This window comes from Parabacteroides faecalis (genome assembly GCF_022809355.1).
GTDB lineage: Bacteria > Bacteroidota > Bacteroidia > Bacteroidales > Tannerellaceae > Parabacteroides > Parabacteroides faecalis.
In genome coordinates this window covers 57,672-102,083 of record NZ_JAKZMM010000011.1, presented here as the reverse complement: position 1 = coordinate 102,083, position 44,412 = coordinate 57,672, and the positions used below count along the sequence as shown (strand labels likewise).

General features: G+C 41.4%; 33 protein-coding genes and 2 tRNA genes (1 of these 35 cut by a window edge). 25 read left to right on the top strand and 10 right to left on the bottom strand.

What is annotated here, in order from left to right; translation table 11 throughout:
- From MUN53_RS06235 to MUN53_RS06190, 10 genes are all read left to right on the top strand, one after another.
- Positions 1-198 (top strand): hypothetical protein (locus tag MUN53_RS06235; RefSeq protein WP_243323968.1); only part of this gene is annotated, 198 nt, incomplete at its 5' end.
- 117 nt (positions 199-315) lie between these two features.
- Positions 316-386 (top strand) — tRNA-Gln (locus tag MUN53_RS06230).
- Between the two features lie 32 nt (positions 387-418).
- Positions 419-489, top strand: a tRNA-Gln gene (locus MUN53_RS06225).
- Between the two features lie 205 nt (positions 490-694).
- Entirely contained in the window at positions 695-1,630 is a 936-nt protein-coding gene (gene metA / locus MUN53_RS06220; protein ID WP_243323966.1) for a homoserine O-acetyltransferase MetA, read from the top strand.
- A 17-nt stretch (positions 1,631-1,647) separates the two neighbouring features.
- A complete protein-coding gene (locus MUN53_RS06215; RefSeq protein WP_243323965.1) occupies positions 1,648-3,477 on the top strand; it encodes a peptidase U32 family protein in 1,830 nt (609 codons plus the stop codon).
- Positions 3,478-3,485: 8 nt separating this feature from the next.
- Positions 3,486-4,301, top strand: a complete 816-nt coding sequence (locus tag MUN53_RS06210) for a peptidylprolyl isomerase (RefSeq protein ID WP_022454968.1) — start codon at positions 3,486-3,488, stop codon at positions 4,299-4,301.
- 80 nt (positions 4,302-4,381) lie between these two features.
- On the top strand, positions 4,382-6,859 hold the full coding sequence (locus MUN53_RS06205; RefSeq protein ID WP_243323963.1) for an outer membrane beta-barrel family protein: 2,478 nt from the start codon (positions 4,382-4,384) through the stop codon (positions 6,857-6,859).
- Positions 6,860-7,127: 268 nt separating this feature from the next.
- Positions 7,128-9,155 (top strand): excinuclease ABC subunit UvrB, encoded by a 2,028-nt coding sequence (gene uvrB / locus MUN53_RS06200; protein ID WP_243323961.1) that lies wholly within the window; start codon positions 7,128-7,130, stop codon positions 9,153-9,155.
- 6 nt (positions 9,156-9,161) lie between these two features.
- Positions 9,162-10,001 carry an N-acetylmuramoyl-L-alanine amidase-like domain-containing protein gene (locus tag MUN53_RS06195; protein WP_243323958.1) on the top strand — a complete coding sequence of 280 codons (840 nt, stop codon included), beginning with the start codon at positions 9,162-9,164 and terminating at the stop codon, positions 9,999-10,001.
- 271 nt (positions 10,002-10,272) lie between these two features.
- Positions 10,273-10,911, top strand: a complete 639-nt coding sequence (locus MUN53_RS06190; RefSeq protein WP_394803046.1) for a Crp/Fnr family transcriptional regulator — start codon at positions 10,273-10,275, stop codon at positions 10,909-10,911.
- Positions 10,912-10,993: 82 nt separating this feature from the next.
- On the opposite strand, the gene MUN53_RS06185 is transcribed toward MUN53_RS06190, so the two are convergent.
- Positions 10,994-11,761, bottom strand: a complete 768-nt coding sequence (locus MUN53_RS06185) for a DUF6261 family protein (RefSeq protein ID WP_243323954.1) — start codon at positions 11,759-11,761, stop codon at positions 10,994-10,996.
- 417 nt (positions 11,762-12,178) lie between these two features.
- On the opposite strand from MUN53_RS06185, the gene MUN53_RS06180 reads away from it, so the two are divergent.
- Positions 12,179-12,790, top strand: a complete 612-nt coding sequence (locus MUN53_RS06180; RefSeq protein WP_243323953.1) for a hypothetical protein — start codon at positions 12,179-12,181, stop codon at positions 12,788-12,790.
- Positions 12,791-12,818: 28 nt separating this feature from the next.
- Positions 12,819-13,481: a porin family protein gene (locus MUN53_RS06175; protein WP_243323952.1), complete on the top strand. Its 663-nt coding sequence runs from the start codon at positions 12,819-12,821 to the stop codon at positions 13,479-13,481.
- 37 nt (positions 13,482-13,518) lie between these two features.
- Here MUN53_RS06175 and kdsA read toward each other — a convergent pair whose 3' ends face one another.
- The 8 genes from kdsA to MUN53_RS06135 all read right to left on the bottom strand — a co-directional run bounded on the left by kdsA (position 13,519) and on the right by MUN53_RS06135 (position 19,066).
- Positions 13,519-14,322, bottom strand: a complete 804-nt coding sequence (gene kdsA / locus MUN53_RS06170; protein WP_243323951.1) for a 3-deoxy-8-phosphooctulonate synthase — start codon at positions 14,320-14,322, stop codon at positions 13,519-13,521.
- Between the two features lie 2 nt (positions 14,323-14,324).
- Complete coding sequence (gene miaA, locus MUN53_RS06165) at positions 14,325-15,239, bottom strand: tRNA (adenosine(37)-N6)-dimethylallyltransferase MiaA (RefSeq protein WP_243323949.1); 915 nt, start codon at positions 15,237-15,239, stop codon at positions 14,325-14,327.
- Between the two features lie 102 nt (positions 15,240-15,341).
- Positions 15,342-16,352: a type I glyceraldehyde-3-phosphate dehydrogenase gene (gene gap, locus MUN53_RS06160; protein WP_243323947.1), complete on the bottom strand. Its 1,011-nt coding sequence runs from the start codon at positions 16,350-16,352 to the stop codon at positions 15,342-15,344.
- Between the two features lie 163 nt (positions 16,353-16,515).
- Positions 16,516-16,911 (bottom strand): hypothetical protein, encoded by a 396-nt coding sequence (locus tag MUN53_RS06155; RefSeq protein ID WP_243323939.1) that lies wholly within the window; start codon positions 16,909-16,911, stop codon positions 16,516-16,518.
- Positions 16,868-17,275: a phage holin family protein gene (locus MUN53_RS06150; protein WP_243323937.1), complete on the bottom strand. Its 408-nt coding sequence runs from the start codon at positions 17,273-17,275 to the stop codon at positions 16,868-16,870. The genes MUN53_RS06155 and MUN53_RS06150 overlap by 44 nt, the downstream gene beginning before the upstream one ends.
- Positions 17,275-17,496 (bottom strand): YtxH domain-containing protein, encoded by a 222-nt coding sequence (locus MUN53_RS06145; RefSeq protein WP_243323936.1) that lies wholly within the window; start codon positions 17,494-17,496, stop codon positions 17,275-17,277. Before MUN53_RS06145 ends, MUN53_RS06150 begins: the two co-directional genes overlap by 1 nt.
- 76 nt (positions 17,497-17,572) lie before the next feature.
- Positions 17,573-18,433, bottom strand: a complete 861-nt coding sequence (prmA, locus tag MUN53_RS06140) for a 50S ribosomal protein L11 methyltransferase (RefSeq protein ID WP_243323935.1) — start codon at positions 18,431-18,433, stop codon at positions 17,573-17,575.
- Between the two features lie 69 nt (positions 18,434-18,502).
- Positions 18,503-19,066, bottom strand: a complete 564-nt coding sequence (locus MUN53_RS06135) for a DUF4890 domain-containing protein (protein ID WP_243323931.1) — start codon at positions 19,064-19,066, stop codon at positions 18,503-18,505.
- Between the two features lie 202 nt (positions 19,067-19,268).
- Here MUN53_RS06135 and MUN53_RS06130 point away from each other — a divergent pair, with 202 nt between their 5' ends.
- Positions 19,269-21,998, top strand: a complete 2,730-nt coding sequence (locus tag MUN53_RS06130) for an alpha-L-rhamnosidase (protein ID WP_243323930.1) — start codon at positions 19,269-19,271, stop codon at positions 21,996-21,998.
- A 117-nt stretch (positions 21,999-22,115) separates the two neighbouring features.
- Here the strand turns inward: MUN53_RS06130 and MUN53_RS06125 are convergent, their stop codons facing one another.
- On the bottom strand, positions 22,116-23,111 hold the full coding sequence (locus MUN53_RS06125) for a sugar phosphate isomerase/epimerase family protein (RefSeq protein ID WP_243323924.1): 996 nt from the start codon (positions 23,109-23,111) through the stop codon (positions 22,116-22,118).
- 585 nt (positions 23,112-23,696) lie between these two features.
- Here MUN53_RS06125 and rplU point away from each other — a divergent pair.
- The 12 genes from rplU to MUN53_RS06065 form a co-directional block, all read left to right on the top strand.
- On the top strand, positions 23,697-24,014 hold the full coding sequence (gene rplU / locus MUN53_RS06120) for a 50S ribosomal protein L21 (protein WP_243323921.1): 318 nt from the start codon (positions 23,697-23,699) through the stop codon (positions 24,012-24,014).
- 22 nt (positions 24,015-24,036) lie between these two features.
- Positions 24,037-24,303 (top strand): 50S ribosomal protein L27, encoded by a 267-nt coding sequence (gene rpmA / locus MUN53_RS06115; protein ID WP_022455000.1) that lies wholly within the window; start codon positions 24,037-24,039, stop codon positions 24,301-24,303.
- 212 nt (positions 24,304-24,515) lie between these two features.
- Positions 24,516-27,236: an alpha-L-fucosidase gene (locus tag MUN53_RS06110; RefSeq protein ID WP_243323920.1), complete on the top strand. Its 2,721-nt coding sequence runs from the start codon at positions 24,516-24,518 to the stop codon at positions 27,234-27,236.
- A 316-nt stretch (positions 27,237-27,552) separates the two neighbouring features.
- A complete protein-coding gene (locus MUN53_RS06105) occupies positions 27,553-28,656 on the top strand; it encodes a BF3164 family lipoprotein (protein WP_243323919.1) in 1,104 nt (367 codons plus the stop codon).
- A gap of 700 nt (positions 28,657-29,356) precedes the next feature.
- Complete coding sequence (locus MUN53_RS06100; RefSeq protein ID WP_243323917.1) at positions 29,357-30,181, top strand: DUF6261 family protein; 825 nt, start codon at positions 29,357-29,359, stop codon at positions 30,179-30,181.
- 228 nt (positions 30,182-30,409) lie between these two features.
- Complete coding sequence (locus MUN53_RS06095; protein ID WP_394803045.1) at positions 30,410-33,490, top strand: SusC/RagA family TonB-linked outer membrane protein; 3,081 nt, start codon at positions 30,410-30,412, stop codon at positions 33,488-33,490.
- A gap of 42 nt (positions 33,491-33,532) precedes the next feature.
- Positions 33,533-35,152 (top strand): RagB/SusD family nutrient uptake outer membrane protein, encoded by a 1,620-nt coding sequence (locus tag MUN53_RS06090; RefSeq protein ID WP_022454692.1) that lies wholly within the window; start codon positions 33,533-33,535, stop codon positions 35,150-35,152.
- 90 nt (positions 35,153-35,242) lie between these two features.
- Entirely contained in the window at positions 35,243-38,158 is a 2,916-nt protein-coding gene (locus tag MUN53_RS06085) for a glycoside hydrolase family 2 TIM barrel-domain containing protein (RefSeq protein WP_243323916.1), read from the top strand.
- Positions 38,159-38,177: 19 nt separating this feature from the next.
- Positions 38,178-39,215, top strand: a complete 1,038-nt coding sequence (locus tag MUN53_RS06080) for a glycoside hydrolase family protein (RefSeq protein ID WP_022454694.1) — start codon at positions 38,178-38,180, stop codon at positions 39,213-39,215.
- 225 nt (positions 39,216-39,440) lie between these two features.
- Entirely contained in the window at positions 39,441-40,331 is an 891-nt protein-coding gene (locus MUN53_RS06075; RefSeq protein WP_243323915.1) for a sugar phosphate isomerase/epimerase family protein, read from the top strand.
- Between the two features lie 75 nt (positions 40,332-40,406).
- Positions 40,407-41,663, top strand: a complete 1,257-nt coding sequence (locus MUN53_RS06070; RefSeq protein WP_243323914.1) for a Gfo/Idh/MocA family oxidoreductase — start codon at positions 40,407-40,409, stop codon at positions 41,661-41,663.
- Positions 41,664-41,684: 21 nt separating this feature from the next.
- Positions 41,685-44,412, top strand: partial view of a DUF1080 domain-containing protein gene (locus tag MUN53_RS06065; protein WP_243323913.1) — the 5' portion only. Its footprint extends 728 nt past the window's final position; only the first 2,728 of its 3,456 coding nucleotides appear in the window; the start codon lies at positions 41,685-41,687; the stop codon falls past the right edge of the window.

Below are 44,412 nucleotides of genomic sequence, written 5' to 3'. Positions count from 1 at the left end.
TTACCAAACGGAAAATCTCTCTTTCCAAATTCTTCCGAAACTTCTCTTGTTCATAATTGCTTTCTTTCATCTTCTTGCTTTTTAGGAGTCAACCTTATTTACAAAAAGACAATAAATGAGAATCAGATATGTTTTTCTGGTAAGAATGAATCCTTTACCTTGAAAGGAAGTTTAATTGCAGTTGCTGTGCCGGTATAAAATCTCTTTTGTTGAGGAAAAAATGAAGAAAAAATCGATTTTTATTTGGCAGTTCCGTAAAAATGCGTACCTTTGCACCGCAAACGAAAAAGTTGTGGTTAGTACAACGTACGACATTGTTCTATGGTGTAATGGTAGCACAACAGATTCTGGTCCTGTTTGTCCAGGTTCGAATCCTGGTAGAACAACTTCTTTCGGATGCTTTGTTTTAAAATTACATTGTTCTATGGTGTAATGGTAGCACAACAGATTCTGGTCCTGTTTGTCCAAGTTCGAATCTTGGTAGAACAACGAAAAGCTTCCTGATTCAGGAGGCTTTTTTTGTATCTGTTTGTTCCGGTTGTGGGCAAGTATTTAGGGAAGTCGCTAAAAGCTGATGTACTTCTTTCTTTCCGTTCTTGAAATTGTTCTCTTAATTTGTTCTATTCTCAGGATAAAATACATACTTTTGTAAAGTAGAAGATTTCATTAGCAAACAAATAGAGAGAATATATTTATGCCTTTAAACTTACAGAAGAATCTGCCGGCAATCGAATTGCTGAAGAAAGAACATATATTTGTGATGGATGCTTTGCGGGCTTCCTCACAAGATATCCGTCCGTTACGTGTTGTGGTGTTGAATCTGATGCCTCTTAAGATAACGACCGAAACGGATCTGGTCCGTTTGTTGAGTAATACGCCGTTGCAAGTGGAAATGGATCTGATGAAAATCAAAGGCCATACACCCAAGAATACGCCCATTGAACACATGCGTGAGTTTTACAAGGACTTCGACGCCATGAAAGATTCTTATTATGACGGGATGATTGTAACGGGTGCTCCGGTTGAACAGATGCCTTTTGAAGAAGTGACTTATTGGGAAGAGATTACGGAAATATTCGATTGGGCGCGTACGCATGTCACTTCGACGCTGTACATTTGCTGGGCAGCCCAGGCCGGACTCTACCATTTTTATAATATTCCGAAGTACGATCTTCCGTCTAAAATGTTTGGTGTTTTCCGCCATACGTTGCGAGAACCGTTTGTCCCGATATTCAGAGGCTTTGATGATGAATTCTATGTACCGCATAGCCGCCATACGGAAGTACGACGGGAAGATATTTTGAAGGTTCCCGAACTGACTTTACTTTCCGAGAGTGAAGAATCGGGTGTATATATGGCCATGGCTAGAGGAGGACGCGAATTCTTTATTACCGGACATTCTGAATATTCACCTTATACCTTGAATGATGAATATATTCGCGACTTGAATAAGGGATTACCGATTTCAGTTCCAAAGAATTACTACCGGAATGATGATCCGGCACAAGGGCCGGTTGTACGCTGGCGCGGACATGCCAATTTGTTGTTTACGAACTGGCTGAATTATTATGTCTACCAGTCAACACCTTTCCGCTGTGAAGATATCCGTTTGCTGGGCGAATTACAATGAAAAGAGAAGAATCTGCTATGGTAAGGAAAATTGAATTATTGTCGCCGGCAAAGGATTTGACGTGTGGATTGGAGGCTATTCGTCATGGAGCAGATGCTGTTTATATCGGAGCTCCTAAATTTGGAGCGCGGGCAGCGGCCGGAAATACGTTGGAAGATATACGGACGCTGTGCGATTTTGCCCACATATATGATGCCCGTATTTATGTGACATTAAATACGGTCTTGAAAGAAGAAGAACTGGAAGAAGCACGTCAGTTGGCCTGGCAGTTGTATAATGCCGGGGTAGATGCGCTGATTGTACAGGATATGGCACTGATGCAGATGGATCTTCCACCGATTCCTCTTCATGCCAGTACACAAACGGATAACCGGACGGTAGAAAAGGTCCGCTTTCTGCAGGATGTAGGCTTTACACAAGTTGTGCTGGCCCGTGAATTGACGCTGAAAGAAATCCAAAAGATTGCCTCAGAAACGGATGTGGCGCTCGAAGCCTTCGTACACGGAGCTTTGTGCGTTAGTTATAGTGGTCAGTGTTATCTGAGTGCCGCTTTGTCCGGACGTAGTGCAAACCGGGGCGAATGTGCTCAGTATTGCCGTTTGCCTTATACCATGGTTGATGCCAACGGAAAGGTAATAGCTTCGCAGAAACACTTGCTTTCGTTGCGGGATATGAATCGCTCGGACGATTTGGAAGCAATGATGGATGCCGGAATTTCCTCTTTCAAGATAGAAGGACGCTTGAAAGATGTCTCGTATGTGAAGAACGTGACAGCCTGGTATCGGAACAAACTCGATGAAATATTGGCCCGTCGTCCGGAATATGTACGGGCCTCTGTCGGAGAAAGCCGTTATACGTTTACGCCTCAGGTAGCGAAGAGTTTTAACCGTGGTTTTACACCTTTTTATCTATATGGAAGAAATGCTGATGTGACAGCTTTTGATACGCCGAAATCACAGGGAGAACAGGTTGGAACCGTAAAGGAAATACGGAGCAACAGCTTTACTGTGGCTGGATTGACGCCGTTAAACAACGGCGATGGTTTGGCTTTCTTCAATCAACGTGGTGAATTGGAGGGTTTCCGGGTAAATAAAGTGGAAGCAAACCGGGTTTATCCACAAGTGATGCCGGAAGGCTTACGTCCGAAAATGAAGTTGTACCGGAATTACGACCAGCAGTTTGAGAAATTATTGTCGAAGCCTTCGGCCGACCGGAAAATACCGGTTAGAATCTCATTCGATGAACATCCGGAAGGATTTTCAGTAGAAATGGAAGATGAAACGGGTGCCCGCGTGACGATTGTCCGTCCGTATGAAAAGATTCCGGCACAGAAAGATCAGACAGAAAATATTTGTACGCAGTTATCCAAATTAGGAAATACACCTTTTGATTGGGGAGCAGTGAAGGTGAATATGAGTCAGCCTTGGTTTGTTCCGTCTTCTTTGCTGGCTGATATGCGTCGGGAGGTTGTAGAAAAGCTTTTGTCGTGCCGGAAGATGCGATACCGGAGAGAATTGGTTCGCCGGAAACCGACAACATCCGTTCTTTTCCCGGAGAAACAGCTGACCTATTTAGGGAATGTCGCCAATTCGGAAGCGCGTCAATTTTATAAGGAACATGGAGTGGAATCTATAGAGCCGGCTTTTGAAGTGAAACCTTTGTCGGATGTGCCTCTGATGTTTACCAAACATTGTTTGCGATATAGTATGGGTTGGTGTCCGACATACCAACAAGGGAAATCTCCATATAAGGAACCTTATTTTCTGTTATATAAAGAACAGCGGCTTCGCTTGAAGTTCGATTGTAAACATTGTCAGATGTTAGTATGGAATGAATCTAATAAATGAGTAAGAATATGAAGAAGATTTTAGCACTGTTTTCCTTGTTGTTTGTCATGACTGCTTGCGGTCCGGAACAACTGGAAGAAGGGAAACCGGTTTATGTAACGGTTTCGACAAACATGGGAGATGTAACCGTTATGCTTTATGATGATACACCTTTGCATCGGGATAATTTTATTAAGTTATGTCAGGATAATGCCTATGAAGGAGTATTGTTCCATCGGGTTATCAAGGAATTTGTGGTACAAGGAGGCGATCCAAACAGTAAAGCCCATGAACCGGGGGCTTTATATGGCGATGGGGATGGCGGTTATACAGTGCCTGCCGAAATATTACCCAATCATTTCAATAAGCGTGGAGCGTTGATTGATGCGAAAGAAGGAGATGAAGTGAATCCGGAACGGGAATCGGCAGGAACACAATTCTGTTTTATCCAGGGAAAAGTTTGGAATGACGAGGAATTGGACGGGATAGAAAAGCGCATCAACAATACACGCCGTAACTGGCTGTATTATGTTTTCCAGAGTCGGTTGAAGAAACAACATCCTGAACTGGCTGATGAAGCGAATGCCGATGAACTGCACATGCAGACATCTTTGATGCTTGAAGATACTTTGGCACAATTGCAACCGATGGTGATTCCTGAAGAACATCGTCAGGTATATCGTACAATCGGTGGTTCTCCTCATTTGGATGGTTCGGTTACTATATTTGGTGAAGTAGTAGAAGGATTGGATATTGTAGAGAAAATCTCGTTGGTTGAAACGGATAAAAATGATCGTCCGTTACAGGATGTGATTGTTCTGAAGACAAAAGTATTCCAGAAGTAAATGGGAAAACCAGATACATACGGATTGTGTATGTAGAGAGTGGAGAATGTAGAAACTAAATAAACCTATATTTTAATATTATGCAGCTTAAAAACACATGGAAACTCATGTTCCTGTTGATGAACATGGCGTTTTGTCTTGCCCAAGCGCAGACAAAATCAAATTGGGGAGTGAAAGGTGTCTTATTGGACTCGTTGACGAATGAAGGAGAACCGTATGCCACCATTCGTATTGTACAGGAGAAAAAGACGGAACCAGTCAAATTGGCTGTTACGGATTTGGATGGTAAATTTAATGTTGATCTTCCTCAAACGGGGAATTTTGCGATCCATATTACCTCTATTGGGAAAAAGACTGTCAGCCGGAACTTTTCTGTTACAGACAGACAGCCACTCGTTGATTTGGGTAAACTTTATACTTCTGAGGCCAGTGAAGAACTGGAAGGAATAGAAGTGGTGGCTCAAAAGCCATTGGTCAAGGCGGAGATCGATAAGATTTCGTATAGTATAGCCGATGATCCGGACTCAAAAACCAATACAACCTTGGAAATGTTACGGAAGGTTCCGTTGGTTTCGGTTGATGGAGAAGATAATATTCAGGTCAATGGTTCCAGTAACTTCAAGGTTCATGTGAATGGAAAACCCAACACACTGATGAGTAATAACCCGAAAGAAGTATTGAAGAGCTTGCCGGCCAATTCTGTAAAGTCGATAGAGGTTATTACTGATCCGGGAGCAAAATATGATGCGGAAGGAGTGGGTGGTATCTTGAATATCATTACCACTGAAGGACGGATGCAAGGGTATAATGTAACGTTAGGAGCGAACGGAAGTAATCGTGGTGTCGGTGGTTATGCCTATGGTACCGTACAGGTTGGGAAGTTTACAGTGACGGGGAACTATTCCTATAATTATAATAATACACCTCGGGGTTATACGACTTCCACACGGGAAGATTTTACATCGGATACTTATAAATACTTGCAGAGCGATGGTTCTTCCAAGAATACCGGTAACTATCAGTTTGGAAATATCGAAGCCAGTTACGAGATTGATACTTTGAATCTGATCACTTTCTCAGCGAACGTGTTTGGCGGAAAGTCCAAGTCGGAGAGTGAGTCTTACAGCTTTATGAATAATGTTGATCTGCAGAAGATGTACGACTACCGCTCGTTCAGTAATAGCGAAAGCAGCTTTGGTAATACGGGCTTGAATGTCGATTACCAACATTCAATGAAGCGAAAGGGAGAATACCTGACAGCTTCTTATAAGTTCAATAATTCGCCCAACGACAGTGAGGCAGAAACCTATTACGATGATATAACGGATGTTCCCTTCCGTCTGACAGACCAGTATTATAACAACGATGCCCATACGGCAGAACATACTTTGCAGTTGGATTATGTAAATCCATTGAATGAGATGCATTATATTGATGCCGGAATGAAATACATTTTCCGTCAGAATGCGAGTGACAGTAAATATTTCATGGAAAACGAAGATGGTTCGTTTGTTCAGAATGAAGATCAAAGCAGTATGTTTGATCAAGGGCAGAATATCCTGGCTGCCTATGCCGACTATCAGCTGAAATGGAAAAAGCTGGGCTTTAAAGTAGGAGCCCGCTATGAACATACCTTTATGGATGTAGAATATGCTTATTTCCCGGACAGGAATTTTGATGCCAACTTTGATGATATTGTTCCGACAGCCAACTTATCCTATATGTTAGGTATGAGTTCTTCTTTGCGGGCGAATTATAATATGCGTATCAACCGTCCCGGTATCTGGTACCTGAATCCGTTCCGCGATACCAGCAATCCGACATCCATCAGCTATGGTAATCCGGATTTGGATACAGAAAAATCACATAATCTCGGCTTAACATACAGCAGCTTTTCAGCTAAGTTCAGTGTAAATGCTACGATCAATTATAATTTTACCAATAATGGAATTGAACGGTATTCTTTTATGAATAACGGAGTAATGGAAAATACCTATGACAATATTGGTAAAACCCAACGGACCCGTTTATCTCTTTGGATGAACTGGAATCCGGGAAATAAAACCCGTATTTCTATCAATGCTTCCGGTAGTTATTCAGATTTCAGCAGTAAGAAATTGGATACAAAGAACAGTGGATTTCAGGGTAATCTGTTTGGTAATATCCAGCAGACGTTGCCATGGGATTTAAGATTCAGTGTGTATGGCGGAGGCAGTACGCCTTATATCTCTTTACAGGGAAAAGGTTCTTCCAATTATTTCTACGGAATGAACTTGAGCCGTTCGTTCTTGAAGGATAAACGATTGAATGTTTCTGTATATGTAAGCAATATCTTCAATTATTATCAGAAGTATTCCAATGAAACCGTTACAGATACATTCCGTTCTTGGTCGGAAAGTAAAATGCCTCGATCTTCGTATGGTTTGAGTATCAGCTGGCGCTTTGGTGAATTGAAGGCACAGGTGAAACGAACAGCCCGAAGTATCAATAATGATGATGTCAAATCCGGAGGAAATAGTAGCTCGAGCGAAGGATCAAGCTCTTCGGGAACTAATTAATCATTTCAGGTGTATTGAAATAGTTTTTGTTTATGTAAAAAACTATTTCAATACTATGCTGTAAAACATGTATTTGTTAATTCGTATTAATCTGAATCATTTTTCCAAATAAAAACTTGTGTTGTTCAGCATGAAGCTATACATTTGCACTGTGTTTTTCATGGTATTAGATTTAAGGTTAACAATGGAGATTGGTTGTCGTGATGACAACCTTTTTCTTTTTTAATACGTACCTTTGTACGAATGCTTATCGAAATAAAGTAAGACTATGTATTTTGAACTTTCTTCTCCTTTTAAACCCACCGGTGATCAGCCGGAAGCAATAGCTGCTTTGTCCGAAGGATTAAAGAGTGGGGTTCCTTTTCAGACATTATTGGGTGTGACGGGTTCCGGTAAGACGTTTACGATAGCAAACGTGATTAAGGAAGTACAGAAACCAACGCTTATCCTCAGTCATAATAAAACATTGGCAGCTCAGTTGTATAGTGAGTTTAAGGCATTCTTCCCGAATAATGCGGTCGAGTATTTTGTCTCGTATTATGATTATTACCAGCCGGAGGCTTATCTGCCTTCTACAGATACCTATATCGAGAAAGATTTGGCTATAAATGATGAAATTGATAAACTCCGGTTGCGGGCAACGGCTTCTCTGTTGTCTGGAAGGCGAGATGTAATTGTGGTTTCTTCTGTATCTTGTCTCTATGGTATGGCTGATCCGCGGGCGTTTGCCGAGAAAGTAACTCATTTGGAGCGAGGGATGCAGATTGACCGGGATGAATTGCTCCGTCGGTTTGTGGCTGCGCTTTATATCAATAATAAATTGGAATTCAATAGTGGATGTTTCCGTGTGAATGGTGATACGGTAGATATATTCCCTGCCATTGAAACATTCGATGGCGTTGCTTATCGGATTGAATTCTGGGGAGATGAGATTGATCGTATTTCATCGTTTGATCCGATGACCGGACAGGAAATCGATGAACAGGACGAACTGAATATTTATCCGACAAACCTTTTCGTGACGACGCAGGAGCGTATTAATCAGGCAATCGGACAGATTGATGTGGATCTGGGTACACAGGTGGAATATTTGAAGGAGATTGGAAAACCGTATGAGGCAAAACGTCTTTATGAACGGGTGACGTATGATTTGGAGATGATCCGGGAATTGGGACATTGTTCGGGTATCGAGAATTATTCCCGATATTTCGACGGTCGGGAAGCCGGTGAACGTCCTTTCTGTCTATTGGATTATTTCCCGAAAGACTTCCTGTTGGTGGTGGATGAGAGCCATGTGACGATTCCGCAGATCCGTGCCATGTATGGCGGCGATTATGCCCGTAAGAAGAATCTGGTGGATTATGGTTTCCGCCTGCCGGCTGCGATGGATAACCGTCCGTTGACGTTTGATGAGTTTGAATCCCTGACACCGTGTGCGATTTATGTGAGTGCGACTCCGGCTGACTATGAACTGGAAAAGAGCGAAGGTATTGTTGTCGATCAGGTGATTCGTCCGACGGGACTGTTGGATCCTATTATTGAAGTGCGCCCGACCTTGAATCAGATAGATGATCTGATGGAAGAGATTGCCCAGCGGTCGGCTGTGGATGAACGGATTCTGGTAACGACTTTGACGAAGCGGATGGCTGAAGAGTTGACGACTTATATGACACGTATGGGTGTCCGTTGTAATTATATCCATAGTGATGTGGATACCTTGGAGCGGGTACAGATTATGGATGACCTGCGGAAAGGTTTGTTTGACGTGTTGATTGGTGTCAATCTGTTGCGTGAAGGATTGGACTTGCCGGAGGTTTCGCTGGTGGCGATTCTGGATGCCGATAAGGAAGGTTTCTTGCGTTCCCATCGTTCGCTGACACAGACTGCCGGACGTGCGGCGCGTAATATACACGGAAAGGTAATCTTTTATGCGGACAAGATAACGGACAGCATGCGCTTGACGATGGAAGAAACGAACCGTCGGCGTGAGAAACAGATGGCTTACAACGAGAAGCACGGTATTACACCGAAACAGGTGGTGAAGAACAGCGTCTCATTGGTGGCCGAAAAGCAACAACAGACAGCCGAACCGTATGCGTATGTAGAGCCTGAAAGAGCGAATGTGGCAGCCGATCCGGTGGTACAGTATATGAATCGCAGCCAGTTGGAGAAGGCTATCGAGCAGACCCGCCGGAAGATGACCGAAGCGGCCAAGAAGCTGGAGTTTATCGAAGCGGCTCAATATCGCGACGAACTGGTGAAACTGGAAACTTTGTTGGAAACGAAACACGATTAAATCCCGATGAGAACTATTCTTTCTTGGCTGTGTGCCTTGTTTTTCTTTTCGTATGGAGTAGGAGCACAATCCCTTTCTTATACGAAGGCAGATTCGTTATTTTGTCTTCAAGTATTGGATAGTCTGAAGCATTTGCAGACAACGGATGCCGGCGAACGGCTGGTGCAGGTGGCTCATTTGTTCTTGGATAAGCCGTATGTGGCTGCTACTCTGGAAGGAGAACCTGAAACCCTGGTGGTGAATTTCCGTGAACTGGATTGTACGACGTTGGTCGAATCGGTCTTGGCCTTGTCGCAACCCGTTTCTTCGTTTGCCGATTATACGGAGGCGTTGCGCGGATTGCGTTACCGGAAGGGTGAGGTTCGTTATACCGAGCGGCTTCATTATATAGCCGATTGGATGTACGAGAACGACAAGCGTGGCTTGGTGAAAGATATCACGCCCGAATTGCCGGGTAGCGAACCGTTGCCGTTGGCACTTTCGTTCATGTCGTCTCATCCCGAATCCTATCCGGCATTGAAAGGACATCCCGAGCGGGTGGCGCGTATGCAGGAAGTAGAATCGGCTGTCAATGCGCGTTCTGGTTATGCCTATCTGCCGAAAGAACGGATGGGCGAGGCTGAGAAATTCATTCGCAATGGAGACATTATCGGTTTCGTGACGACGATTAAAGGTTTGGATGTGACACACCTGGGAATTGCTTATTGGGCGACGCCGGAGCGACTGACTTTTATCCATGCTTCTTCGTCGGCTCGGAAGGTAATTGTTAATCCGGATTCACTGGAAAGTTATCTCAAGCGTCAGAAATCTTGTCGGGGCATCTGGCTGATCCGTCCTAATAGTTAACCGATTGGTTCCATTTCTATGGATTTGTGAGCGATGAATCTTCTTAAATGACGATTTATACTTATTGTTTGCCGATAGCTGAGAATTTGAAATGTGAAAAAAGACGCTTATCCGAAAAAATAAATCGTTTTTCGAGAGGTTAATCCAATTTTTGTTATAATTTTGTGTCTCGTAAATATGTTTTATAGCAATCATTTTTTTAGCCGTGGTTAAGCAACAACATAAGGAAGATTTTGATTTCTCGTCAAGCCTGACGGAAGTCTGGCGGGTCTTGACTGACAAAGAGCGGGAAATGTTACGCAATAATTCATCAATTCAGACCTTCAAACGGAATGAACTGATTTATTGCGAAGGTGACGAACCGAAAGACATGATGTGTCTGCTGAAAGGAAAGGTGAAAATATTCAAAGACGGTGTAGGTGGCCGTAGCCAGATTATCCGTATGATCAAGCCGGTACAGTATTTCGGGTATCGGGCGAATTTCGCACAGGAGGATTATCTGACCAATGCTTCCGCATTCGAACCTTCTACTGTTTGCCTGATTCCGATGACGGTGGTAAAGGAGTTGATCTATGCCAATCCGGATTTGGCGATGTTCTTTATCCGTCAGCTGTCGGTCGATTTGGGTATCGCCGATGAAAGGACGGTCAACTTGACGCAGAAGCATATCCGCGGACGTCTGGCAGAATCTCTTTTGTTCCTTAAAGACAGTTATGGATTGGAAGAAGATGGTGCGACGCTGAGTATTTATCTGGCGCGTGAAGATTTGGCAAATCTTTCGAATATGACGACTTCGAATGCCATCCGCACCTTGTCCACCTTCGTGTCGGAACATATTATTGCTATCGACGGTCGTAAGATCAAGCTTATAGATGAAGAAAAACTGAAGAAGATCAGTCGGATGGGGTAAAACTACCGGATGGAATAAAATAGAAGAGAGGCATGGATTTAGTAAAGTCCGTGCCTCTCTTCTATTTATCGCTCAGAGTATCTCAGAGATATTTCGGATAGAAAGGCTGGTAGGTAGTACCATCACTTCCATTATTCTCTTGTTGGGTTGACTTTTTAGTCAGTTCTTGTTCCTTATAATGCTTGATCTGTGCATTGATCTCGTCGATTGTTGTGACATACTCGTTGGTATTGGTCGTATCAACCAGATATAGGGCATTGATTTTATCGACGATGATCTGGTAGGCAGCATCTGTATCAGCACGGGCAGAGAGCATGGCTGCCTTGGTTTGTCCGGCACGTTCGTTGTCGCGTGACTGCAATCCCGCTTTTACTTTCTCATTTCCGTCTTTCATCATCGTGACGAAGGGTGTTAACCCCAGACTTTCTACTTGTTCGCTGTATGTGGATTCCAAATCTTCAATGAAGTTGGTCATCAGACCAGTCTGCCGGCTGAGCGACATTTTGGTGTCGATTTGATAATCCGTCAGATGTTGGCTCAGCACTTTAGCCGCTTCATATTGCGCTCCGCTTCCTAAGTACGTAAATCCCTTTACCGCATATTTGTATCCTACATAAGCATTGTCGCGGGCCTTGTCGGCATTGGCAATCTCGTCTGTCTTGTCACTTTTCCGGCTCAAGACCAGCACGGCATCCTCGCTGTCGAGCGCAGTTTTGAATGCCGGAAGTTCTGTACTTAGTTTTTCCCCATAAAGCAGAATGCTATTCAGGTTCGTGTAGATGGCTTCCATAAAATTGTAGTGGGCTCCATTGGTGAGGCTGTGTGTGTCGATTGTGTTGATTTTTTTCATGACTCAATAATTTTGAAATTTATAATAGTTTTTTTGTCGGAAGAAGAATTCCTGTCGGTTTTGTGCTTCCCGAAGATTCGGAAAGTGTCCCGCCGCCGGAAAAGTGCTTCCCGAAAGTTCGGAAAATCTCCCGCCGCCGGAAAAGTGCCTCCCGAAGGTTCGGAAAGTCTCCCGCCGCCGGAAAAGTGCTTCCCGAAGGTTCGGAAAGTCTCCCGCCGCCGGGAAAATGTTTTCCGAAAGTTCGGGAATTTTCCCTCTACTTGGAAAATTCTTCCTCTCGCCGCTAAATATACGATTTAAAACGATACAAGCCTTATTTGAAAAGGATAAATTTAAACAGTATGATGTAATAAATTTAGGCTAGCTTCGTTATTATTATACTTAATGAATTTATTGTTTAATTTAAATTTAAGAGAGATGAAAAAATTTTTTATGTGTGCATGCTGTTTAGCCACACTTCTAACCGCATGTAACAATGATGTAGTTGAACAACTAGAATCTGAATCTGAGTTAAAAACTAAAAGTGTTGTGGAGACTGATACTACTGATGTGCTTTATATTACAGATGAAGTATGGTCGGAGTTAATGTCTTCTCATGGCGAATTTACGGAATATGTAAATCCTCAAATAGTACCCATGCTATCTGTTGAATCTAGAACTGCTGTTGGTTATACATCTTGTACTGCAAGAAGTGGAAAAGAAAATGTCAAATGTACATTTCCTGCTGATGCGTTTGACAAAATAGGTATTCCTCAAGGAATTTACATTGTTGATTTTTGTGAGGCGAAAATTAATATAAACTTGAAAACTGGTGAACAATTTATCGCATTAAATGAATCTCCAAATTGTGGCTTTAAACCAGATTTTGAGGAAACTCGTGGATATGCTATGGTAATGGATGGAAGTAGAATTGTTTTGACGACATATTTGACGCATATAAAATATGATATGGCTGGCAAAAATGTAAATGTATGGTATCCTCTCATTCCTGAGAATTTAAAGTGGGATTATAGTATATTGGTTATGTAATTTGTGAGATATAGATCAAGAATGAGTAATGGGAAATAGAATTTTAGTGAGTTGTAAAGATTTGGAGAGAATAGTGTTTGGTATTATATTATTATTTTCCTTTGCTGAAGGAACTTTTGCTCAGTGGTCTGTCGGCGGGAAAGTGGGAGCTAATTTCTCTAATCTGAAGAACGGTTCTATGGCAGAATCTATGACGCAACGTGTTGGGTTCAACTTGGGGGCTGTTGGTCATTATCAGTTCAATGACTGGTTGGGGATCCAAGGAGAGATCCTATACGCGAAATATGCTGTACTTTATAATGGCAGCTTATTAGATATGGGAAATGTGGAAGGTAATGGCAATCTTTCATATATTCATGATCCTAAGATCCGGTCTCATTATATTGATGTTCCTATTTTGGCTCAAATATCACCTTTTAAACGCATACCCGGAGTGAGCTTTGAGGTAGGCGTACAACCTGGCTTTTTCTTGGGAGAGAATATAAAGGATGGAAAGAGGAGCGTGGATACGAATTTATATGATCGTAATCCAGTCAATTGTTCCCTTTTGTTTGGAGCAGCCTTTAAATTTCCTGCCAATTGGTATTTCGATCTGCGTTATGTCTTGGGTATAACAGATAATTATGAGTCTTATCATGGCATAAATACTCGCGCCTTGCAGTTGTCTCTTGGTTATCTTTTCCAATTATAAATAAAATGCTTGGGGCATTGCTCCCCAAGCATTTGTATTATTTAATAGCCTCACGGATACGAATCAGCCGTGTGAGCAAACCTTCCAATAAATCGAGTTGCAGCATATTCGCGCCGTCAGACTTGGCTACTGCCGGTTCGGGATGTGTTTCGATAAACAATCCGTCGGCTCCTACGGCAATGGCAGCCTTGGCAATCGTCTCGATAAGGGCCGGCATACCACCCGTTACGCCCGATGTCTGGTTGGGCTGTTGCAACGAATGCGTTACATCCATTACCACCGGAAAACCAAATGCCTGCATTTGCGGAATACCTCGATAATCGACTACCAAATCCGTGTAGCCGAAAGTCGTACCTCGTTCGGTGAGCATCACTTGTCGATTACCTGCATCTACCACTTTTTGGGCGGCAAACTGCATGGCTCCGGGAGAAAGAAACTGTCCCTTCTTGATATTGACAACCTTTCCGGTGCGGGCGGCAGCTACAAGCAAGTCTGTTTGCCGGCATAAGAAGGCTGGGATTTGCAGAACGTCCACATATTCGGCAGCCATGGCCGCCTCGTGTGTCTCATGAATGTCGGTTACAGTCGGCAAACCGAAGGTTTCGCCCACTTTGCGCAAGATCTTCAGCGCCTTTTCATCGCCAATCCCTGTAAAGGAATCCAGGCGCGAACGATTTGCCTTCCGGTACGACCCTTTGAATACATAAGGAATTTGCAGCCGGGCAGTTATTTCCGTAATCTTCTCGGCGATACGGAGCGCCATGTCTTCTCCTTCGATCACGCACGGACCCGCCAGGAGGAAGAAGTTATCCGAGTTTGTCAGTTTGTCAAGCGTAAACATGATTATTGAATGAGAGCTAATACGTTGTTAATCTTTTCGTCGGTAGGAAGCGTGGCGTCGAGCCAATGAATATGCAAACCGCGCCGTTCCATTCCGCGGAACCACGTCATCTGCCGTTTGGCAAACTGGTGAATGGCGATTTCTAGTTGCGATACCATTTCGTCGTACGTCAGTTGCCCGATAATATATAAGGTAAGGAATTTGTATTCCAGTCCGTAATAGATGAGGTCTTCAGGCTTCACGCCGGTGGCGAGGATCGCGCGGACTTCATCCACCATACCTTCGTCCAGCCGGGCACGCAGTCGCCGCGAAATCTTTTCCCTCCGCAACTCCCGGTCGATATCCACACCAATAATCAGGCTGTTGATCGGCGCATACTCCCGCTTGTCGGGCGCTTCCGTCTTATAAAACTCTTCGATCTCGATGGCACGGATAGCACGCTGAGCCGAGTCGACGTCGGTCTTGTTATGCAAAACCTTGTATGAAGCCAGGATCTGCTCCAGTTCTGCCAATGATTTTCCTTTCAGCGATTCCCGCAAAGACGGATTCTGCGGCACATCGAGTAGTTTGAATCCCCTGAGGACCGATTCGATATACATGCCTGTTCCTCCGCAAAGGATGGGCAGTTTCCCTTTCTTCCGGATTTCCTCGAAAGCCTTGTGAAAGTCGTGCTGGTATTCGAATACGTTGTATTTATCGCCCGGATTGCAGATATCAATCAGGTGATAGGGGATCTGTTTCCCGTCAACCATGTAATCCGCCAGGTCTTTTCCCGTCCCAATATCCATCGAGCGATACACCTGCCGCGAATCTCCGCTGATGATTTCTGTATCCAGTCGTGCTGCCAGGGCTGCTGCAAAAGCTGTTTTTCCCGAAGCCGTCGGACCAATGATAGTAATGAGTTCGTAATTATTCATGTTGCAAACTTACGAATTTTGCCTGCATACTGCCAAAGGTAAGGACATAAAAAAAGCCGCATCCCGAAAGATGCGGCTTTGAAACTATTTAATCTGGATAGATTAGCAGTTTACAGATGCCATGTGAGCGATCAAATCCAATACTTTGTTAGAGTAACCGATTTCGTTGTCATACCAAGAAACAACTTTAACGAAAGTATCAGTCAAAGCGATACCAGCTTTAGCATCGAAGATTGAAGTGTGAGTGTCACCCAAGAAGTCAGAAGAAACAACTGCATCTTCAGTGTAACCCAGGATACCCTTCAATTCACCTTCAGAAGCTTCCTTCATAGCAGCGCAGATTTCTTCGTATTTAGCCGGCTTAGCCAAGTTTACAGTCAAGTCAACAACTGAAACGTCCAAAGTCGGAACACGCATTGACATACCAGTCAATTTACCGTTCAATTCAGGGATAACTTTACCTACAGCCTTAGCAGCACCTGTTGAAGAAGGGATAATGTTGCCAGAAGCAGCACGACCACCACGCCAGTCTTTCATAGAAGGACCGTCAACAGTCTTCTGAGTAGCAGTAGTTGAGTGAACTGTAGTCATCAAACCGTCAGTGATACCCCATTTGTCGTTCAATACTTTAGCGATCGGAGCCAAGCAGTTAGTAGTACAAGAAGCGTTAGAAACGAACTGAGTACCCTTAACATAAGTCTTTTCGTTAACACCACAAACGAACATAGGAGTAGCGTCCTTAGAAGGAGCTGACATAACTACATATTTAGCACCAGCCTGGATGTGAGCCTGAGCCTTTTCCTGAGTCAAGAACAGACCTGTAGATTCAACTACATATTCTGCACCAACTGCATCCCACTTCAAATCAGCCGGATTCTTTTCAGCAGTAACACGGATTTCTTTACCGTTAACGATCAATTTGCTGTTTTCAACGTCTGCTTCGATAGTTCCGTTGAACTGGCCGTGCATTGTATCATATTTCAACATGTAAGCCAAGTAATCAACCGGGCACAAGTCGTTAATACCTACGATCTGGATATCGTTTCTGTTCTGAGCTGCACGGAATACAAAGCGGCCGATACGACCGAATCCGTTAATACCTACTTTAATCATTGTAATAAAACTTTTTATGGGTTTATTAAAAAATTGTTCTTCTTATTTAGTCTCGGCGACCTCTTTCAAAGTCCCCTTGTTTTTCGACTGCAAATTTAGTTATGTTTTTTGTTTTCGGATGAAAATCCAATGAAAAAGTGTATCTTCTAACATAAATTAATCCTTACTTCTTCTTCTCCGATGATTTTTTGGAGGGAGAAAAGAGGTTTGTTATCTTTTTCCGGATTGTACGAATCCCCCAACTGACTACTAGGGGCTGAATAATTTCCCATGCTAATGGCACTAAGGCTTTTCCTACGGATAAATAATCAGATAACCCGAGTGGTGAGGTTGTTGCTGGTGTTGCCGATGCAACTGTACCTTGAGCTGTTTCTCCTTTCTTATCCGGTTTGGCAGGGAATAATAACGATGATAATCCGGAGAGCAACAACGATCCGGCGTTTTCTTGGATATAAGTAAACGTCTTGTTTATTTTATTCTCTTGTTCCAGACATGCTTGCTGGATACGTTGTTTGTCAGCCAACAGTTTTTCCAGCGGCGTCTGTTGCGGATGGTTCATCGTCTTTTGTGTTTTGTTTGTCGTCGTTGGCAGCCAAGGCTGCAATTACTAAATTCAAGATCTTTGTCCGTATTTTGGCTTCGTTTTTAGTAATGATCCAAATAATCGCTATATATAATAAAGCGACGATGGCAAATCCGGAGCCAGGAACATCCAGTATTTCTCCGAGGAAAAATCCTAGAGCCAAAAATATGAACAAAACGGCAAAGAAGGCCAGGAATAATAAAATTAACCCGTATGAGAGAAGGCCAATTACTTTACCTGTTCTCTCATACGTGTTTAATTTTAGTAATTCCAGCTTCAGCTCCATATAAGCTGAAACATCTTGCTTAAGATTCTGAAATACTTTCTCGCTGTCGTTCATTATTCAGCAATCACTTCTTCTACGGGTTTAACAGCTTCTGCTTTTCCTTCTTTGTATTTTGCCAAAGCTGAGTTAAATCCTTCTTTTACCTTTCCAACTACACTATTTAGTTCGTTCAGTAAATCTTCTCTTTTGTCTGTTGCTGCCAAATAACCAACTGCTGCACCAACTGCTGCGCCTACTACAAGGCCCAATAATAATTTAGAATCAACGTTTTTCATGACTGTCTCTTTTTTAAATGTTTATTATATAACGCCGAAAATATGGAAAATGTTTGGATTAAGCGTGTAAAATATGTTAAATCTGCTCAGGCTTACTAACTTTTACAGCAACCCAATTGTCTTTTTCCCGGAATGAATCGAATCTTAATCCGTTTTTCTCGCATTCAGCTTGGATAACGGGGATATCTTCTTGATAAAAACCACTCATGAAAAGACTGGCTCCTGGTTTCATGCAGTGAACATATTGGCAAATATCATTCAACAGGATGTTCCGGTTGATATTGGCAAACACGAAATCGAATTGTCCGAAACGGGCAATTTGTTCAGCTCCGCCTAAAGCTACCTGAATATCTTCGGTATGATTCAATCGGATATTTTCCAAAGCGTTATTGTAGGCCCATTCGTCAATATCGATGGCTACAACTCTTTCGGCTCCTCTCAGCTTGGCAAGAATAGCCAGTACGGCAGTTCCACAACCCATATCCAGCAATTCTTTCCCTTGCAAGTCTAATTGCAGCATTTCCTGAATCATCAGGAAGGTGGTTGCATGATTGCCTGTTCCGAACGCCATCTTCGGATCGATAATAATATTATAGGTATAACCCGGTTCTTCCGGATGAAACGAAGCCCGGATAATGCATTCCTGTCCGATCCGTATTGGTTTGAAGTAGTTCTTTTCCCATTCTTCGTTCCAGTCTTTACTTTCAATGGGCGTACAGGTGTAATGGATATGGACTTCCGGAATAGGGAAATCGTTTAGTTTCTCCTTGAGGGCTGTTTCCGAGTAGAGCTTATCCTGAATATAAGCCTGCAGGCCTTCGTCTGTTTCCGTAAAGCTCTCAAAACCGATTTCACCTAATTCTGCTGCCAGAATATCACTTACTACTGAAGGCTCAATTGCAGATTCGTAATTAAAGTTGACTTCGTAATAGTTCATATCTTTTATGTTTGATTTATTACGCAAAGATACAGGAATCTGCCTATCCTTTTCGCTTTGAGGACGGATTTATTTTTCTTCGGGTGGAACGGGCGGTTTTCCCGGTTCGTTCTTTCGTTTTAATTGTATTTCTTGCCAACGGGTATATTGTTCGTCTGTTAATATCTTCTTTAGTTTCTTTTCTTTTTTCTGCCGGGCTTTTTCCAGCTCTTTTGCCATATCTTCATCCATTCGAGGCGGTCTTGGGTGCGACATGCCTTCTGGTCCCATACCCATCGGCGGGCGTTCTCCTGGCTGTCCCATCATGGGCATTTCTCCTTCTCCTGGATTTCCTGGCATCATGGGCGGACGCATTTGTCCCATACGGTTTTCTATTAGGGATTTCTGCTCTTTTAGGATTAGTTTATATACCTTCTTATATTGTTTTTCCGTCAGATTGAGCTCTTTTGCCATTTCTTCCGTAATCTGTTTTGCCGACTTTTCCGGATTAGGTATTTCCTTAAATGGAGCTTTCCCTTCTTCCTGTTGAGGGAAAGGCGGTTGCATGTCAGGGAATTCTTCTTGTGCCATGACGGGAATCGTATAGAGGAAGAAACCCGAAACGAGAATTGTTTTGATAGTCTTGTTCATCATATTGTCTAATCTTTTATCTTTTGGGATACAAATTACCGGAAACAGACATTCTTTTTCAAAAAGAATCGACTAAAAAAGGTATTTTGTCTATGAATACTTTTATTTGTGTCAAAATAGATAGTTTACGTGTCAATATTTAAAGTAAAGTGACGGATTTTATTTGTTCCTTTGACAATCATGTACAATCTAAAATCTATTATAAATGAAAAAGCAAATTATTTTATGTAGTATATGCTTAGCCTTGGTAGGAATAATGGGTTGTAATCCTACTTCCGATTCCATACAGGTAAGTCATTTGCGGGTCGAGATGAAAGACAATCCACAGGGAATTGACGTAGAACATCCTCGTTTTTCCTGGCAGATACGTAGTGAACAGCCGGATTTAGTGCAAACTGGTTATCGAATTCAGGTAGCGGCTTCGGCTGAAGACTTGAAAGCGGAAAAGAATCTTTTGTGGGATTCGGGAGAAGTTGATTCAGATCAGTCGCTTTGGATTGCTTATGGCGGAAAATCTTTACAGGCTAAAAAGCCTTATTTCTGGCGGGTAAAGGTAAAAACGAATCAGGGTTCCGGAAAATGGAGCGATATCCAGACTTGGGGCATGGCGATATTGGATGCCAATGGCTGGAAAGCGCAATGGATTGGCGAGAATGCTTTGAGTAATCCGGGCGAGAAAGATCAGGGTGAAACAAGGCTGGCAGCTCGTTATCTGCGAAAGCCTTTTCAGGTCAGTAAAGAGGTAAAACGCGCTGTGTTGTATATTTCAGGTTTGGGTTCTTCGGAATCTTATTTGAATGGTAAGCGGATCAGCAATGATGTCTTTGCGCCGATGCCTTCGCTTTATACATCGCGTGTATATTATAATGTATATGACGTCACTGATTTATTACAGCAAGGAGAGAATCTGTTGGGTGTCGTCTTAGGTAACGGACGTTATTTCTCGATGCGTGTTCCGGGTATGCTGACGACGGGCTTACCTTCTTTGTTGGCTCAGCTGGAAGTAGAATATACCGATGGTAGCGTCGATCAGGTTGTCAGTGATACGAGTTGGAAGGTAACTTCGCAGGGACCGATTGTAGCGAACAATGAATTTGATGGTGAAGAGTATGATGCCCGGAAAGAATTGAAGGGCTGGAATACCTTATCGTTTGATGATTCGGACTGGAGAGCGGCAGACGTGATGAAAGAGCCGGGTGGAAAGCTGACGGCTCAGCCGAATCCGAATCTGGCGGTGCAGGACACTGTCGTTCCTGTAAACGTAATAGCCCGTTCGGATGGGAAGTTTATCTTGGATATGGGCCAGAATATGGTTGGTTGGCTGGGTGTAAAACTGAAAGGGAAAAACAATCAGCCGATTACTTTCCGTTTTTCTGAGATTCTTAATCCGGATACTTCTCTTTATGTGGCGAATCTGCGTTCAGCGAAAGTAACAGATGTTTATACACCGGCCGTTGATGGCGAATTCTCTTGGCAGCCGAGCTTCGTGTATCATGGTTTTCGTTACGTTGAAGTTAGCGGTTTGGATTATCAGCCTTCCAATCGTGATTTCGCCGGTTACGTGGTGTATGATGCAATGTCTACTTCCGGTCAGTTTGAGAGTTCGAATGCGTTGGTAAATCAGATCCATAAGAATGCATTCTGGGGTATTCGCAGTAATTACCGAGGTATGCCGACTGACTGCCCGCAGCGTGATGAGCGTTTGGGTTGGTTAGGCGACCGGGCAACGGGAGCCAGTGGCGAAGCCTACTTGTTCAATAATGCGCTTTTATATAATAAATGGTTGCAGGATATTGAAGATTCGCAGAATGAAGCTGGAAGTATTTCGGTGGTTTCTCCGAAGTATTGGGAAATCTATGCCGACGATGTGACGTGGCCTTCGGCTTATTTCTATGTAGCGGATATGCTTTATCGCCAGTTTGGTGATGACAGTGCGATCCGGAAACATTATCCTTCGATGAAACGCTGGATGCAACACATGGAAGAAGTAGCAATGAAAGATGGTGTGATTGTTAAGGATACGTATGGAGACTGGTGTATGCCGCCCGAAGAACAGCATCTGATTCATTCACAAGATCCGGCCCGTAAGACGGACGGTGCTATTCTGAGTACGACAGTTTACTATGATTTGCTGAATAAGATGGTTAAGTTTGCCGAGTTGTGTGGACAGACGGCTGATATTCCGGCCTACCAGAAGCGTGCTGCCGAAATGAAAGAGGCTTACAATGCCAAGTTCTTCAATCGGGAGACGGCTCAGTATGGCAACAATACGGTGACGGCCAATATTCTTTCCTTGCGTCTGGGACTTGTTCCCGAAGGATTTGAACAGAAAGTGTTCGATAATATTGTACGCAAGACCGAAGAAGATTTTGGCGGCCATGTTAGTACTGGCGTGTTGGGTATTCAGCATTTGATGCGTGGTCTGACGGAATACGGAAGGAAGGACTTGGCGTTTAAGATCGTTACGAACGAAACATATCCAAGTTGGGGCTATATGATTAATAAAGGCGCTACGACGATTTGGGAACTTTGGAACGGTGATACGGCCGATCCTGCCATGAATTCGGCCAATCATGTGATGTTGTTGGGCGATCTGCTGATCTGGTATTATGAAGACTTGGCCGGAATTAAATGTGCTGACGGTGCTCAGGCCTTTAAGAAAATCGAAATGGCTCCGGTCTTTCCGGAAGGTTTGAATCATGTTAAGGCTTCGTATGAATCGGTCTACGGAAAGATAGTAAGCGACTGGACGCGTGACGGCAATCGTCTGGACTGGCGTGTGGTGGTTCCAGGCAATACGACGGCTGTGATACGGATTCCTAAAGAATATGGCGTGAATGTTTCTTCACAACCTGGTATCCATCAGGTGAGTAATACGGAAACAGAGTTGGTAGTCGAGGTTGGTTCTGGCGAATATCACTTTGTCAGTAAATAATACTTCCGGTCTGTAAAGGTTGGAAAACAAATAAGTTCACAAGGTTCTAACTTGTAATAAAGCCATGTACCTTGTGAACTTATATTATCATGTATATATGTTTATACCTGATAGACGTTATTTAACAAAGTCTGCGTTTTGTAGATATTGTGCACTCTTCTCAACCCCTTCGAATTGTGTACGTCCTTTCCGGTCGCCTTCCAGTTCGACATAATAACCTAAGATGCCGATTTCATATCCTTTCTTGAAGATATTCGGGAAGTTCATCATACCGGAATCGCCGATAATCCAACGGTCTTTGATGTGCAATAATTTGAATCTGTCGGGATAATCTTCCAGCCATTCCAGTGGATCCTGCTGTCCCATAACCGCCCAGTAAACATCCAATTCGAACATGACCTTGCTTGGGTCGGTATTCTTCAGGAACAATTCTTCAATATAAGTACCTTGCGGTTTATCCCAAGGCTTCCGGTTTGGATCTGGTTTCTCTCCGGCTTTCAAAACACGCTTAAATTCGTTGCTATGGTTATGGTAACCCCAAAGGATACCTGCGCTTTTCGTTATCTCACCAGCCCGGTTAAAGATGTCGCAAACCCGCTTGGCATCATCTTCGTTTTCGATTTGGGGAAGACTGGGTTGAACCATACATGTAACTCCTAGTTCTGCATGGATGTCGGTAGCCTTCTTCCAGAATTCTTCAAATTTAGACATGTTCTCTTTGGTATAGTCCCGTAAAGAAGGAGAGAGGTGTGAACTGGTAATCTTCATTCCGGCATCGTCTACCATCTTCTTATAATCCTTAGGTGCAATGAATGTGGTATTGTCGGCCGAATAATCGCCGAATTTACCGCTGTCTTCTTTATAACCGAATATTTCCAGTTCGGTATATCCCATTTTTGCCAGACGTTGCAACCCGTTTGGCATGTCTTTTAATAATTCCTGGCCTAAAGAATACGTTTGTAATCCCATTTGTTTTTTAGCAGCATTATTGGAAACGGAACCAGCACTTGCTAGAAACTCTGCTGATTTATTAGATGCCAGCATCGATTGGCTAGCTAAACCTCCCAAGGTTAGGAGGGAGATGTTTTTCAAAAAAGTTCTTCTGTTTGACATAGTAAATAGACTTTAAATATTCATGTAAAGCAAAAATAGTGTAAATGAAACGTTTCATGGTTCGTTCCATCCGTTAAAATAAATAACCAGACTTCCGGAAATACTTGTTTTTTGATATATATCAAGTTGAATAAAGGCGCGAATCCTTTTATATCTCTTGATTGCTGATGAAAAAGAGGGTTTGTTTCTTGATCTTAATTCTCTTTTTAAGTAAAATATCTTTTAAACTAATTAATTCATATATGTGAATTGATTACATCACAATTGTGAGTTGATTAATTTATATTAGTGAATTAATTAATTCACCAATGTGATGTAATTAAATATCGGTATATTTGAAGAGAAATCCACAAGATTCTAACTTAGTTGGAGGATACTTGATGTTAATTGGGAAAGACAACGTCATGAGGAGATTGGTTGTTCGTTGGGGAAAGCGAAGAAAAATAGGAAAATAAAACATGGAAAGTTTGTATGATTCATATTTAATATCTAAATTTGCAACCGATTTTCCGCAGAGGGTAGAAAAGTAGTATCAGAAAGAATACTCACCCCCGGGACCTAACCTGTTTAAAGATAAAAAGACAGATGTACGTAGTTGTAGAAATTAACGGTCAGCAGTTCAAGGCAGAACAGGGCAAAAAATTGTTCGTTCACCACATTCAGAACGCTGAAAATGGCGCAGTTGTTGAATTCGACAAAGTATTATTAGTAGATAACAACGGCGAAGTAAAAGTTGGTGCTCCGGTAGTAGAGGGCGCAAAAGTAGTATGTGAAGTAGTTTCTCCGCTTGTAAAGGGTGACAAAGTATTGGTATTCCACAAGAAGAGAAGAAAAGGTTATCGTAAATTGAACGGTCACCGTCAGCAGTTCACAGAAGTATTGATTAAAGAAGTTGTTGCTTAACGTTTAAAAGGAGTAAGAAGAAATGGCACATAAGAAAGGTGTTGGTAGTTCTAAGAACGGCCGTGAATCAGAAAGCAAACGATTAGGTGTTAAGTTGTTCGGTGGTGAAGTTGCTAAAGCAGGTAACATCATCGTACGTCAGAGAGGTACAGCTCATCATCCGGGTGTAAACGTTGGTATGGGAAAAGATCATACTTTGTATGCATTGGTTGATGGTGTTGTTACATTCCACAAGGGAAAAGAAAACCGTTCATTCGTTTCTGTACAGGAAATCAAAGCAGAAGCTTAATAAAAATATACGGTTTACTAAGATAAAGAGAAGGTCTGCCTATTGTTAGGTGGACCTTCTTTTTTTATTGTTTATGTAGATTCTTTTAGAGAATAGTAGGGAGAATGATCGGAATTTGTACTTTTCTTCCCCCAATCATGATAAAACTATATTTTCTTCGCCTTATCTTTGTATCATAGAAAATTATCAGACTTAACTTAAATGGATAAATCATGAAAACGAAACGGAAGTATGTTTTTTTAGTTTGGTTGCTCTGCCTGACGGTGTTGGGATGGGGAACACCCATTAAAGTGGCTTGCGTCGGAAACAGTATTACCTATGGTGCCGGTATTGTCAATCGGGATAAGAATAGTTATCCGGCACAGTTGCAGGCTTATTTGGGCGAGAAATATGAAGTACGGAACTTTGGACATAATGGGGCGACTGCCTTGTTGAAAGGGGATTATCCGTATATGGAGACGGAAGAATACAAGCAATCGTTGGCGTTCTTGCCGGATATTGTGTTTATTAAGTTAGGAACGAACGATTCAAAGCCTCAGAATATTAAATATAAGCGTAAGTTTAAGTCGGATTATCTGAAGTTGATTCGCAGTTATCAGGAGTTGTCTTCTCATCCTCGGATTATTTTGTTGGGTCCGGTTCGTTGCTTTTTGTCACCGGACGATAATATCAAGGAAAGTGTTATTCAGGGAATGCTGGTTCCGGTAATTAAGGAAATTGCGAAAGAAGAGAAGCTGGAATATGTGGAAATGCATGATCTGATGGGAGAGACCTATGATGCTTCCTTAATGCCAGACCGTTTACATCCGTCTTCCATAGGTGCAGGACGAATGGCTATGCGCTTATGTCATTATCTGGAACCAACGACAGAAAAGGCCAATCCTTGTACATTCGCAATTCCGGGAAATGAATATCGCTCGGCGGCTGGTTGGAAAGAAGGAGCCGATTGGCATGCTGTTTCAGAAGAAATCACGCAGATTCTTTCCCGAAAGAAACTGGATATTCTGTTTTTGGGTAATTCCATTACACAGGGATTGGGTGGCAGTCGCGAGCTGGTTACGTATAAACCGGGTAAAACAGCAGTGGATAGCTGCTTCAAAGATTTGACTTGGGAATCAGCAGGTATTTCGGGTGATCGGACAGAAAACTTGTTATGGCGTTTACGCCATGGTAAATATGGCGCATCTAAGCCTGCGTATGCAGTGATAACCATAGGAATTAATAATGTGAATGCCGGACATCGTGCTGCGGATATAGCAGAAGGAATTTGTGCGGTAGTAGAAGAAACACGCAAGCAAATGCCTGAAACGCAAATTCTGTTGATGGGTTTGCTTCCAGCCGGACTGGAAAAAACTTCGCCTATGCGTATGAAATGTGATTCGATCCATTCTATTCTGCAGCGTAAGACTTGGGGAGATGTTGTTTACGTTAATCCGACTTCGTGGTTTGTTCAGGCAGACGGCTCTTTGGTAAAGGCCTATTATGGAGGTGATTTCTTGCATCTGACACCTGCCGGTTATCTGAATTGGTGCAAGCATTTAAAAGAATATATCCGTATTCCATCTGTATTAAGTGGCGGAGGCGATTTGAATCCGGATTTGAAAGCTCCGGAAAAGGCTTTGGAAAGATGGCAGGATTTACGCATCGGCTTGAGTGTTCATTGGGGACCTTCGGCATTAGGTGGCAAGGAAATTGGCTGGAGTCGTGGTACTTCCATCCCAGCTAAGAAATATGATCAGTTTTATAAACGGTTTAACCCGAATAAGTTTGATGCTGAAGAATGGTGCCAGTTAATGAAGCGTTGGGGAATACGTTATGTCTCTCCTACATCAAAGCACCACGACGGCTTTTCCATTTGGTTTTCGGATTATTCGGACTATGATATGGAAAATGCAGCCCGTAAAATTGATATCCTGGGTGAACTGAAGAAAGCTTGCGATCGGAACGGACTGGTTTTGGGGGCTTATTATTCCAATATAGATTGGTATCATCCGGATTGGACACCCAATGATCATGGAGGTCCGGGAACTCTCTTCAAGAAACAGGCGGATAGTCCGAACTTGGAACGTTATTTTAAATATATGGAAGATCAGGTTACAGAAATTATCCGTAAATATGATCTGGCGTTTATCCAATTTGATGGAGAGTGGGATGATACTTATACACATGAAGTCGGTTCGCATTTTTATCGTAGATTTCATGAAGTAAAACCGGACATCTTATTAAATACCCGTATAGATATAGGGCGTCGTTCTGTAAGTGCCACGAATCATGTAGAGATCGATGGGAAACGTTTTGCCGGTGATTTTCAAGATCGGGAACGTCTGGTGAACCATGGGAATAATGTAACCAAATGGGCTGATCATCCCTGGCAAGCATGGGTTACGATTGATAAACGTCAGTGGTCATATAATCCCAATCCTCAATTGATGACGGCAGAAGAGTTGATCAAAGATATGGTACATGTTGTCGGAAACAACGGAAACTATATGATTAATCTGGGTCCGCGTCCGGATGGAAGTTTTGATAAACCGCAAATCGCATTGATGGATACGCTGGGTATGTGGTTAAACTCTCATGCTGAAATGATCTATGGAACGAGAGGAGGCCCGTTTTATCCTTTCCCCGGAGGAGTTAGTACCCGTAAAGGAAACAAAGCCTGGATTATGGTCACTGATAAATCTCTGATGGAAGTCTGCTTGCCTCGTCTCTTGCAAACGTTTGAGTCTGTAACAGATTATGAGACACACAAGCCCATAGAATTTTATGTAAAGGATGATGAATATGTTCATTTTGTGTTACCAGAAGCAAAGGACAATGAACCGGTCCGTGTTATTGAACTACTGTTTGATGCAGAAGTTAAAATGTGTCCACGCCAACCAATCTATGAAACGGGACAGGCTGCCAATGAGCAGACAAAAGGATATTATTGATGGAATAAGAAATTTTGTAAGCAACTTGATTTAGGGCAAGAATATCTGCATACGATATCTTTAAATAAAAGTAACGAGAATCAGTAGCAATTCTAATAGGAATTGTTTTTGATTCTCGTTACTTTTGATTTAGAGTTTCGTGCAAACCTTTTTATGAAAATCTTCATTTAGAAATCATTTTCACTGTATGTCATTATCAACTTGTCTTTCAATGAAAATTCGAAATACAGAAAGATTTTTCAAAAAAGTTTGATTTTCGCTCCGTAGTTTTTGTTTGCTATACGTTTTGCTTATAGAGGGTTAATTATCAATCATTATGAAAATGAAAAAACTAGTTTTGTTATTGGTTTATGCTTGTTGGTTTGTGGGAGGAATATGTTTCTTTTCTTCGTGCCAAAGACAATTGGATGCAAATGCAAAAATAGTAAAGGTCTCAGTTGATCAAGCAGATGAAGAATACTTAGCTTCTTCTTTCATCCGAAATTATAAAATAATACCTCTTGAAACGAATGAAAATTGTTTGTTGTCAAGTATTGATAAAATAAAAAAGGTAAATGAAAAGTTGTTTGTGTTGGATCGAGTTAATAATGCAATTTTTATATTCAGAGAAAGTGGTGAATATCTTCAGTCTTTGTTTAAAGTCGGAAATGGGCCAGGAGAGTATGTCCAAATAATGGATTTTGATGTTGAAGATGATTGTTTATATGTATTAGATTTTCCACGTCAAGCGATTTTGAAGTATAATGAAGATTTATCGTATGAAGGGATGGTTAAATATCGTACTATGGCGAGCCAGTTTCTTATTTTAGGTGAAAAGATTTTTCTATACAATGAGCCTTCTGGTCAAAAAGATGATTATCGCTTTTCTTTGATAGATAAAAACGGTAATTATATAGAGAATATACTACCAAGAGAAGAACTGGCTACTTATAATTATGGTGGGATAGATGTGTTTTCGAAAGTGAATAATATACCTTTTATCTCTCCCATATATGGGAATATGATATATAGCGGGGATCAGTTTGATCAAGCATGTCAGATATGTTTTAGTGAAAGAACTTTTCCTGATGGTGAGAATATAGAGGAATATGATATTTCAAGTCCAGACTTTACTTATTTGTTGAAAGAACATTTTTTTGTTACGGATCATCATTTTATATTTAGTTATGGATATGATGGTAATCGTTGTTATGCTGTGTATGATAGGGAAGACGACAAAATGATTGCACAAGGAAAAATCAAGAATGATTTAATTGAAAACTTTCGTTTCTTTCCTCGTTGGGGCAATGGAAACCTGCTTATCGAAGAAATCAATCCCGATTTATTATATCAATATTTCCCTTCTTTATTAAATAGGAAAGAATTATTAGAGTTAAAGGAAGAAGATAATCCTGTTGTTGTTTTGTATGAGGTGAAATAGTTTCTTAATTTTTGTTTTTCTGTGGCCTATGAGAAAAGTCGATTATCACCTTCAAGAAAAAATATCATGAATGCTTGTGTAATTAAATAGTCTTAATTATATTTGCGCCCGTTAATAGTCGAATACCATTTATAATATCATGTTAACACAATTTATGGATATAATTTTTGTGGAATCAAATAAAAGATTAGCCAGCCAGCCAGCCAGCCTAATCTATTATATAAAAGAAAGAACGAGCGAAAGCCCGGTTACTGAAGGATTTTATCCTTCAGTAACCGGGCTTTGCTCGTTCTTTTTATGTGGTAAAGACTTAGCATGCTATGCTTCTGAGTGACTTGGAAAGAGTAAAAATAGAAAAGTGAAGCTTTCGAGTGACTCAGAAGGAGTAAAAATAGAAAAGTAGATCTTTCGAGTGGCTCAGAAGGAGCAAAAATAGAAAAGTAGATCTTTTGAGTGACTCAGAAGGAGTAAAAATAGAAAAGTAGATCTTTTGAGTGGCTCAGAAGGAGTAAAAATAGAAAAGTAGATCTTTCGAGTGGCTCAGAAGGAGTAAAAATAGAAAAGTAGATCTTTCGAGTGGCTCAGAAGGAGTAAAAATAGAAAAGTAGATCTTTTGAGTGACTCAGAAGGGATAAAAATAGAAAAGTGAAGCTTTCGAGTGACTCGGAAGGAGTAAAAATAGAAAAGGAAGGAGATTTTTATGGCTGTATTTAAAAAGTTTGAGGGAAGCAATGCTTCTCGTTACAACAATTCCCTGCATGCCGCCTATCACACGGCGCAATTGAAGCAGTTGCAGGCGGTGGGTGAAGAGACGTTAGAAACCATGCACGTTTCGGGTGAATTGTTCGAGGGGTATGCGATGACGGTTGATGATCTGACCGAGCGGTCGATGGAAGCCCAGGCCAGTACCTCAACCGGCGATACGACGGCTCTCGATGTGGAGCGCGACCGTCTGTTGTCGATGTTGTTCTTTCTGGTAGCTTCGGGATTGTTGTCGGCTGTAGCAGAAGAACAGGCAGCAGCCAAGACATTAGACGTGATCCTTCGGGTTTATAAAGGTATCCAAGGGAAGGCGATGGATGTGGAGACGCAGATGATCCGGGGTTTGCTGGTTGATTTGAAGAAGGACGAAGCTGCCGCGGCAGTCACAACCCTGCGCTTGAACGAAATCCTGACACAGCTGGAAACAGTGAATGACAAGTTTGAGGAGGTGAAAGATGTACGCGTCAAGGACCGCCAGGCAAAGCACCTGCAGGTCAAGACACAAGATTTGCGCCTGCTTGCCGACACGCAGTTGGAAGAAATCCAGGACTTGATCCGTGCGACGGGCATTATCGCAGCGACCGATCCGGAATCGGCCGTGTTGCTGGGTATGGTGAACGATTTGATAGACGGCATGAATGGGGTGACCCGTAACTTCAAGACCGTGTTCAACCAAAGCACGGCACAAAAAGAAGCAAACAAGAAACCGGACGAAGGCGAGAGTGACGATGGCAACTTGGAGTTTGTACCGGTAGAAAAATAATGAACTTTACAAATTAAAAAATAGAAAGCCTATGACGGATAAGAAAGAATAGAGAACGAAAGAAGAGGGTGTACTCGGTAAGTATATCCTCTTTAAGAAGTCAAAATATAGACTTAAACAAAAAATAAAATCAAATACCAAATTAATTAATTACGATAATTTATGGATAAAAAGAAAATCAAGGTAGCTAACGCCTTGTTGTTAACCGGATGTAAACACTATTTCAGCGTGTTTAAGTTAACCTCTTTAGTGGGAGTGATGTGTGTCTCTTCTGCTTTTGCGGAGAGTGTAAATTTGACAGGAGTCTTGCCGGAGATAAATGTGGTACAGCAAAACGGCAAGATAACAGGTACGGTAGTCGATCAAACAGGTACGCCTGTTATTGGAGCGAATGTCATGGTAAAAGGCACGACCAACGGTACAATTACTGATTTTGATGGAAACTTTGTTTTGGATGGAGTGGATGCAAATTCTGTACTGGTCGTTTCCTATATTGGTTATAGCAATTTTGAGGTGAAAGTCGGAACACAAGATAAGTTCTCGATTACACTGAAAGAAGATTCACAGGCTTTGGAAGAAGTTGTAGTTGTGGGTTATGGTACGCAAAAGAAAGTGAACATGACTGGATCTGTATCACAAATAGATAGTAAAGCGCTGGAAAGCCGTCCTATCCAGAATGTTTCTTCAGGTTTGCAAGGTATGATGCCAGGTGTTCAAGTAACATCAGGACAAGGACGTCCGGGACAGGATGGTGCGACTATACGTATTCGAGGTGTCGGTACTTTAAATACAGCAGATCCATATATTTTGGTTGATGGTATAGAAACAGGAACCATGAACTCGGTTGACCCAAATGATATCGAAAGTATCTCAGTATTGAAAGATGCTGCTTCAGCTGCTATCTATGGATCAAAAGCTTCCAATGGTGTTATTTTGATTACCACAAAACGAGGAAAAACAGGAAAGCCCCGTATTTCTTATAATGGATATGTAGGAGCACAAAAAGCAACAGAATTGGTAGATCGTATGAGTTCATATGATTATGCCAGATTATATAATCAATCATTGGTAGATAACGGATTGAATGCCCGTTTTTCAGATGATGATTTGCAAAAGTTTAAAGATGGTTCTTCTCCTTATACACATCCTAATACAAACTGGTATGATGAAGCTTATCAAACAGGTGTACAGCATTCTCATAATGTAAGTGTAAGCGGTGGTACGGAAGATGTGAAATATATGGGTTCTGTTGGTTATTTGAATCAAACAGGTATTCTTCCGAATGCAGAACGACAGCAGTTTAATGGTCGTACTAATTTGGATATGAAACTAAATTCCCGTTTAACTGTTCGTTTAAATCTGGCTTATATTAAAAACGATTATTCAGATCCTAACTCTTCATATGCAGGAGGTAGTTCAGACCAGATTATTCGTCAATTAAACCGTATGGCTCCGTGGATTGTAAATCGTTATGAAGATGGTACTTACGGAACAATTTCTGATGGAAACCCAATTGCGTGGTTGGATGCGGATCAGACAGTTGATCGTAAAAATCAGAATTTCTCAGGAACATTGGCGGCTGACTATAAGATTATAGATGGATTGGTAGCTACGGTTACAGGATCTTATGTAAATAATCAGCAACATTATCGTGCATTCCAAAAGTATATTAAATATAATGCCAATAAAGAGACTGAGCCTAATAAGCTAAATGAAAACTATTATGGATGGCATCGGGCAACATTCGATGCATTGCTGAATTATGATAAGTCATTCGGACAACATAATTTGAAAGCAATGGCAGGTTGGCATACTGAGAAGTATGATTATACAGAAAATACAATGGAACGTAAAAACTTCCCGACAAATGATCTGGATGATATGAATGCAGGTGATGCGGCAACTCAGAAGAATACGGGATATACACGTTCTTTGGCAATGATTTCTTGGTTTGGACGTGTTAATTACGATTATGCCGGAAAGTATTTATTAGAAGCTAATATTCGTTCAGATGCATCTTCGCGTTTTGCTGATGGACATCGTTGGGGATATTTCCCTTCATTCTCTGGAGCATGGCGTTTGAGTGAAGAAGGCTTTATGGAAAATGCTAAGGATTGGTTGAGCAATTTGAAGCTTAGAGCTTCTTGGGGATTATTAGGTAACCAAGATGCGTTGGATGATTATTATCCTTGGATGAGTACATATAATGTAGATGCAAGCTACCCATTAGGAGGAACATTGCAATCCGGATATTATCAGAAGTCTTATAAGCTGTCTACTATTACTTGGGAAAAGGCTAGAACTTGGGGACTTGGTTTGGATGCAACGATCAATAATAAGATTAATTTTACTTTTGATTATTATGATCGCAAGACAACAGGTATCATTATGGACGTTCCTGTTCCTAACGAATTCGGATTGGATGCCTATAAAGATAATGTAGGATCAATGGTCAATCGTGGTGTTGAATTGATATTGAGTTACAATAATCAATGGGGTGACTGGTCTTTTGGCGCTACTGCTAATATGGCTTATAATAAGAATAAGATTTTGGATTTGGGTGGTGTTGAATCAATGGTTGATCCCAACAATGGAAATAAACGTCGAATCCTTGGTGAACGTTTAAATTCTTACTATGCATATAAGGCAGATGGTTTCTTTAGTTCGGATGAGGAAGCTCAGGCATGGATGAATAAATATTCAACACAAGAAGGTTATCCTTTTGGAACAAGACAGTTTAAAGGTGGTGATTTGATTTATCAAGATACCAATGGAGATGGTAAGATTACATCTGATGACCGTACAATCATTGGATCTTCAGATCCTTCTGTTACTTTTGGTTTGAACTTGAATGCCGGATATAAAGGATTTGATTTGTCAATGGTATTTTCAGGTGCAGCAGGTGTTTATCGTTTGATCAACCAAGAAGTAACTGGATATTTTAATGGTGACGATTCTCACCCGGCAACTGTATGGTTAGATGCTTGGACTCCTGAAAATCAGGATGCAACAATGCCGCGTATTGCATATTCAACGACATCTCCAAGTTTGTCTTCAAATGTAGTATCTTCATTCTGGATTCAGAATGCAAGTTATTTGCGTATGAAGAATTTACAATTTGGTTATTCTCTGCCAAAGAGTGTTATAAAGTCTGTTGGAATTGAAAATTTACGTTTCTATTATTCAGTAGAAAATCTATTTACAATTCATAATATGTTGGTTAACGTGGATCCTGAAATCCCAGTAGAACGTGGTTCAAACTTCCCGTTGACACAAACTCATGCTTTTGGTGTGAACATAACATTCTAAGTAACGATTTATTTAAGGTAAAAATTATAATTATAAGAATATATGAAACGTTTATTAGTATATATGCTAGCAGGAATGTCTTTGATAGGGACTTCTTGTTCAGACTTTTTGGAGACAATCCCTCATGATGCCTTGTCTCCTAGTACGACTTGGCAAACAGAAGCTGATGCAGAGAAATTTTTGATTGGCTGTTATGATGGTTGGGCTGATGAATCTGGTATATTATATTGGGACTGTGGTTCTGATTTCGGATTTAACTATCATATCCATGAGGGATGGCGAAATATAGGAAATGGAAGTATGACTGCAAGTAATCAAGTAGCAGGTTATTATTCATTTAGTATGATTCGCCGTTGTAATGATTTCCTGACAAATATTGCGAATATAGAGTTCGCAGAGGAGTCTAAAAAGAATAATATGATAGGACAAGTAAAGACGATTCGTGCTTATCAGTATTTTTTGATGAACTGGATCTATGGTGGTGTACCTATCATTGAGTCTTATGAGACGGCAGAAGAAGCTCAAGTACCTCGAAATTCAGAAGAAGAAGTAAAGAACTTTATTTATAATGAATTGGATGAGGCTATTCCAATGTTGTATGATGCTCCAGAAGCAAGTGGTTACATTGCTAAAGGTACTGCTTTGGCTTTGAATATGCGTGCTTCATTATTTTATGGAGATTATCAGCGTGCCAAAGATGCGGCAAAAGCAATTATGGATTTGGGAATCTACGAATTAGATCCGAGTTATGAAAATCTGTTTACTTTAGCGGGTCAAAATTCGAAAGAGATTATTGCATCTGTTCAGCATGATGAAAATTTATATTCAAATTGGATGATTGCAACCATGTATAATAATGCTGACGGAGGATGGTCATCTATGGTTCCTACTCAAAACTTGGTTGACACTTATGAAATGAGTAATGGTTTGACAAAGGAAGAAGCAGGTAGTGGTTATGATGCAACTCATCCGTTTGCTAACCGTGATCCTCGTATGGCTATGACAGTTCTTTATCCTGGTATGGACTGGGTTGGATTAACTGGTAAAACAATATTAAATACGTTGGATGCAACTATTGATGGGGCAAAGAATCCTAACTATCCGGATGATGCAGATAATGCTTCTAAAACGGCTTTAACATGGGCTAAATATTTGAATCCTTATACGCAATATGGAGATATTTGGAGTACAAATGCTCAGCCAATAGTTTTCCGTTACGCAGAGGTTTTATTGAGTTATGCTGAAGCCGAAAATGAATTGAATGGTCCTTCTGCAGAAGTTTATAATTTATTGAATCAAGTTCGTAATCGAGTTGGTATGCCTGATGTAGATCAGAATAAATATAATAATCAGGCTAAGTTGCGGGAATTGATCAGACGTGAACGTTCTGTAGAATTAGCAGGAGAAGGTTTACGCCGTCAGGATATTATTCGTTGGAAGGATGACAGCGGAAAGATGTTAGCAGAGACAGTCTTAAATGGACCTTTAACTCGTGTTGTGGGAACTGTCAATACTTCTGAACCAGATCCGACAAAGCGTGCTACTATATCTGGAACTGCTTTAGTTGAAAATCGAGCATTCGCTTCTTACAATCGCTATTTACCGATACCGCAGAGTGCTATCGACAAGAATCCTAATTTGAAACAAAACGAAGGATATTAATATTCTGTTTGAAATAAAGTTTTTTAAGAAAGGGATGTATTGGCAGAGCCAATATATCCTTTTCATTTGTAATGAGAAACACAATATTTTATGAAATGTAGCAGTGTATTGTATTATTGTCTGGTCTCTATTTGTGTATTGTTTATAAATAGCAGTTGCAGCAATTCTTCATTAGGCCGGGAAACATTAAACATGAATACCGATTGGGCTTTTTATCGGGGTGATATAAAGGATGGATATGCAACGGAATTAGCAGACTCAAATTGGATTCCTGTCGTTTTACCTCATATTATGCAGTTGGAAAAGAAACATTGTGGAGGTAATTCTATTTATGATGGTATAGGTTGGTACCGCCGTTACTTCAAATTACCCCGAAAATATGCGGATAAACGTGTCGTGGTTTCTTTTGAAGGTGTGATGACAAACTGTGAAGTCTATTTGAACGGTAAGAAAATAACAGAGCATCATGGCGGATATATGGGATTTGTCGCAGATTTGACCGGGCAGATCAAGTGGAATGAAAATAATGTTCTGGCTATTCGTGTTTCGGCGGAGCCGGATCCATTAACACCTCCTGGAAAACCACAAGATAAGATGGATTTTTACTATTATAGTGGAATTTACCGGGATGTAAGGATGATAGTTACGGATAAGATATATATAACGGATCCTTTGCAAGAGGATCTTGTTGCTGGAGGTGGTCAGTTTGTAACATTCCCGGAAGTAACACAAGATAAAGCCCGGATTCATCTTTCTACGCATATCCGGAATATAACAGATACTGAAGAATCATTAATTGTACGTTCGGTATTAAAAGATTCTACGGGATGTGTTGTTGCCGAGGAAGAAGCTTCTGTCAAGCTGGGTGGCTTGTCGGATCAAACGGTTGTACAAGACTTGACTGTTGAGTGTCCAGCATTGTGGCACCCTTATTCTCCTAGTTTATACCTGTTGCAAACCCAACTATTGTCGGGTTCTTCAGTATTGGATCAAGTAGAACAGCACATAGGAATTCGGACAATTAGTTATACAGCTAAGGATGGCTTTTTTATTAATGGAGAGAAATTATATTTACGTGGGGCAAATCGTCATCAGGCATATCCGAATGTAGGAGATGCGGCTTCTAATTCCATGCAGGAAAGAGACGTGATTGATTTGAAGCGAGGTGGTTATAATGCTGTTCGGGCAGCACATTATCCTCAAGATCCTGCCTTTTTGGAAGCTTGTGATAAATATGGATTGTTAGTAGTTGAATGTATTCCGGGTTGGCAGTTTTATAATCCTGATTCAATTTTCATCAAGCGTCTTTATCAGGTAGGGCGACAAATGATTCGCAGGGATCGCAATCATCCTTCTGTTGTACTTTGGGAGACAGCCTTAAATGAATCAAGATATCCAGTATCTTTAGCAAAAGAAATATATGAGTTGGCACATGCCGAATATCCGGGAGATCAAATGTACACAGCTGGTGATTATTTCGGTCATGCCGAAATGGAACCCTATTATGATGTCTTTTATAAACAAGTATCCAAGTTTCCGAAGGATGGAGATGTCATGAGCAATTATCCGGAAGACTTCCTTTCTATCAAACCCTTGTTTACAAGAGAATGGGGCGATGGAGTAGGAGAAAAACCTCGTGTCAGCTTGAAGGAAAGTGAAGAAGAACAGATGCGTCAATGTCGTAGTCGAATCGAGCAATTAAATGGAAAAGGTTACTTCGACTGGTGTATGCTGGATGCGAATCCAACTATGGGAGGACATTTTGTATGGAGTTATAATGATTATGCCCGGGGTAGTCAGGATGAAACGATGTATAGCGGAGTAGTCGATATGAACCGTTATCCGAAGTTTAGTTATTATATGTTACAAAGTATGCGGGATCCTGCTATCTCTCAAGCCGGATTATATGACGGTCCTATGGTGTTTATTGCTTCTTATAATGCATCGGCCGATTTTGCTTCTTCAACGACAGATATTACAGTTTTTTCCAATTGTGAAGAAGTTCGCCTTTATCGGAATGACAGATTAATAGGAACACAGACTCGAGCAGAACGAACGCCTCTTTATCGTTCGATTGTAGAAAAAGGTGGTAGTCCGATGTTTGTCTTTAATGCAGGAGGTTATGAAGCCGGCACCTTAAAGGCAGAAGCTTTGATTGGAGGAAAAGTAGTAGCGACACATCAAGTAATGACGGCGGAGAAACCGGACCATTTGGAAATAGATATAAAGACGAATGGTATAACTCCTATAGCCGATGGTTCGGATATGATTCCTGTATATGTGAAGGTGTGTGATAAGAATGGTTCTCTGGTTGCAGATTCACAGCAGGAGATCAGTTTCCGAGTTTCGGGAGAAGGAAGTCTGATTGGGGATACGATTCGTCGTATAGGAATTAATCCTCAACAAGCCGAAGGCGGAATTGCTTTTGCTTTTGTTCGGACAACCAAGAATGCCGGGAAAATTATCGTAGAGGCTTTGGCTGATGGATTAGTATCAGGAAAAGCTGAAATAGAAACGATACCTAGTGATGAATCATTTTTGTCGGATGGAGAACATCTCCCATTTACAGGAGGAGAAGAAGATCATGTTGTGGTGAAACCTTCTTCTTGGCAAAAACGAATCTTGGAGAAACCTCGTCTGAAGATTCAGTCTGTTCGGGTTGATAGTAGTCAGCGGGAGTATCCGGCATCTAACATAATAGACAATGACGATGCTACGTGGTGGATTGCGAATGATGATAAATGTCCGCAAGTAATCACGTTAGTATTGGATCGTGTAACGTATGTTTCAGCGAGTCGTATTTTGTTCCAAAAAGATAGTTCTTCATATAAGCATAAGGTAGAAACCTCAAAAGACGGAGAACGTTGGGAAGTCTTGTATGAACGGGAATGTACAGGTTGGGAATTTAAACCCATGACAGTTGACCGGGAGATAAAATATTTTCGTGTTATAATCAGTGGAGTTTCGGAAGGGCGTGCTGGTTTAGGTGAAATCTCCTTATATTAATCAAGAAATAGTCTGGTATATGAAAAAAGTATTATTGATTTTATTTGCTTTGTTTTCTACGGCAAGTCTTTTTGCCCAGCAGAAGCCATTTGATATCGAACATGCTCCGGCTCCATTGTTCCGATGTCCTATTTATGATGGTCCGACAGATCCGACCTTGGAATGGAATGAAGAACGTCAGGAATGGTGGATGTTTTATACGCAACGTCGGGCCAACGTCGAGAATTTACAAGGAGTTGCTAATGTGTATGGCTCTAAAATAGGTATTGCTGCAACCAAAGATTATGGGCGAAACTGGTATTATATAGGTACGGCAAACATACCGGAACCACAACAAGGGCAAAGTACATTTTGGGCTCCGGATGTGTTCCGAGACAAAGATACTTATTATATGATCGTTACTTTCATTCCGGGTATTCATCCATTCTGGGGTGGTGACTGCCGTTTGGTATTTTATAAAAGTAAAGATTTGTTGAATTGGGAATTGGTTGAAGAAATAGAAAATACACATGGTTGTATCGATGCATCTGCATTCCAAATGCCGGATGGAACTTGGAAAATGTGGTATAAGTCTCCAGATTCGAAGACATATACGGGTGTAAGTAAGAATCTGGAAACTTGGAAAGTCACAGGCTTGTGTGAAATTGATGATGTTCCTCATGAAGGTCCCATTGTGTTTTATTGGAAAGGTAAATATTGGAATATCATAGATGAGTGTAATTTGGGTTATGTTGGTTTGCATTGTTACGAATCAGAAGATGCAACTCATTGGACATATAATTCAACCATACTCAACAAGCCAGGACTTCGTCCGGATGATTTTGACCAAGGTCGTCATTGTGATGTAGTCGTTGTCGATGACCGTGCTTTTATTTTCTATTTTACGCATCCGGGCCGTACTTACAAGATGGATGGCATGGAAGTAGAAGAGAATACCAGGAATTATCATCGAGCATCTATTCAGATAGCAGAACTTGAATATGTGGATGGTAAAATTGTTTGTGACAGAGATCGCTACTTCAAGAAAGTACCATCGCCAATAGAACGAAAGAAGTAATTAGCAGAAGTAACGAGAATCATTTTCAATCGTAATGAAGATTGTTTTTGATTCTCGTTATTTTTATTTGCAGTTTAGCCTTCTGCAATCTTTTGTCTGATATGTGTAGGAAGAATCTTATTTTTCTAGTGAATAAAACTTTTCACTATATTTAATAGGTACGGGGAGCTTGATTCAAGTTCCCCGTCTTAAATTTGTAGAATCAATACTAAACTATATAATACGATGAAAACAAAATTATCATTATTGGCAGTAGCTTTGCTGTTCGCTTTTACGACGGTTCAGGCAGAGAATGAGATCACAATAGGGGTGATTCAGTATGATTTGAGTGATATTGATAAGAGCTTTAAGGATCTGCATGATCAGGGATTTGGCTCTTGTGAGATTAATTATAGGAGTAATACATTGACGAAAGAATTTGCAGAACAAGTTAAGGCTGCATCCAAGAAACATCAGATTAAAGTAACTACAGTTGTGGGTGTTCCTGGTTCTAAAAGTGTTTGGAATTTCCGACAGGGACCAGCTACGATCGGTCTGGTTCCGACAGAGGAAAGAGCTGAAAAGATAAAGGTTTACCATGAAATGATAGATTTCTGTGCAATGGCAGATATTCCAGCCATGCATTCTCATTTTGGGTTTATTCCGGAAGATCCGTCTTCTGCCCAGTACAAAGATTTCATCAAAGTCATGCAAGATTTGGCTAATTATGCGAAAGAACGGAATGTCATGATTTACTTTGAAACAGGTCAGGAAACACCGACTACATTGATTCGTGCCATTAAGGACATAGGTACGGGGAATGTGTTTATCAATTGCGACTTGGCTAACTTATTGATGTATGGTAAAGCCAACTCTTTGGATGCTGTAAAACTGTTTGGTCCGCTGATTAAAGAGTTTCATGCAAAAGACGGGAAATATCCTGATCCGAATAATCCGTATGAGTTAGGAGCGGAAGTTCCAATTCCTACAGGTGAAGTAAATTTTCCGGCTGTTATTGCCGAATTGAAGAAACAAGGCTTCAAAGGTGCTGTTACCATAGAATGTGAATTAAATGGAACACGCCATGACTATGTGGTTAAAACTCGTAAATATCTGCAGGAATTGCTAGATAAGTAATATATTTGACAAATTATTAGCAGATACATCAAAAATTGTACAGAATTTAATTGTTAATCAGTAAAAATAGTTACTATGGGAACGAATAGGAGGGACTTCCTAAAAACCCTGGGAGGCGTAGCGCTATTTTCGATTGTGCCGCGTCATGTATTGGGGAACGGTTACATTGCACCGAGTGATCAATTGACAAAAGGTATTATTGGAACGGGAGGAATGGGTCGTGGTCATTTAAATTACGGTGGAACTCGTTTGGTTGCCGTTTGCGATGTAGATAAGAATCATTTGGAGTTGGGAAAGAATCTGGTAAAAGAAAAGATTGCTGCTTATCATGATTTCCGTGATTTGATATTGGATCCGAATGTGGATATTGTTCATATTGCCACACCTCCTCATTGGCATGGTATTATGTCGGTTGAGGCTGCTAAAGCAGGTAAAGATATTTGGTGTGAGAAACCTATGACAAGAACAATCGGTGAAGGAAAGCGTGTGATGGAAGCAGTGAAACAGTACGGACGTATGTTCCGTCTGAATACTTGGTTCCGCTTTACCGACCAATTCTATGGTTTAGGAACTCCAGTTAAGCCTTTAAAGAAATTAGTACAAAGTGGATTATTAGGTTGGCCGTTGAAGGTAACGATCAGCAAACACACAGGTTTTGACTGGAAATTCTATTGGGTAGGTAAAGAATATCTCGAACCGCAACCTGTACCTAAAGAATTGGATTACGATATGTGGTTAGGTCCGGCTCCTTACAAACCTTATAATGCTCATCGTGTTCATCAGACTTTCCGTGGTTATTGGGATTATGATGGTGGTGGTTTAGGTGATATGGGACAGCACTATATCGATCCGGTACAGTATATTTTAGGAAAAGATAATACGAGTCCGGTGAAAGTCGAAGTAGATGCTCCTCAACAACACCCGGATGCTGTGGGTACATGGCGTTCGATTACTTATACCTACGAAGACGGATGTCAGATTGTTTTGTGGGGTGGTGATTTCGGTGATCCGAATACGCCGTATATTGCAGGACCGAAGGGTAATGTTTATAAGAACTTTGTATGTGATATTCCTGATTGGGAAAAGAAATTATCAGACTATCCGGAACCGGAACCGCAGGTGACAGATTTCATAGAATGTATCAAGACTCGCCAGCCATTTGCTTTAAATGAACAGAATGGTTTCCGTTCTGCTACGATTGTGAATATGGGAGCTGTTGCTCTTCGCTTGAATCGTACGTTGGAATTTGATCCGGTGAAATTAGAGTTTATCAACGATGAGGCCGCTAACCGGTTGTTAGATCAACCTATGCGTGCACCATGGAATATTTAACCCATAAATTAAAGAAGAAAGATGAAAAAGGTATATATTTCAATCAGCGCCTTGTTGTTGTGTGCTAATTTATCATTTGCTCAAACTCCGGCAAACCGTACAGCAAAGACTATTGCTGCAGATGTGTTGGCCCAGATGCAGGCAGAACAACAGGCTGAATACAATAAACAAATCAGTGAACTGAGTGCTGCTGGCGAAGAAGCCGTATTTACGTTGATTAATATGATCAATGCCCCAGGTAAGGGCAGTAATGCTAAAGTTGATTATGCATTGAGTGGCTTGAGTCATTTCGTAATGGCAAAAGGACAGGAAAATGCGCGTCAGGTAGTGGCAAAAGCTTATATTCAGGCATTGGATAAAGTGGAAGAACGGGAAACAAAAGCATTTATCATCCGTCAGTTGCAGATAGTCGGACAAGATGATGCTGTTGAAGCACTTTCTGCTTATTTAGGTAATCCGGAATTAAGTGGACCTGCTGCACGTGCATTGGCTGCTATCGGTACAGAGAATGCCGGACAAGCTTTGAAAGCTGGTTTGATGCGTCGGATGGGAACAGCCGAGACTCAGAAAGATATATTGGAAGCCATTGCTGAGGCTCAGGTGGCCGGAACAGAAGATTTGGTAAAAGTCTATGTAAGCAATGAAGATCCCAATATGCAGAAAGTAGCTCGTTATGCATTAAGCCGGGTAGGATCTGTTGCTTCTTTATCCGTGTTGGCTGACGCAGCTAAGGCTGTTAATTATACGATGGAACCAAGCGGTGCGAATGAAGCGTATATTACATTAATCAAACGGATTGCAGAACAAGATCCCAAGGCCGCAGAGAAGGTAGCAAAGGACTTGTTGAAACGAGCAACGAAAGCTGGTAAGACGCAGACTCGTGAGGCAGCATTGCAGATATTGATATCTGTTGCGGCCGATAAGCCAGCTGCTACTAAATTGGTCTTGACAGCATTGAAAGATGATTGCAAGGATTATCGGAATGCGGCATTAAGATATGCTTCTGATTTTGTAGATGAAGCTTCTTATATTGAAATAGCGAAAACGATGGTAAAGGCCAAACCTGAAGTAAAGGTTGACATATTGAATTGGCTGGGTCGTGAAGCAAAGTGCCCGAAGAAACATGATACTGTTCAGAAGTTGATGCTTCGCTTCGATCAATCACTGGCTCAGGTCTTGACACAGCAGTTGAATGTAAACGACTTTGCGGTACAACAAGCTGCGGTTTGGACGATGGTAAAAATAGGAGATAAAGGTTATATTCCAACATTAGCTAATTTGTTGACAGATTCTGATAAACAAATTGTTCTGTTGGCACAGGATGCTTTGTTGGCTTTCCCTGGAGATATTGATGATGCAGTAGCTAAAGCTATAAATAAGGCTTCGGATACAGGAAAGATTGCAGGAATGGAGTTGCTGGCTGTTCGGATGGCAGATTCTAAGATCAATACGGTGTTGGAACAGACGAAATCTTCATCGGCAGAAGTGAAGAAAACAGCCTATGCTACTTTAAAGAGTGTTGTCGCTGCAAAAGACTTTACTCAGATCTGTGGAATGTTGGAATCTGCTGGAGCTGATGAAAAAGCAGCTTTGCAGGATGCCGTTATCGCTTGTGTACATTTTATGCCGGAAGCAGAACAGGTAGAAACTGTTACACGCCGGATGTATCAGGCTGGTGATGCTAAGAAGCATTTATATTATAAGGTATTGGCTTCAACTGGTAAACCGAAGGCTTTACAAATCATTATTGACGGATGTGAAAAGAATACAGGTGCCGGAAAAGATGCTGCTGTAGGAGCTTTGTTGGAATGGAAAGGTATTGAAGCGGCTGATTATCTGTATGAAGTAGCTCAATCTGGTGGTCAGATAGCTTCTAAGGCATTGACTCGCTATGTGAACTTGATTTCTTCTTCCGATATGACGGGTGAGAACAAGTTACTTCGTTTGCGTAAGGCGATGGATGTTGCTAAGGATAACGAAGTAAAAGGTTTGATTTTATCCAAGGTTCAGGATACTGGTACGTATTTGGCCCTGTTGTATGCTGGAGAATATCTGGATGATAAGGCCGTTCAACAACCAGCAGCCAATGCGGTGATGAACATTGCTTTGGGCCATAAGGAATATACCGGACAGAATGTAAAAGCTCTGTTGGAAAAGGTTATGCAGGTGTTGGATAATCCGGATGCTCATTATCAGAAGGAAGGTATCAAGAAACATTTGGCTGAGATGCCGGATGAAGTAGGGTTTGTTTCCATGTTCAACGGAAAGGATTTGACTGGCTGGAAAGGTTTGGTGGAAAATCCGATTGCCCGTGCAAAGATGAAACCTGCTCAGTTGGCAAAAGCTCAGGCGAAGGCAGATGAACAGATGCGTAAGGACTGGAAAGTTGAAAACGGTTGTCTGGTATTTGAAGGTTCCGGCTTTGATAACTTGTGTACCGAAAAGCAGTATGGCGACTTCGAGATGTATGTTGAATGGATGCTTGATCCGGCCGGACCGGAAGCAGATGCCGGTATTTATTTGCGTGGTACGCCTCAGGTTCAGATTTGGGATACTGCCCGGGTTGATGTAGGTGCTCAGGTTGGTTCTGGTGGTTTGTATAATAACCAGAAGAATGAAAGCAAGCCGACAAAGGTGGCTGATAATAAGTTGGGCGAATGGAATACGTTCTACATCAAGATGGTGGGCGACCGTGTTACCGTAGATTTGAATGGAGAACGGGTTGTCGATAATGTAATCTTGGAAAACT

Excerpts from the sequence above, each read along its gene's own strand:
- MUN53_RS06130 (WP_243323930.1), top strand. The coding sequence starts at position 19,269 with ATGAAAAAGCAAATTATTTTATGTAGTATATGCTTAGCCTTGGTAGGA.
- MUN53_RS06110 (WP_243323920.1), top strand. The coding sequence starts at position 24,516 with ATGAAAACGAAACGGAAGTATGTTTTTTTAGTTTGGTTGCTCTGCCTG.
- MUN53_RS06135 (WP_243323931.1), bottom strand. The coding sequence starts at position 19,066 with ATGATGAACAAGACTATCAAAACAATTCTCGTTTCGGGTTTCTTCCTC.
- MUN53_RS06125 (WP_243323924.1), bottom strand. The coding sequence starts at position 23,111 with ATGTCAAACAGAAGAACTTTTTTGAAAAACATCTCCCTCCTAACCTTG.
- miaA (WP_243323949.1), bottom strand. The coding sequence starts at position 15,239 with ATGAATAATTACGAACTCATTACTATCATTGGTCCGACGGCTTCGGGA.
- MUN53_RS06195 (WP_243323958.1), top strand. The coding sequence starts at position 9,162 with ATGAGAACTATTCTTTCTTGGCTGTGTGCCTTGTTTTTCTTTTCGTAT.
- MUN53_RS06100 (WP_243323917.1), top strand. The coding sequence starts at position 29,357 with ATGGCTGTATTTAAAAAGTTTGAGGGAAGCAATGCTTCTCGTTACAAC.
- MUN53_RS06210 (WP_022454968.1), top strand. The coding sequence starts at position 3,486 with ATGAAGAAGATTTTAGCACTGTTTTCCTTGTTGTTTGTCATGACTGCT.
- MUN53_RS06205 (WP_243323963.1), top strand. The coding sequence starts at position 4,382 with ATGCAGCTTAAAAACACATGGAAACTCATGTTCCTGTTGATGAACATG.
- MUN53_RS06145 (WP_243323936.1), bottom strand. The coding sequence starts at position 17,496 with ATGAAAAACGTTGATTCTAAATTATTATTGGGCCTTGTAGTAGGCGCA.
- MUN53_RS06150 (WP_243323937.1), bottom strand. The coding sequence starts at position 17,275 with ATGAACGACAGCGAGAAAGTATTTCAGAATCTTAAGCAAGATGTTTCA.
- MUN53_RS06185 (WP_243323954.1), bottom strand. The coding sequence starts at position 11,761 with ATGAAAAAAATCAACACAATCGACACACACAGCCTCACCAATGGAGCC.
- uvrB (WP_243323961.1), top strand. The coding sequence starts at position 7,128 with ATGTATTTTGAACTTTCTTCTCCTTTTAAACCCACCGGTGATCAGCCG.
- MUN53_RS06215 (WP_243323965.1), top strand. The coding sequence starts at position 1,648 with ATGGTAAGGAAAATTGAATTATTGTCGCCGGCAAAGGATTTGACGTGT.
- MUN53_RS06085 (WP_243323916.1), top strand. The coding sequence starts at position 35,243 with ATGAAATGTAGCAGTGTATTGTATTATTGTCTGGTCTCTATTTGTGTA.
- prmA (WP_243323935.1), bottom strand. The coding sequence starts at position 18,433 with ATGAACTATTACGAAGTCAACTTTAATTACGAATCTGCAATTGAGCCT.
- MUN53_RS06090 (WP_022454692.1), top strand. The coding sequence starts at position 33,533 with ATGAAACGTTTATTAGTATATATGCTAGCAGGAATGTCTTTGATAGGG.
- kdsA (WP_243323951.1), bottom strand. The coding sequence starts at position 14,322 with ATGTTTACGCTTGACAAACTGACAAACTCGGATAACTTCTTCCTCCTG.
- MUN53_RS06080 (WP_022454694.1), top strand. The coding sequence starts at position 38,178 with ATGAAAAAAGTATTATTGATTTTATTTGCTTTGTTTTCTACGGCAAGT.
- rplU (WP_243323921.1), top strand. The coding sequence starts at position 23,697 with ATGTACGTAGTTGTAGAAATTAACGGTCAGCAGTTCAAGGCAGAACAG.
- gap (WP_243323947.1), bottom strand. The coding sequence starts at position 16,352 with ATGATTAAAGTAGGTATTAACGGATTCGGTCGTATCGGCCGCTTTGTA.
- MUN53_RS06075 (WP_243323915.1), top strand. The coding sequence starts at position 39,441 with ATGAAAACAAAATTATCATTATTGGCAGTAGCTTTGCTGTTCGCTTTT.
- MUN53_RS06155 (WP_243323939.1), bottom strand. The coding sequence starts at position 16,911 with ATGAACCATCCGCAACAGACGCCGCTGGAAAAACTGTTGGCTGACAAA.
- metA (WP_243323966.1), top strand. The coding sequence starts at position 695 with ATGCCTTTAAACTTACAGAAGAATCTGCCGGCAATCGAATTGCTGAAG.
- MUN53_RS06105 (WP_243323919.1), top strand. The coding sequence starts at position 27,553 with ATGAAAATGAAAAAACTAGTTTTGTTATTGGTTTATGCTTGTTGGTTT.
- MUN53_RS06180 (WP_243323953.1), top strand. The coding sequence starts at position 12,179 with ATGAAAAAATTTTTTATGTGTGCATGCTGTTTAGCCACACTTCTAACC.
- MUN53_RS06070 (WP_243323914.1), top strand. The coding sequence starts at position 40,407 with ATGGGAACGAATAGGAGGGACTTCCTAAAAACCCTGGGAGGCGTAGCG.
- rpmA (WP_022455000.1), top strand. The coding sequence starts at position 24,037 with ATGGCACATAAGAAAGGTGTTGGTAGTTCTAAGAACGGCCGTGAATCA.
- MUN53_RS06175 (WP_243323952.1), top strand. The coding sequence starts at position 12,819 with ATGGGAAATAGAATTTTAGTGAGTTGTAAAGATTTGGAGAGAATAGTG.